Origin of the sequence: Streptomyces sp. NBC_00376 (genome assembly GCF_036077095.1) — a bacterium.
GTDB lineage: Bacteria > Actinomycetota > Actinomycetes > Streptomycetales > Streptomycetaceae > Streptomyces.
In genome coordinates this window covers 628450-674441 of the sequence record NZ_CP107961.1, presented here as the reverse complement: position 1 = coordinate 674441, position 45992 = coordinate 628450, and the positions used below count along the sequence as shown (strand labels likewise).

Below are 45992 nucleotides of genomic sequence, written 5' to 3'. Positions count from 1 at the left end.
CCGCAGACACGACGCGCCGCCGCTACGCGGCGGAAGACGACAACGCACTCCGTGCGTTGTTCCCGGACTTCGTCCGGGGTTGCCGGTCCACTCCGTGGCCCGGGCAGTCAACTTCGTTGACTGTGGCCCGGATCGCTCCGCGATCCGGGCGGCGGGCCATGCTCCGCACGGCCCTTGGCTGGCTACGGGTTGGGGTGGCCTTGCTGGGATGTGCGGTGACGGGTCGTGAAGTCCGGGGCTTGCTACCCGTTCTCTGGTCCCTTGAGTCCTTGTCAGGAGGGTTCATGGGTTGACAGGGACGGCTCTGCGCAGATGACAGACTGGAGGTTTGGAAACACTTCTGCAGTCGGTGTGCGTCACTCTTGACGCCCAGCTAGATTAAGGAGTGTGAGCCGACACCCTGCCGCTGTCCCTGGGGGCGATTGTCTGTGTCTTGGTAGTCACTGAAAATGCATGTTGCTGTACAGGGATCCGGGTCTTTTCTGGCTTGGAAATATATCTGAAGCGGTCGATGAGAGGAAGTTTTGGTGACGCTGAAGGAGTTGTTTCCGCATCAGGTGGAGGCGGCCGACGCGGTTCTGAGGGTCTTGCAGACGCCTGCGAGCGGACACCTGCCGGCCGAGGGGCTGCGGACCCAGGTCATCGCCGCGACCGGCTCCGGGAAGACCCTGATCGCCGTCGCGGCCGCCGAGAAACTCGGCGCGCGACATGTCCTGGTCCTGGTACCGACACTGGACCTGCTGACCCAGACCGCGGCCGCGTGGCGGGAAGGAGGCCGTACAGGGGCAATGGTCGGGGTCTGCTCGCTGCGCGCCGACGACTCCGACGGTGTGCCGTGCACGACCGATCCGGGCGAACTCGTCGCCTGGGTAAGGGGTCTGGAGCGGGTGACGGTGTTCGCCACGTATGCCGCCGTCGGCCTCGGCATCCTCCAGCGCGCCCATAGTGCCGGGCTTGGTGCGTTTGACCTGATGGTCGTCGACGAGGCGCACCGCACCAGTGGGTACGCGGGTAAGCCGTGGGCCGCGGTGCACGACCAGGTGCGAATCCCGGCGACCCGCCGTTTGTACATGACCGCCACGGCCCGGATCTGGGAAGCGCCCGAGCATGCTCAGGGCGGTGAGTCCGGTGAGCCGCGGTTGATCGCGAGCATGGATCCGGAGTCGCGGGTGTTCGGGCCGGTGGCGTACAAACTGACGCTCTCACAAGCTGTGAGCCGGGGCCTGGTGGCCCCGTACCAGGTGGTGTGCGTCGACATCTCCGACCCTGAGTTCCATCAGCTGCGCGAGGAAGCCGGGTACGGGTCGGACGCCGCACGTGGAGCACGGCTCGCGGCGCTGCAGACCGGGATCGTGACCGCTGCCGCCCAGGAAAACCTGCGCAAGGTCCTGACGTTCCACAGCCGCGTCAGCGAAGCCGAAGCCATGGCCACAGGAGTCGTCGACGCAGCCCGGAAGCTGTGGGAAGACAACCCCAGGCGGTACCCGGAGCCGGGGCGGGTATGGGCGGACTGGCTGTACGGCGAACACCCGCCCGCCCACCGCCGCGCCGTCCTGGAGGAGTTCGCCTCCAACACCATCACGAGCCAGGACCAGGCGCAGCTGGTCGAGGGTGGTGTCGGGGGGCGCAGCAGGGGTGGGGAGCGTTCAGGGAAGGGGTTGGTGCCGGCGGCGTTGCGCGTGCTCAGTTCAGTGAAGGTACTGGGTGAGGGCGTCGATACGGCAAATTGTGATTCCGTCGCATTCTGCGATGCGCGGGGATCGATGATCGATATCGTGCAAATGGTCGGACGCGCCCTGCGAATCAGCCCCGGTGAGGGAAAGATTGCTTCTTTGATTGTTCCGGTATTCCTCGCACCGGGCGAAACACCGGACGAAATGCTGACCTCGGACGCCTACGGAACCCTCGCCAAGGTCCTCGGGGCGCTGCGGGCACACGACACCGACACGATCGAACACCTCGCCGACCCCCGTATCCGCAGCGGGAGTTGGTACCCGGAGAGTGCCGAGGAAGGCGAGGCGGAAGCTGAGCGGGAAGAGCCGGAGGGCGTGCGGGCGCCGAGTGTGCCCGCGCGGGAGCTGCTGAAGTTCAGCACACCCAGGGATCCGGCACTGCTGGCGCAGTTCGTGAAGCTGCGGGTCATCGAGCCGGAGAACACGTTCTGGCGCCGAGGTATCCAGGCATGCGTGCGGTACGTGAAGGAGACCGGGACGGATCAGCTGCGGGTGCCGTACGACTACGTCACCCCGGAAGGCTGGGCCCCGGCGGGGTTCCCGCTCGGGACCTGGCTCGCCAACCAGCGGAAAACCCACAAGGCCGGACGCCTGGATCCGGGGCGGGCGGAACAGCTCGACGGGCTGGGCATGGTCTGGTCCCATCAGGACGTTGCGTTCGAGGAAGGCCTCACAGCCGCCCGCGCCTGGGCGGCCGTGCACGGGCACCTGTTGCCTCCCGCGACCGCGGTCTGGGAGGGGTATCCGGTCGGGGCCTGGGTCAAGAACCAGCGATTCGCCGCCCGGACCGCGGATGCCAATGCGCAGCGGCGGCAGGCCGGCCTGGCTGTCGAGATCAGTGCGGGTGCGTTGACCGAAGCGCGGCGCGCTGTGTTGGAGGAGATCGATCCGGGGTGGTGCCCGGTATGGGACACGGGGTGGCAACGCTGCTTCCGGCTCGTCCAGAACCTCCTCCAGGATGGCGGGGCCCTGCCGGTGGCGGCCGGGAAGGTGATCGTGCAGGGCGAGGACCTCGGGAGGTGGGTGACGGCGCAGCGGCTCGGGTGGGAACAACTCCTTCCCGCACAGCAATGGCTCCTGGAGAACGTCCTCGGGGTCGACCCCGTCGAGGAGACAGAACGGCCGGTGAAACGGACACAGGACGACATGTGGGCGGTGAACCTCCGCGCCGCACGGCAGTTCCATGCCCGTGAGGGGCATCTTCGGGTGCCCCGGAAGCACGTCGAGCGAGTGGGGGCGGAAGCGGGCTTGGTGGGCCGTCAGAACGGTGATGACGGGGTCGTGGCCGTCAAGCTCGGTACATGGCTCGACAACGTGCGTAAACGGGCCGGGAAGCTCGCCGGGCAGCGACGGGTCGACCTCGACCAGCTCGGCATGCGCTGGTAGGCCTGCTTGTCGGGTGGGGATGCCAGGCACTCGGGCAGGGGTTGGGTGGGACCGAGGGTGACGCTGCGACGAACGCTCTAGGATGGACCGACCGGGGTTGGGATTAGCGCCACGCGTCCTTGGCAACGCAGGTTGTGGGCTCGCGAAGGATCGTCGGCGCGGGAGTTGGAGCGGTCGCGCAGTGCACCTGAACAGCTTTAGCGTGAGTGGTTTCCGCTCGTTGACCGAGGTCGCAGAAATCCCCGTTAGGAAGCCCACGATCCTCGCCGGGCACAACGATGGTGGCAAGAGCGCGCTGCTGGACGCTCTTGCCTTCCTGCTTGGCAAACATGTGTTGGCGGAGGACGACCGCACCTACCTGACCGTCGATGGAGGAGACGTGTCCGCGACGCCGGTGCGGTGTGAGGAGACCAGCGTTGTCGGATCGTTCACTCTGGACACCTGGGAACAGGAGCAATTCAACCTTCCTGAGCAGGTTCGGCTGCGCCGCTGTTCGACAGAAGATCTGGTTCCCCGTCTGGAGATCTGGCAGCCCATTCCGGATGATGAGCGGTTGCGTGACCTGTCGCAGCACCTTGCACCGGCGTTGAAGGACATGGTTAAGGAGTGCGAGCTCTCTCCCGTCTCCATGCGCAAGCCGGACTTGGAACAGGCTCTGCGCACGTACGGGCGTGAGCACGCCACCTCAGAGGGCTGGGTGCCTGCGCATTCCAATCTCGACAAGCGCATGCCGCGGTACCTTCCGTTCGACGGCAAAGTGGCCAAGCCGGATGATGCCGTCAAGACTGCGCTGGTCGGCCGTTTCCAGAGCCACATGGCGGATCCGGAACTCAAGGGCAAGCTCACCATCATCGAGGACGAGGTCCAGGACCGGTTGCGCATTGACGCCAAGTCTCTGTGCGACCACATCCAGACGCGCTGCCCGGACCTGAAGAAGGTCTCTGTCGATCCTGATGTCTCCTTCCAGCAGGGATTCAGGGCTGCGCCGTTGCGCATCGCCCGCCGTGCTGGTGAGGCCGTAGGGCTGGACCGCACCGGGTTGGGCAGCAACCGTCGTATCTCACTGGCCATCTGGGAATGGACCAGCGAGCTGCTGGCCGAGGAAGAAGATACCGCCCCTACTGCGGTGAGCCCCTGTGATGGTGAGGCGTCCGAGCCGCCACCGGTGCAGACGATCGTGGTGTACGACGAGCCGGATACCCACCTCGACTACGCCCATCAGCGCAAGATCATGGAGTTGATCCGGGCACAGAGCGCTGTTCGTAATGTCAGCGTGCTGGTGGCGACGCACTCGATGAATCTCATTGACGGGGTCGAGATCTCCGACGTGGTGCATCTGAAGCTGGAAGACCACCGCACTGTGGTGGAACGGCTCGGGGCGGGGCTTGTGGGCGACGAGATCGATGCGCACTTGGGGAAGATCGCGGCCGCGGTCGGGTTGCGGAATTCTGTGCTGCTGCACGAACGCTGCTTCCTGGCCGTGGAAGGTGAGACCGAGCAGCGTGCCTTCCCTCTGCTGTTCCGGCTGTGCGAAGGGCTGTCATTGCAGGCAGCTGGCATTGCTCTGTGGGCGTGCTTCAACAACGAAGGTGCTCTGCATCTGGCCCGGTACCTCATCAAGCAGGGGCGCACGCTCATGCTGGTGGTCGATGCCGACAGCCGCAATGTGAGCAAGGGCATTTTCAAGACCCCCAAGCTCACCCAGTTCTTCGGTCCCCATGCCCGCCGCTACGTGAGCTTCCTCGGTGAACCGGAGGATGATGCCCCGCAGGAGGAGAAGTTCAACGAGCTCGAAGAGCTCTTCCGCGATGACGTATGGGCCCGTGTCGCCAACAAGATCTGGGCCAAAGCCGACGGTGCCTGGCAGCCTGCCGACTTCGCCGCTCTTCGCGGCCGGGGCAAGTTCAGCGGAGCGGTCCAGGAAATGCTGCAAGCGGACAGCACAAGCGGCCCTGGCGGCAAGCCCGAGATGATGTGCGAGCTGGCCATGGCCCTGGACGACTCGGACGACGTGCCGGAGCAGCTGCGGAGCGTCTTCAAGCATCTCAGAGAGCTAGCATCCTGAGACGTCCTAGCATGGCTAGTCCACCGCCGGAACCGGAACGGCCTTGCCGGCGGCGGGCCAGCATGCGCTTCTTTCGTTGCTCCAGTGTCGGAGCGACCCACTCGTGCCATCCCACCGGCGGCTTCCACCGCTGCATGTGCTCGCGTTCATCGACCCCGCACCAACGGCAACCGCTGGGCGCAGGTATCCGCAGGTCAGACCCCTCAGTGGACATTGCCACTCCTTCCCCTGACCACATTCTGCCCGTCACCACTGACATCACTCCGTGGCCCGATCGCCCTGCTGGAACTAGGAATCGTGACGGACGCGCGGATGCTGAATCTCAACTCTCCGGCAAATCTCCAATGGTCGCTATCGCAGGATCGTCCGATTGGTCGTCTGGCCGGGAGTCCTGCAGCGAAGCCGTTGTTCGCCTGCTGTTGCCATGAGTATCGGGCGCGCCGCTGATGCCGTCCCGGGTGATGGCCTGCCTCACCGGCTCCGGCAGCCTCACCGCACTGGCCGGGCAGCAGCCGACGTCATTGACCACCCCACAAGCTCAAAACGGCGCCGCTGAGAACAGCACACGGAAGCCGAAGGATGCCGGTGGAGAAGCTTTAGCAGATGCGCCTCGTCACTGTCATCGCAATGCCGGATCCCGTCAACGGGCTGCAGATCCCGTGAGAGACCTGGAGCATGTCCGACGACAGAACTGGTGCACGGCACGCGCAGACAGTACGTGCCGTCGAGGTCGGCCGGGTGGCCGCGGTGCAGCGGCTGTTCGGCTTGGAGGTCCGGGGCGAGCTGACGTCCGGCCATGTCCGGCTGGTGGCACAGGCGTTGGGGAAGTCGGAGCGGACGGTGTGGCGGTGGCTGGCCGCGGCCCGGGCGGAGGGCCGCCTGGACCGGATGCCGGCCGGGCGGTTCACGGTGACGGCTGAGGTACGGCAGCTGCTGGCCTTGTGGGGCGGAAACGCTTCCCGGGTCCATGCCGAACTCGTCGAACGTGCCCGCAAGGATCCCGAGCGGCCCGAGGTTCCCTCGCTGGCGACACTGCACCGGGCCATTCGCCGGGACCTGACGGCCGGCGAGCGGGCCGGGCTCAGGCAGGGCGAGAAGGCGCGGCGGGCGCATGACGTGTTCGCCAAGCGTCCGCCCACTCACCGCAACGTGGTCTGGGAGGGCGATCACAAGCGGGTGCCGGTCCAGGTGGACGTTGAGGGCGAGCTGGTCTGTCCGTGGGTGACCTGGTTCATCGACTGCGCGACCAAGGTGATCGTCGGTGTGGCCGTCACCCCGCACGCACCCTCCAGGGACGCGGTCCTGGCCGCGTTGCGGTCCGCGATCGACCGGCGGGCGCCGTACGGGCCTGCGGGCGGGCTGCCGGCCGCGATCCGGGTGGACCGGGGCAAGGAGTTCCTGTGCCGCACGGTCACGGGCGCGATGGGGGCGTTCGCCGTCGCGGTCATCGACCTGCCCGCTTACACCCCGCATCTCAAGGGCACGGTCGAGGCGCTCAACGACGCCGCCGAAGAGATGCACTTCGTGCTCCTGCCCCGCTACACCCACCGGCCCAAACTCACCGGCGGGCGCCCGGCGGACCCCGACGCTCCCGCGCTCACCTTCGCCTCTTTCGTCAGCGGCCTGCTGGATTGGGTGCAGTGGTGGAACAGCGAGCACCGCCCCGATGCCCTGGGCGGCAGGACACCGCTCCAGGCATGGGCGGCCGATCCCACCCCCGTGGCCGATGTGCCGGCCGAGCAGCTCGCCGGTTTCGCCCTCGAGGACGACGGGCGGGAGCGCACCATCACCACTCACGGCGTCCGCTGGCACCGTCGGGACTACATCGCCGACTGGATGGTGGGCCGTACCGGCACCCGCGTCGTGGTCCGGCATCTGCCCCACCACGACGACCTCATCGAGGTCTTCGGCGTCTCCGGGGCCCATCTGGGCAGCGCGTACCTGGCCGACGCAGCCACTGGCGAGCAGGTCCGTGCGCTCAAAGCTGCGCGCACCGCGGCCGCCCGCCGCCTGCGCGCTGATCTCAAGGCCGCCGAGAAGCTCCGGCGGGACCGTTTCAAGGCCCAGACCGTTGCCGCGCCCGCCACGCGCAGCCGGACCCCCACCCACAGCGAAGCGGCTGGCGAGCTCGACGAGACCGGCCGAAGCGGGCGCAGGACGCTGGCCCGCCCCGACCTCATCCCTCACGCTCCCGCGCCCGAGCACTGGGCCAGGCCCATCGAACCCTCATCCACCGAGCAGGAAAAGGACCGTCACGGTGACACGAACTGACCTGGCCTACGGGCGTCTGCCTGCGATGCGTGACGATCATTTCCTCGGCCTCGAAGACGCCCAGCTGGTCGGCACGGAATCACTGCTGACCACCAAGGACAACATCGAAGCGGTCATCAAGGCCAAGGCCATGATGTGCGCGTACGGGCCGGCCGGCTACGGCAAGACCATGGCCGTGAACTCCGCCCTGCGCGAGCTGGCACCGCGGGCGACCTACCGGCTCGAGCTACGGGCCGGACCCACCCCGCGCGACATCCGGCACGGCCTGTTCAAGGCGCTGCGGCTGCCCGGTGAACCACCGAGGCGGCCCAGCGAGTTCGATGCCCTCCTCAAAGAGGCTCTCGCCGAACAGTTCCGGGTCCTGGTCTGCGACGAGGCACAGTGGATGAGCCGGACCGGATTCGAGTTCTGGCGCCACCTGTGGGACGACAAGCACACCGACATCGCGGTCATCTTCGCCGGCGGCGACAACTGCTATCGCGTACTGCGGCGCGAGCCGATGCTGGCCTCGCGGATCTACATCTGGCAGGAGTTCACCCGTCTGCCCAAGAACCAGATCCGCAAGGTCATCCCCGCCTTCCACCCCATATGGGCCACCTGCGAGCCCTCGCTGATCGACATGGTCGACCAGGAAGCCGCCCACGGCAGCTTCCGTAACTGGGCCAACATCACCGCCCACCTGGTCTCCGGCATGGACAAGACCGGCACCGAGCACGTCACCGAAGAGCTCATCCACTGGGTCTACAGCAAGATCGGCGGCATGTGAGCGGCAGCAACATCCCGGCCACGCGCAGCGCAGCCTCACGAGGCCGAAGGCACACAGCAGCCCGAGCGGTCCGTATCGTCATCGACGCCGACGACCACCCCGCATGGACGGCTGCCGCCCTGGACGCACACTCCCCCGAGAACGGACGCGTCACCCTCCACCCCTCCCCCGGCTCGTCCGCCCCGCCCGCTCTGGCCCAGGACATCCTGTGCGCGCTCGGCAAACAGCTCCCGCCCCACGATATGAACGCGCCCCGGCACCGCGCCTCGTGGGCAGACAAGGTGGGCCCCGCCTGGACCGCAGCCGCTTCCTGGATCAACGCCCATCGGACCGGACACGTCATCGTCCTGCGCGCCCACACCCTCACCCCGACACGATGGGAACAGCTCGACACACTGCGAGCCCGTACCGGGATCCACCTCATCCTCATCTGGCACCGCGAACCGGACACCCGTCTCACCGAACGCGCAGCCAGGCTGAGCACCGGCTACCAGAGGACCGACGACTTCGACGCGGCCCGAGACAGGCTCCGAGAGAAAGGCCCTGTACGCCCGGGCACGAGGCCGCACGCAGACGGCCCCGACACCCACACCCGAGACAGCGGACACGAACTCATCCAGCAGGTACAGCAGATCGGGCACCCGCTCCACGCAGGACTCCTCGCCGCCCAACTCCTCAGCAACACAGACCAGCCCGAACAACTAGCCGCCGCCCGGCTCGCAGACCTCGCACCCGACGCCACCGCCCTCGCCCTCCCCCGCCGGCCGTACCGGCCGACAAGCACACGCCGCTGGCACCCCGTCCCCACATGGGCGCAGCCCCTGCTGATCGCCGCACGGGCCTGGCACTACCTCAACGCTCACCACCACCCCAGCAGGCACCTGTTCCGGCACACCAACTTCCACCACCACAACCAACTCACCGACATCGCCGCAGCATCAGGAATCACCCCCGCCATCAACATCCTGACCGGCGACCCCGCATGGCCGACCCCTGCTGCCACACCACCCCACTGACCAGCACGAACACCCCACCCCTGATAGCGATCAGCAGCAAACCGACCACCACGCCCCGCAAAAACGACAGTCACCCATCGGCATCCACTGTCAGAACCCAGCACCCCTCACCACCAGCTCAGACACCCCACTAACCCACTGACAAAACAATGACGAACACCCACCGACAAAACGACACCTATCACCACTCAATGACCAGCCAACCCTCACTGCTTGTCCAGCACCAGCACCCGGCCACCACTGCTCAACACCCGATAGAAACACCCGGGTCGGCCCGGCCCACAACGCCCAAGACCGGACATCAAACTGAGAACCATCCCGGACACGGAAGCGAGAACTCCCACGAAGTTGGACCACCGGAAATGTCGCCCGTGCGCCGGCCAGATCCGTGTTCAGGCCAAAGCTTTCGCGCCGGAGACCAGTTGACAGCAGGGGGTACGCGGGCGTGTGGGGCAGTGCGGGGCGCACCAGCTCCACTCGTATCGCTGGTTTAGCCATAAAAAATAACAAATCAGGATGTTGGGTTCCTACCGTGTGATGTGTCGCTCCCCTGCTGAGCAAGGAGTAGCTAGTGGCCAACAGCTTCCAACTCGACCAGATCCCGCATGGCTTCGCGTTCACCGAGGCTGGTGGGCTCATCCACTACAAGCACACGATCATCCTGACCGTGCCTCCGCCCAACGCGGGCCCCTGGGGCGACACATGGCTCAGCTTCGGCTGCGCCTACGCAGACGTCAGGCTCGGCGTGAGCATCTACACCAGCGGCTCCTGGAGCGGCGTGCAGCCCCGCAACGTCCCCGACAACGGCGACCGCCTCGCCGAGAAGCTGCCACCCGGCACCCGGAAGGTCCTCATCGGCCGCATGAAAACGGCTACCGCCGACTCGGCGGACGACGTGCCGGTCAGCTGGCTCCTGGAATACCTCGGAACCTGACCTGCTCCGATGGCGCCCCGGCCTACCCCACTCCGGGGTCAGGCCGGGGCGCCGTTGCACACGGTCACCCGCATCTTCCACCGGCCTGCCGAGGAGCACGGGGCGGACGTCCGCGCAGGCACTGCAGCGCGGGGCGTAGATGGTGCCGCGCCCGGCGCTGCCGGAGCCACCGCACTCGGCACGCCTGACGTCGGCAGCCCAGACCGGCCCAACAGGCCAGGGGTGCGAGCACCGGCGCGCGCGGCCCCGCCGACGCGCGAGAAGGGACTGGCCGGCCGCCGATCCCCGAAGCGCTCCGCCCGCCCCGCCCCCACCCTCTCCATTTCGGTAGTCGGGCGGCAGGGGGTGCGCAGAGGGGATGTCAGCACCCCGACCACACCTATACATCTGGCGGGCGCAGGGTTGAAACCGTGCCAGATAGGCGAGGGTCGAGCCGCTCCTGGTGCTCAGATGCAGGCCGGACGCGTCGGCGAGACGGTGCAGAGGTCCGAAGGGGATCCAGTGCCGGTCGAAGAACTCGCCCACGACCAGCCGTCCTGCGGGGGTGAGCACCCGTACTGCCTCATCGAGCACCCGTTGTGGTTCCGGGATCTCGCCCAGTGCGGTCACCAGATACATGGCGTCGAAGGTGTCGTCGTCGAAGGGCAGCTCGCGGGCATCCGCATGGGTGGGCACGATGTTGGGTACTGCGCGCTGCCCCGCGCGGTGCATCACGTGGCGGAGCATCTCGGGTTGGATGTCGAGGATGTCGAGCTGCCCGTCGGGCCCGAGTTACGGTGCGATGTGCAGCGACTGCAGTCCGGTGCCGGGCCCCACTTCGAGGATCCGCTCGCCCGGGCTCGGGGTGAGCACCGCGTCGAGCCGGGCGGATGTGAGGAACGGCAACGGTAGGTCCAGCAGGCTGCGTTGGGCGTAGGGGTACGGCGCCTTGTCGCCGAACCACCAGGCGCCTGCGGCGGCAGCGGCACTGAGGGCGCAGGCCCAGCGCAGGCGCGGTGCGGTCAGGACAGCAGAGCCCATGGTGTTCTCCAGTTCTGTGGTATCCGTGGTTGCAGCCCGGGTCGGTGTGGCGGGTTTCATGGGGTGCGGGGCAGCGCTCGAACCGCCAGGCGGACGCATACCGTTGCGAACGGAAGTTCTGCGAACAACGCCATGACCAACGCCGCGCGCAGTTCGCTCCCGCTGGCCGCGGTCATCGTGTCGAACCAGGCGTCGACGGTGAGCAGGGCGGCCGTCGCGGCGGCGGCGGGTGCCAGTCGCCGATCCCCGCGGGTGGCCAGCAGACCTGTGGTGATCAGGCCGACCGCCTCCAGCGCGTCCAGACCCACCCAGGCGGCGGACCAGTGCGAGGCACGGAAGGTGGTCGGCAGGCTGGTGGCCAACACGACGAGCCACGGCAGCAGCGCCACCCCGCAGCCGGCCAGGACAAGACCCCGCCGTCGGCCTGGAAGGCGGTCCGGACGACGGCGCTGCGGGCTGGGGAGCGATCCCGTGCGCGGGCCGTGCGGCCTGAGTATGCCGCGCTCGGCGTCCGGCTCCGGGAACAGTTCGATGATTTCCTGCATGCCCTTCAGCCTGAGCCGCACAGCGATCACAGTCAGTAATGCCGGGTGCCGTTCTCAGGGTGGTGCCAGCTTCACCATCGATCCGGATGCACGGTGCATGGCATAGCCCTCACCTGGCGTTTTACCGTCGAGCCATGACGATTCCCCGGGCGCTGCGGCGCAGAGTTGTTCGGGTCCGGCGGGACACCGGTTTCTTGGCGGCCGGGATTCCGCTGCACCTTGCGCTGGTGCCGTTGTGGAGCTGGATGGCGAGTGTCGCGAAGTACAGGGCGTGGCCGTGGCTCCCGCTCCCGTTTGTGCTGATCTTGCTCGGTGTGCTTGCGCTCACCGCTGTGCAGCGACGCCGTTACCGGGTGCTGCTGGGAGTGGAGATCCTCCGGCTGCCGGCCGCGCGCGAGCAAGGGTGGCTGAGGCGCGCTCTGCGGTGGCTATCCGTGGCCCAGACCTGGCGGCAGGCCGGATACCACCTGCTTGTCGGTCCGCTCCTGGCTGTGGTGGAGCTGGGGGTGCTCGCTGCGTGGGTCGCGGGCCTTGCTGGCGTCACCGTCAACGGGTGGGCCTGGATGTTGCCGGTGCAGGTTCGCCTGGACTATGTCGACTACGCGACCCAAGCGGTGTACTACACCGCGGCCGGCGTGCTGCTGCTGTGCGCCGCACCCTGGCTGACCGGGCCGGTGACCCGCGCCGAGACCCGGATCGCGCTCGCGCTGCTCGGGACCAGCCGCTCCCAGCAGCTTCAGCAGCGTGTCGAGCACCTATCCGAGAGCCGCACCGACCTGATCGACGCCGTCGATACCGAACGCCGCCGCATCGAACGCGACCTGCACGACGGCACCCAGCAGCGCCTAGTCTCCCTCGCGGTCAACCTGGGCCTGGCCAAGGCCACCCTCACCAACCTGCCGGACGAGGCCCGCACCGTGATCGACGAGGCGCACCGCGAGGCGAAGGAGGCCATCGCCGAACTCAACGACCTGGTGCGCGGCCTGCACCCGGCCGTCCTCGAAGACCGCGGGCTGGACGCGGCGCTGTCCGGGCTGGCCGCCCGGGTACCGATCCCGGTACGGCTGCGAGTCGACCTCGAGGAGCGAGCGGCGCCCACCGTGGAGTCGGTCGCCTACTTCGTGGTCTCCGAGGCGCTCACCAACGTCACCAAGCACGCCCGCGCCACCCGCGTGGACGTCACTGTCAAACAGATCGGGAGAATGCTGCGTGTGAACATCACCGACGACGGGATCGGCGGCGCCGACACCTCCACCGGCAGCGGACTGAGCGGGCTGGCCAAACGGGTCGGTTCCGTTGACGGCACCTTCCACATCAGCAGCCCGGTCGGGGGCCTGACCACCATCGCCGTGGAGCTGCCATGCGAGCCGTGATCGCCGAGGACTCACTGCTGCTGCGCGTCGGGCTCGTCAAGGTCCTGGAAATGGCCGGCTTCGAGATCGCCGCCGAAGTCGGCGACGCCGAAGCCCTGCTTGCGGCCGTCGAGGAACACCGGCCCGGGCTGGCCCTGGTCGATGTCCGCATGCCACCCGGCTTCACCGACGAAGGCGTGCGCGCCGCGCTGGTGATCCGTAAGCAATGGCCGCAGACCGCGGTGGTACTGCTCTCGCAGTACGTCGAGGAGCGGTATGCGGCCGACCTGCTGACGGCCAACACCAGCGGCGTCGGCTACCTGCTCAAGCAACGCGTCGCCGACGTGGAGGAGTTCGTGGCTTCCGTTCGGCGGGTTGCAGCCGGGGGCACGGCACTGGATCCACAGGTGGTCGCCCAGCTGCTCGTGCGCCGCCGCAGTGACCCGCTCGATCGGCTGACGCCACGCGAACGGGAGGTACTCGCCCTGATGGCCGAGGGACGCTCCAACACCGGGATCGCCGAGGCCCTGGTCGTCAGTGACAGCGCAGTGGCCAAGCACATCAACAACATCCTCGCCAAACTCGACCTGCCCGCAGCCGACGCCGACCACCGGCGCGTTCTCGCCGTCCTGAGATTCCTCGGCGCTTCCCCGACCTAACCGACCTGCCGCCCGCACCCCTACCGCCGTTCGGCCCAACAGACCGGCAAGCCAACAAACGACGTCTCGCGGACACCGAGCCACGTGGAAAGCGGTCCCGCGGGTGGCTCTCATTCTCATTGCCCCGGTGGCTCCGAAACACCCTGTCGAAAACACGCTGCTGCTGCCCGGCTCGACAGGTGCCGCGTCGCGTCGATTGCTGCGGCCATGGACTCGAATCCGGCGGCGTGCGCCTTGGCCTCCAGGGCGTTGCGGCGGGCCTGTCGGGCTACGGGAAGGGACTGGCGGGCGCTGGCGGCTCGTGCTGCCTGTACGGCGGGGAGGTCATCGGTGCCGGCACGGGCCTCGGCGGAGCGGCGGGCCAGTTCCTGCTGGGAGGGGGTGGCGGCGCGCATCCGTGCGACGAACTCCGGGTCCTTGGACATCGCGGCGGTAGTGGTCCGGGCCAGGGTGGCGCGGACATCGGTGGCCATGAGCGCGGTGGTAGCCGGGAGGCGGTGCTCGGCGCGGTAATCGGTGGCTGTCGTCTGATGAGCGTGGGCAAGGTGAGGGCCGAGGGAGCGGAAGCGGTGTCCGCAGGACAGGCACGTGACAAGTCCGTCGGGGTCGGCACCGGACGGGCGTCGGGATCCGGTGCCGCCCTGGCCGGTGACAGCGCGCAGGGCGTCCAGATTTCACAGCAGTGCCCGCCCCTTGACGCGGCAGGCCACCGGATCGGGCCAACGTCCCCGTTGCTGCTGCATGACGGCTTTGAGGCTGCCTCGGGCGTAGCCGAGGAGCGGTTCTGCCTCCCGCCGGGTGACCAGGCGGGAGGCAGAACCGGGGGTGTCGGTGCTCACCGGCGGCCGTCGCGCCTAGGGACCCTAGGAAAGCAATGAGCAGCAACGAGGAGATCCGGGCGTTCGTGCGGGCCGCGACCGCCGCCGCGGGCAGCCCCCCGCGAGCGGGTCGCCGCCCTCGCCCGCACCTACCTCGACTTCGCCGCCCGTAACCCGGCGGTCTACGACGCCCTCTTCCAGCTCGACAGCGGCCTCGCATACGCACAGGAAGAAACCCCGGAACCCCTCAAGAACGCCTTCGCTCCGCTGCTGGAGTGCCTCGGCGAGTTCGCCGGGGACGGCGTCGAACCGGGGCTGTTCACCGAGGTGTTCTGGGCGTCCCTGCACGGAGTGGCGACCCTGACCCGCTCGGGACGGCTGCCACCGGAAGACACCGAACTGAGGGTGAAACTGCTGGTGGACCGACTCGCCATCGCCTGACACACCCTGGCCGAGACCACGCAGCCGCGACGGCTGCACCGTCCGACGGAACGCTGTTCCATCCGGAACACAGAAGCCCCGGCGACAAAGCCGGTTGAGATGGTGCCCTCGGTGAGGAAGGGTCTGCGACCATGGAGTACTTCTGCTACCACCGAGACCGGCCAAGCTCCCTCGCATTGCGCGAGGAACTGCTGGAGGAGCACTGGTCCTACATGGACCGCTACACGAAGCAGCTGATCGCCCGCGGCCCAACCTTCACCGACGACGGCGAAACCCTCACCGGGAGCATGCATATCGTCGACCTGCCCGACCCAGCCGCCGCCCGCACATTCGCCTTCGACGAGCCCAACTACCAGGCCGGCGCATACCGGGACGTACTGCTGCGCCGATGGCGCAACCTGCTGGGGCGCACCATGTGGGACTTTCCCGGCGGCCGAAGCGGCGGCAACCGGTACCTGGTGCTCGGCCTCGGCGAAGGCCCGGCCGCAGACCTCACCCCACCGCCCGACCAGAACGAACTGATCGCCTACGGACCGCTGCTGTCCGACGACGGCGACACATGGCTCGGCACCGCCGCACTGCTCCGGGCCCCGAACCCGGACACGGCACGCGCCCTCCTGACCCCGGACCGGTACGCGGCCATCGAGGTCCACGCCTGGGAGTTCGGCGGGCGCCGATGAACCACGAAGGCACCGGGCCGATGCCATCTCCGGAGCACAGCGACCTGGGACAGGAGCGGTGACGGTGGCGATGCGGACGGTTCCATTGGTGGGCGGGCCGGTGGAGTTACGGGGTGCGCTGGACCTGGAGACCACAGCGGCAGGGGTGATGCCGCGCCGGTTGCCCGCGTGGACCAAGGAGCAGTACCAGGACCCGTCGGTCTACGGGGTGACCGTGATGCCTTCAGGGGTGCGGCTGGTGTTCCGCACCGACGCGCGCGCATTGGAGTTCGAGCTACTCACCTCCACCGGCCAACTCGCCGCCGACCCCCGCCCCCGCCCTACCGGGATGCTGGAGCTGCTGGTGGACGGTGCCCTGGCCGGGCGCCAGCAGGCGCCGGTGGGCAACGTACTGCGGATGGCAGGCCCCGGGACCGTACAGCGACTCGTCCCGGGCAAGCCCGGGACCGTACGGTTCGCTGGACTGCCAGCCGGTATGAAGAACGTCGAGCTGTGGCTCCCGCAGCAGACCCCCACAGAATTGGTGGCGCTGAGCGCCGATGGCGACGTGCTGGCACCGCTGCCGGACGGACGGCGCCGCTGGGTGCACCATGGCAGTTCCATCAGCCACTGCATCGAGGCCGACGGCCCGACCGGGACCTGGCCGGTGGTGGCAGCCGCGCTCGGAGGGGTGGAGGTGATCAACCTCAGTCAGGCGGGCAACGCACTGCTGGATCCCTACGTCGCCCGGACGATCCGCGACACGCCCGCCGACCTGATCAGCCTGAAGGTGGGCATCAACATCGTGAGCCTTTCCGCCTTCCGGCTGCGGACGTTCGGACCGGCGGTACACGGATTCCTGGACACGATCCGGGACGGTCACCCAGACACCCCGCTGCTGTTGATCTCCCCGGTGAGCTGTCCGGCCCTTGAGCAGGTGCCCGGCCCGACCGAGACCGGACCGGACGGGAGGATCGCTGCCCTGGGCGACCCGGCCGATGTGGCCGGCGGCGCACTGTCGCTGACGGTGGTCCGTGCCGAGCTGGCCCGGATCGCTGCGGCACGACAGGCGTCTGATCCCCACCTCCACCATCTCGACGGACGAGCGCTGATCGGACCGGACGAGGTAGACGACCTGCCCGACGGCCTTCACCCTACCGCCGCCGCGTACCGCCGAATGGGTGAGCGCTTCGCTGCCCACGCCTTCGCGACCGACGGTCCCTTCTGCTGAGCTGTTCCTGACCCCCGGTGTCGAAATGCGCTTCGAACTGGGCCGCCGGCCTGGGCATTCGCCGGACGGCAGGCACCGCGAGGAGGCCGGCGGCCAGGGGGCGTTCGCCAACTGGCGCCGCTGCGCGAGCTTCTGCCGCCACTCCGGTGCGCAGGGGGCGCCTGGCTGCGGGCTGCACTTCGATCGCGATGGAACAGGATCGGGTGCGAGTGGGGTAGCCCGCACTGGGCTGGACGGAGAGGCGCCTATGCGCCGCCCCGAGGGTCGTCGCCGTCGTCGTCTTGTTGGAACTGGCGCCACTCTTCGAGCGTCGGCGTCAGCAGGGTGCCGATCAGGTCTCCGATCCACATCCCCCAACCGAATCGACGACTGCCCCTTCGACAAGGCACCGCACGTGGCCGGCGCACGGTGGGTACTGCCCCGCCTCGTCGGCGAGGTCTGCTACGCGACCAGAACCCGAGCGGGAATGCCGCGACACCCTCCATGGCACCAGGGACACCAGCGAGCGCGCGAGGAGCGTATCGGGATGCCAGCAGCCCAACTTCCAGGTGAGGTAGGCGACATCCCGGTGCACGTCCGGCCAGTCCTGCGACGTCGGCTGCCACCAGCTCCGGAAGCGCCGACCGGCTCGCCAGGTACCGAAGGTACGCCGCGACCGGCTCATGCCCCGCCGCCACAGCCACCGCCGCACGAACTTGCCGCGCCGACACCGCCGTCGTTGGCCCAGCCGGAGGTAGCGGCGGAGCCCGTACCGGCAACCCGCTCCGGTTCAAGGACGCGAACGCCCGCCTCGGCGACGCAGCGCTCGCACAGCGCCCCGAACTCGGGCCACTGCTCCGGTCCCCTCCGCCCGTCCGCCACACCGAGCCAGACCGCCACCGGCACATGCACGGCCAGGGCGATCACGAACCAGAGCCCGTCCGAGCCCGGCTGGCGGGCGTAGAAACCGATGCCGAGGACGAGGACGGCGAGCAGACCGCACACCGCGGCCCACCCTTCCCTTGCGCCGGGCACGTCGCGCGTCCGACGAACGGGGAGGTTGCGCCGTGCTGTCCGCCGCAACTGGGAGCGGAAGGCCGGGAAGCGGGACGATGCTCTCGCCTCCTCCAGAGAGCCGCTCCCTCCGGCGTCGTCAACGGCCGTCTGCAGTGACGCCAGCAGGGGGTGCGTTTCCGGTCCTGCTTCCGGGATCGCCCGGCGCCGGCCGCGGAAGGAGCGGGGCCCGGCGGAGAGCAGCAGCATCCCGGCCTGTGTCGCGGCCCGCTCTCCCTCAAGGTGATACATGGCGAGAACGGGCTTCGCGTCACCGGTCTCGAAGAAGCGTCCGATAGCCTGCCGGTCGCGCCGGAGCACGTACCGGAGACGGAGCAGCGAGAACGCCATGAACGTCGTGAAGGCGCCCACCCAGACCGCCGCGAAGGCCCAGAAGGTCGGTAAGTCTGTCAAAAAGCCTGGCATCCGTTGCCCCCGCTGTCCCTCACCGATCCATCCGGTCCTCAGGGTTGCCGAGCGAGCGGTGTCCCTGGCTTCCAGAGTGGCAGGAACGACTCCCGCCGCACAGATGCCCGCCAGATCCGCTTACGGTCAGCCGCGCACGTGCGACCAGGTCCTGGCCTCCGTGCACAACAAGGCGTTCGCCCGCCGTACCGCTTCGTGAACAACAACGACATCGTCGCCCATCTGCTTTCCGAGCCGGCCTGCCACCACGTCGACGCCCGGGGACCGGGCAGCAGCTCGCCGGCGGTGGGAGCACGCGCCGGCAGCTGAGCGGTGTAGTCATCCACGACCCCCTCGACGAGGCGCAGTTCCCCGCACAGGCGGTCGTCCTGGGGGTGGGCGTCCACGAACCGGACGACGTGGTCCGCCTCCTGTACGACCTCGGCTGCAAGAGGGCGGCGGCGCTCGTCGTACGGTCACACTTCACTGCGACCGTGGAAATCCGGCGGGCCGCCGACGAGTCCGGCGTCGCACTGCTCGGACTCGCCCGCAAAGCCTCCTGGGCGCAGGTCGCCGCCATGCTCCGCACTCTGCTCGTCGAGGGAGACATCGGAGACATCTCACCGCAGACGCTGGGCGGCATGCTGTCGGGCGACCTATTCGCGCTGGCCAACGCCGTGGCCGCGCTGCTGGACGCGCCGGTCACCATCGAGGACCGCAGCTCACGGGTGCTCGCCTTCTCCGGCCGCCAGGACGAGGCCGACCAGTCCCGCGTGGAGACGATCCTGGGCCGCCGGGTACCGGAGGGCTTCACCCTCGGCCTGGCGCGCAACGGCGTCTTCGAGCGACTCCATCGCGGCCATGCGCCCGTTTACGTCGATCCGCTCCACGACGAGACGATGACCGTTCCCCGCGTGGCGCTGGCGGTGCGGGCCGGAGACGAGATCCTCGGCTCGATCTGGGCGGCGGTGACCGGGCCCTTGTCCCAAGAGCGCACGCAGGCGCTGATCGACGCCAGCAAGGTCGTCGCGCTCCACATGTTGCGTCTGCGTGCGGGCGCCGATGTCGAACGCCGCCTGCGCGCCGACCTGGTGAGCACCACGCTCGAAGGCGGCGCGGGGGCACCGGAGGCGATTGCGCGGCTCGGGCTGGTGGGGCAGCCCGCAATCGTGCTGGCCCTGGGTCTGTTCGGCGGTTCGGACGCCGATCCGTCGACGGAGAACGGTCCGCGCCGGGTCGCGGATCGCCAGCGGGTCGCGGACGCGCTTGCCATGCACCTGAGTGCGGTCCAGACGCGTTCGGCCGTGGCGCTGGTGGGCGACGTGACCTACGGCATCGTGCCGATGCCGGGGAGCCGGGCGGACTGCCTGGAGCGGTCGATCCGCGTTGCGTCGACCTTCTTGGAGCGCACCGGGCAGCGCGTGGATGCGGCGATCGGAATCGGCCCTCTCGCACTCGACGGCTCCGGACTCAGCAGCTCGCGCGACGGCGCGGACCGGGCGCTGCGGGTGCTGCTCGCCAACGGGGGCGCCCGGCGGGTGGCCACGGCGGAGGACGTCCACGTCGACGCGCTCATGCTGGACCTCGCCGATCTGGCCGCCGCGCGCGGTGACGTGGCGACCGGGCCGGTCGCCCGTCTGCTCAACTATGACGCCCGGCACCAGTCGCAGCTCGTCCACACGCTGTCGTGCTGGCTGGACGCGTTCGGTGACGTGGGTGCCGCGTCCGCCATGGCGTACGTGCACCCCAACACCTTCCAGTAGCGACTGCGCCGGGTCGCAGAGGTCGGTGAGATCAACCTCGACGACCCTGGCGCGCGGTTCGCGGCAATGCTGCAACTCCGGCTCCACCCGCCCGGCACCATGAGGAGAAGCACCGCAACGAGTCAACATTCGTCCGCACCGCTCGAACACCACCTGAAGATTCGTGGAACTCCACGAATCGGCTGCGCCACCTGATGTCCAGGATGAGCCGTCAACCCCGACGCAGCCGTACGGAGGTAACCATGACCGCAGTGGTCACCGAGGACACCTGGACATCTGAGCGGATCAACCGGACAGCGACGATCACGATGGTGGTCATGCTGTGCGCCTGGTCGATCGACTACATCGACCGGTTCTCCATCAGCATGGCTCTGCCGTCGATCGGAGAGGAGTTCCACCTCGGCAAGACCGCGCAGGGCTCGTTGGTCACCGTCTTCGCGCTGGTCTACATGATCTGCCAGATACCGGCTGGCTACCTGGCCGATCGGTATGGCTCTCGCAAACCGATGCTGATCACGCTCGTGCTGTGGTCGTTGTTCACCGCTTTGACCGGGATGGCCGGCACCTTCGGTCTGCTCCTGCTGTTCCGTGGCCTGTTCGGTGCTTGTCAGGGCGCGTTCCCGGCGGCGTCGTTCAAAGCCATCGCGGAACGGACGACACCGGAGAGACGGGGGACCGCCACGAGCGTGATGTTGTCCGCCAGCGGGATCGCCGGCCTTGCACCCCTGCTCGTCGCCCCCCTGCTGACAGCCATAGGCTGGCGGCACACCTTCCTCTGGATGGCGGGTTGTGGCGCGGCCATCGGCATCGGGCTGTGGGCGCTCCTGCCCAAGGCGTTGCCGGACCGGCTCAGCCGGCTGCCGCAGGCGGCGGTGACGATGCCCGAAGTCTCGCGTGCCCAAGTGCTGAAGTCCCCGGGCGTGTGGAAGTTCGCGGTGCTGTTCTGCGCGATGAACATGCTCAGCTACGGCCTGGTCACCTGGGTGCCCAGCTATCTGCTCGAGGCCAGACACCTGTCGCTGAACGAGACCGGCGTGCTGTCGGCGATCCCGAGTCTGGTGGGCTTCGCGACGACCATCTTCGGCGGCTGGCTGTTCGACCGGTACTTCCATGACAAGGCCAGGTGGTACCTGGTGTCCATCGCGACGGTGACCTCGGTCCTGCTCGTCCTGATGGTGTCGGCGGGCAGCGCGGCGACATTCACGGTCTACGAGACGTTGGCCGTCGGAGTGTTCGGGATGGCGACGATGTGCGTCTTCGGCCTTCCGCTGCGGGTGCTTCCCACGGCGGTGGCCGGACTCGGTTCCGGGATGACGAACTTCGGAGGCCAGGTCGCCGGCGTCATCGCGCCGCTGGCGATGGGCTGGCTGGCGGACGCGTTCTCCTACACCGCGGCGTTCGGCTTCCTCATCGGCACCACGCTGCTCACCGCGGTGATCGCGTTCTGGGTCCCACAGCGCGCCGAACAGTTCAACTTCCCGTCGACCGGCACCAAGTAGTCGGCCGGCGCACCAGCAGACAGATCCGGTGCGGACAGAAAGTCCGCACCGGACAGACAGAAGGGATCACCCCATGGTCACCGAATCGGAACTGGTCGCGACAATCACCGCCCGGGCGGCGGAAGTCGGCGTCCAGGTCTGGCTGCACGCGGCCGATCTGAACGGCCCGCGACAGGTGGGCATCGACGCCGAGGAGCCGGTGGTCACCGCGTCCGTGTTCAAGGTTCCCGTAGCAGTGGAACTTGCCCGGCAGGCGGCCGACGGTGAATTCGACCTCGCCGAGCGGATCGCGGTGGCACCGGGACATCCGACCGCCAGCCCGTACGGCCTTGCGACGTTCCGCCACGACGTCACAATGTCCTGGTACGACCTGGCCGTCCTGATGATCGGCATCAGCGACAACGTCGCCACAGACCTGATCCTCGGGAAGGTGGGAAAGGCCGCGGTCGCCAGGACGCTGCGGCGGCTCGGCCTCCCGCACACGGCCGTCCCGCACGACTGCGGGGAGCTGTTGCGCACGATCGGCGAGGACCTCGGGATCGACTACCAGGACGACGAACGGATCCTGGCCGCGTTGCCGGCCGAACAACTCGCCAGGCTGCGTGCGTTGACACCCGAAGAGACCTGCCGGACCACCGCCGCGGAAAGCACTCGGTTGCTGGGCCTGATCTGGCGTGATGAGGCAGCGCCCGCGGCGGCGTGCGCCGACGTCCGGCGCTGGCTGGAACTGCAGGTGTGGCCGCACCGGCTGCGCTCCGGCTTCGCGGACGACGACGTCAGGATCAGCGGCAAGACCGGAACGCTGCCCTCGCTGCGCAACGAGATCGGCGTGGTGGAGTACCCGGACGGCGGCCGGTACGCAGTCGGTGTCTTCACCAGGGCTGTCGATGCCCGATCGAGAGTTCCCGAGCGTGACGCCTTCATCGGGTTCGCCGCCGCCCAGGCGGTGGACTGGCTTCGGCGGTAACCCGTACCGGAGGCCGGGGCCACCGCCGCCGGCGGACCGGTCGAGGCGTTCAGATTCGTGTACCCGGATGGATCTGCCTCCCCGGATTCGTCGCGTGAGACGAACGGACCGTCCGGCAAAGCTCCTAGGGTCGCCAGCAGCGAGGCTAGGAGGCGAAGCATGCGGACACTATTGCGGGGCGGTCGCGTCATCGACCCGGCTACGGGCTTTGACGGCACGGCTGACGTGCTGGTCTCCGACGACGAGGTCATCGCCGTCGGACCAGGGCTGCCGACTGCCGACGACCAGGTCGACATTGATGTCGCGGGGTACATCGTCGGACCCGGGTTCATCGATCTGCACAGCCACGTGCACTCCATCGCGGGCCAGCGGCTGCAGGCGATGGACGGCGTCACGACGGCGCTCGACCTGGAAGCCGGGATGATGCCCGTCGAACGGGCCTACGCCGAGGCGGCCGCGGCGGGACGCCCGCTGCACTACGGCTTCTCGGCCTCCTGGGGTTCAGCGCGGGCCAAGGTGCTCGCCGGCATCGAACCGGACGCGAACATCAACACCGGACTCGCCGTGCTCGGCAATCCGGCCTGGCAGCGGACCTCGTCGAAGGCCGAACTGGCCGCCTGGCTGTCCCTTGTGGAGGGTGAGCTGGCGGCGGGCGCGCTGGGCGTCGGCGTGCTGCTCGGGTACGCCCCGGCCAGCGATCCGGCCGAGTTCCTGGCGTTGGCGAAGCTGGCCAAGCAGGCCGAAGCGCCCACGTACACGCATGTCCGCGAGCTGGTCGAGATGGACCCGGCCACGCCGGTCGACGGGTCGCAGGAGATCGCGATCGTCGCGGCCGAGACCGGTGCCGCGATGCACCACTGTCACGTCAACAGCACGTCCGGACGGCACGTCGACCGGGTGCTCGCCACGCTGGAATCGAGCCGTTCCGCCGGGTCGCGGGTGACGGTCGAGGCCTATCCCTACGGTGCGGGCAGCACCGGCATCGGCGCGGCCTTCCTTTCGCCCGAACGGCTCAAGATGAAGGGCCTCGACCCGACGCGCGTGCTGATGCTGGAGACCGGCGAGCGGATCGCCGACGAGGCCCGGCTGCTGCAGGTCCGCGCCGAGGACCCAGGTGCGCCGTGCATCCTCGAGTTCCTCGACGAGGAGAAACCGAAGGACCGGGCCCTGCTGCACCAGACGCTCGCCTTCCCGGATTCGATCGTCGCGAGCGACGCCATGCCGGTGTACTGGCGAAACGCCGGCAACGAATCCACCCAATGGCCGCTGCCCCCTGGGGGTACGACGCACCCGCGCACGGCGGGCACGTTCTCCAAGTCGCTGCGGCTGATGGTGCGCGAGGCCGGGGTCTGGACCTGGCTGGAGGCGTTCCGGCGCTGCTCCTACTTGCCCGCGCGGGTGCTCGACGAGGTCGCGCCCGGCGCGCGGACCAAGGGCAGGCTGAACGTCGGCGCGGACGCGGACATCGTCGTACTCGACCCCGCCACCATCACCGACACGGCCACGTACTTCGATTCGACCCGGCCCTCGGTCGGCGTCCGGCACCTGTTCGTCGCGGGAACCCCGGTGGTCCGCGACGGGCAGCTGCTCACCGACGCGTACCCTGGCCGGCCGCTGCGGGGGGAGCCACGATGACGGAATTCAGCTTGGAAGCTTTGCTCACCGACATCGAGATGTTGGTGTGCTGCGAATCCCCGTCGTCCGACCTCGACGCGGTGGCGCACAGCGCTGAGGTGCTGGCGGACCTCGGCAAGGCGTTGCTCGGCGTGGAGCCGGAGCGGATCGTCCTCGACGGCCGGACGCATCTGCGCTGGCGGTTCGGCGACGGCCCGGCACGCGTGCTGCTGCTCGGCCACCACGACACCGTCTGGCCGATGGGTTCCCTGGAAACGCACCCGTTTTCCGTGGCAGACGGGGTCTTGCGGGGGCCGGGCTGCTTCGACATGAAGGCGGGCGTCGTGATGGCGCTGCATGCGGCCGCGGCATTGCCGCACCGGGCCGGATTGTCCATCTTGGTCACTGGCGACGAGGAGCTGGGCTCCCCGTCGTCGCGAGCGCTGATCGAGGAAGAGGCGCGCGGCTGCGAGGCGACGTTCGTGCTGGAGGCTTCGGCGGACGGCGGCGCGATCAAGACCCGGCGCAAAGGCGTTTCCCACTACCGGATCGAGGTGACCGGCCGCGCCGCGCACGCCGGGCTCGAACCGGAGAAGGGGATCAATGCCGGGATCGAGATCGCGCACCAGGTGCTCGCGGTCGCCGCGCTCGCCGATCCGGAGTGCGGGACCAGCGTGGTGCCGACCGTGCTTTCGGCTGGCACGACGGTCAATACCGTGCCAGCGGCGGCCGTGGTCGACGTCGACGTGCGGGTGTGGGACGAGGAGGAACAGCTCCGCGTCGACCGGGCGGTGCGGGCGTTGCAGCCCGTGCTGGCGGACGCACAGGTGCGGATCAGCGGCGGGATCAACCGTCCGCCGCTGGACGCCGCCTCTTCGGCCGCGTTGTTCGGGCTGGCGCGGGAATTGTCCGCGGAAATGGGTCTGCGAAAACCGACCGAGGCGGCCGTCGGCGGTGCTTCGGACGGCAACTACACCGCGGGTCTGGGAGTGCCGACTCTCGACGGTCTCGGCGCGGTCGGCGGCGGGGCGCACTCGGATCACGAACATGTCCTGATCGAAGAATTGCCGTGGCGGACCACATTGCTGTTCGCGCTGGTGGAAAACGTGTTGGCGAAGGGGAGTCCGTCGATTCCGGTGAATCCGGCGGACAATTCTGGTCGAGCCCGACGGTGACTCTCCAGGGCGAGCGGGGAAAGGATCATCCCGTGACAAATCTTGCGATGAACACGGAACGGCCGGTCCCATCGGAGACCTGCGACGAGGCGGTCGCGGCCGCGCGGGCGGCGGCCGCCGCGTCGGGGGTCGAGGTACGGGAGATCACCGAGATCGCCGAACTGGCCACGGTCGGAGTGCTCTTCGAGACGATCTGGCGGTCGGCCCGGCCGGTGACCACGGAGCTGCTGCGCGCGTTGTCGGCAGCCGGGAATTACGTGGCCGGCGCGTTTGCCGGCGGCGAGCTGCTCGGCGCGTGCGTCGGATTTTTCGGCAATCCCGGAAAGGGCAGTCTGCACAGTCACATCGCCGGAGTCGCCAAGGCCGGTGCGGGCCGTGGAATCGGGTATGCGCTGAAATTGCACCAGCGCGGCTGGGCATTGTCGCAGGACGTCTCGGGGATCAAGTGGACGTTCGATCCACTGGTGCGCCGCAACGCCTATTTCAACCTCGGCAAACTCGGTGCGCTCCCGGTGCTGTACCTGCGCGACTTCTACGGCCCGATGGCGGACGGCATCAACGGTTCGGGCGACACCGACCGGCTGATGGTGTCCTGGGACCTGGCCGGCACGGCAGTGCGGGCCGCCGCGTTCGGCGAGCCCGTCCGGACCGACGCGAAATCCCTGCTCGAGCGGGGCGCTGCCGTGGCGCTCTCGGTGGACGCCAACGGCGGCCCGGCGACGGGCTCAGCAGATGCCCCGGTGGTGGTCGTCGCCGTCCCGGCCGACATCGAAGGCCTGCGCGGCACCGACCCCGGCAAAGCAGCCGATTGGCGGGCCGCGCTGCGCGAAACGCTCGGCGGACTGATGTCCGCGGGGGGCCGGGTGACCGGCTTCGACCGGGCCGGCTTTTACGTGATTTCCAAGGAGGAGCAGTGAAACTCAGCGGTGTGGAACTGCGCCGGGTGCAGATGCCGCTCGTCGCCCCGTTCCGGACTTCGTTCGGCACCCAGTCCGTGCGCGAACTCCTGCTGCTGCGGGCGGTGACGCCGGCGGGCGAGGGCTGGGGCGAGTGCGTGACGATGGCCGGCCCGCTGTACTCGTCGGAGTACAACGACGGCGCCGAGCACGTGCTGCGCCACTACCTCGTCCCGGCGCTGCTGGCCGCAAAGGACGTGACCGCGGCGAAGGTGACGCCGCTGCTGGCCCAGTTCAAGGGCCACCGGATGGCGAAGGGCGCGCTGGAGATGGCGGTGCTCGACGCCGAACTCCGCGCGAGCGAGCGATCCTTCGCGGCCGAGCTGGGGTCGGTCCGGGATACCGTGCCGTGCGGTGTTTCGGTCGGGATCATGGACACGATCCCGCAGTTGCTCGACGTCGTGGGCGGGTACCTGGACGACGGCTACGTGCGGATCAAGCTGAAGATCGAACCGGGCTGGGACGTCGAGCCGGTGCGCGCGGTCCGCGAACGCTTCGGCGAGGACGTGTTGCTGCAGGTGGATGCCAACACCGCCTACACCCTGGGCGATGCGCCGCAGCTGGCCCGCCTCGATCCGTTCGGCCTGTTGCTGATCGAGCAGCCACTGGAAGAGGAGGACGTCCTCGGCCACGCCGAACTGGCGCGCCGGATCAAGACGCCGATCTGCCTGGACGAATCGATCGTGTCGGCGCGCGCGGCGGCGGACGCGATCAAGCTGGGCGCAGTCCAGATCGTAAACATCAAGCCGGGTCGGGTCGGCGGTTACCTCGAAGCGCGGCGGGTGCACGACGTGTGCGCGGCGCACGCGGTTCCGGTGTGGTGCGGCGGGATGATCGAGACCGGCCTCGGCCGGGCGGCGAACGTCGCGCTGGCCTCGCTGCCGGGCTTCACGCTTCCCGGGGACACCTCCGCGTCCGACCGGTTCTACCAGACCGACATCACCGAGCCGTTCGTGCTGTCCGACGGGCACCTGCCGGTGCCGACCGGTCCGGGCCTCGGCGTGGCGCCGATTCCGGAGCTGCTCGACGAGGTGACCACCGCGAAGGTGTGGATCGGTTCGTAGCCTGGCACGAATTCCGGGGATAGATTCGGCCGAATCGAACCACCCGGTTCGACCCAGGCCGGATCTACCTTCGGGGAGTGCTGACACCCGTGCCGAGCAAGCCGAACACGAGTCTGGGTCGCGTCCTCGAAGCCCTCGGGGACGTGCTCCTCGAGCCAGTCGCCGTCGGGCCGGACACCCGGCGGCAACTCGGCGGCGTGGTGATCCACGATCCGCACGACGACGCCGAGTTCCCCGCCAAGGCGGTCGTCCTCGGGGTCGGCGTGCGCGAACCCGACGAGATCGCGAAGCTTCTGCGCACCATCGGCGAACGAGGGGCCGCCGCGCTGGTCGTGCGGTCGCCGGTCTCCGCGTCGACGGAACTGGTGCGGGCGGCCAACTCCACCGGGGTCGCGCTGCTCGGGCTGGCCAGCGGTGCGTCGTGGACGCAGCTCGCCGCGATGCTCCGCACATTGCTCGCCGAGGGCGACGTCGGCGATGTTTCCCCGCAGACGCTCGGCGGAATGCCGTCCGGCGATCTGTTCGCGCTCGCCAACGCGATCGCCGCGCTGCTGAACGCGCCGGTCACCATCGAGGACCGCAACTCGCGCGTGCTCGCGTTCTCCGGCCGCCAGGACGAGGCCGATCCTTCCCGCGTCGAAACGATTCTCGGCCGTCAGGTGCCCGAACGGTTCACCCGCGAACTGGAGAAGGAAGGCGTTTTCGAACGCCTTTACCGGGACCACGGGCCGGTTTACGTCTACCCGGACGGCTACGACGAGAACATCGCCATGCCTCGGGTCGCGGTCGCGGTCCGAGCCGGCGACGAGGTCCTCGGCTCGATCTGGGCCGCAGTCGACAACGAGCTCAGCGAAGAACGTACCGCGGCGATGGTCGACAGCTCGAAGATCGTTGCACTGCATATGCTTCGGCTGCGCGCGGGTGCCGATGTCGAGCGCCGGTTGCGGGCCGATCTGGTGAGCACCGCGCTCGAAGGCGGCTCCGGCGCGCCGGAAGCCATCGCGCGTCTCGGGTTGCTGGGGCAGCCCACCATCGTGCTCGCCATGGGACTCCTTGAGGTCCCCGACGACGACCTCCGGCTCGTCGCGGAACGCCAGCGAGTCGCCGACGCGTTCGCCATGCACCTCAGCGCCGTCCAGCCCCGGTCGGCGGTAGCGCTTGTCGGCGATGTCGCGTACGGCATCGTCCCGATGCCCGGGAACCACGGCGATTGCCGCGAACGCTCGGTGCGCGTCGCGTCGACCTTCCTGGAACGCACCGGCCGCCGGGGCGCCGCCGTAATCGGCGTCGGACCGCTCGCGCTCGACGGCTCGGGCCTGCGTGCCTCCCGCGACGGTGCCGACCGCGCGTTGCGCGTGTTGCTCACCAACGGCGGCACAAAGCGAGTGATCACCGCCGAGGACGCGCACATCGAAGCGTTGATGCTCGAATTGGCGGACCTTTGCGCGGCACGCGGCTATGGCGCGACCGGGCCGATCGCGCGGCTGCTGGCCTACGACACGAAACACCAATCGCAGCTCGTGCACACGCTGCGGTGCTGGCTCGATTCTTTCGGTGACATCGGCGCCGCGTCGGCCGCCGCGTACGTGCATCCGAGCACATTCCGGTACCGGTTGCGCCGGCTCGCCGAGGTCGGCGGAATCGATCTCGACGACCCGGGAGACCGGTTCGCGGCGATGGTGCAGCTGCATTTGCTGCCGCGGGAGGGGAAAGCCGTTCCGGCTGAAGAGGCCTGAACGCCGTTCGGGTTGAAGAGGTTGACCGCCGTCCCGGTTGCTCCCCGGACGCGTTCCCGGGTCCCCGAGCGCGACGCATTCATCGGTTTCGCCGCGGCGATGGCAGTGGAGTCGCTGCGCACGGCCTGATTCGTCCGGGCGGAGGAACTTTCCCCGCGCTCTCCTCGGTCCGGACGAACAAGTGACGCAGGCCACGGACCTAGCATTCCGGAAACGCCATCCTCACCCGGGCAGAAGGTGCACATGTCGAAAATTTCTGAAATCGAGACTTGGCTCCAGGAGAACTTCGCCGCCCTGCTGGCCGAGCATCAGGTTCCCGGCGCCGCGATCGCGGTGCTCGCCGACGGCGAGGTGATCGACCACGCGGCGGGCGTCCTGAACAAGGCCACCGGGGTACAGTCCACTGTGGACTCGCTGTTCCAGATCGGGTCGATCACCAAGGTGTGGACGACCACCCTGATCATGCAGCTGGTCGACGAGGGCCGCCTCGACCTCGACCGGCCGGTGCGCGACTACCTGCCGGAGTTCGCGCTCGGCGACGACAAGGTCGCGGCCGCGATCACCGTCCGGCAGCTGACCTGCCACACCGCCGGCTTCGAGGGCGACATCTTCACCGACACCGGGCCTGGCGACGACGCGGTGGAGAAGCTCATCGCGACACTGTCCGATGCGCCGCAGCTCTTCCCGCCGGGCGAGCGGTTCTCCTACAACAACGCCGGCTACTGCGTACTCGGCCGCATCATCGAGGTGCTGCGCGGCAAGTGCTGGGACGACTGCGTGCGCGACCACCTCTTCGTGCCGCTCGGCCTGACCCACGCCGCAACTGGTCCCTACGACGCGATCCGCTACCGCGCCGCGATCGGCCACGTCGCCCCGAAGTCGGGCGAGGAACCGGTGCCCGCGCCGATCTGGGCGCTCACCCGCTCGAACGCCCCGGCCGGTTCGACGCTCACGATGCGCCCGCGGGACCTGCTGACCTTCGTCCGAATGCACCTGAACGACGGCAAGGCCGACGACGGCACCCGGCTGCTGTCGCCGGAGTCGCTGGCCGCGATGCGCGAGCCGCAGGTGGAGGTGCCCGCGCTCGGCATCATGGCCGGCCACTGGGGTCTCGGTTGGATGCTCTTCGGCTGGGAGGGCGACGAGGTGATCGGCCACGACGGCGGCACCATCGGCCAGTCGGCTTTCCTGCGCGTGGTGCCGGAGCGCAACGTCGCGGTCGCGTTGCTGACCAACGGCGGGCAGCCGCTGCACGTCTACCGACAGGTCCTCGGCAAGCTGCTTGACGAACTCGCCGGCGTCAAGCTCCCGGCACTGCCGGAGCCGAACCCCGCGGCCGCCCCGGCCGATCTGTCCCGGTACGTGGGCGAATACTCGTCGATGGTCGCCGATACCGTCGTTACCGCGGAAGACGGCAAGCTGTGGATAGAGCGCACCCCGAAGGGGATCTTCGCCGAGCTCGGCGGCGCGCCCCCGGCAAAGGAGGAACTGCTGCCCTACCTCGGCGACTCGTTCGTCGCCAACGTCCCGCAGGTCCCGGGTGTCTATATGGCACACGCGTTCGTCGGCGACGACGGCACGGGCCGCGCCCAGTTCCTCCACACCGGACGCGCCGACCGGCGGAGGTCCCAGTGAGCGAGATCCGCGAACAGATCGAAGCCGTCTTCGCCGAAGCCGGCGCGGAAGGGTTCCTGCACGCTCGCGAAGTTGGCGTGCCGGACGGACCCGACGTGTCGGCGGGTGGCGACGACCCGGTGGTGCTGGCGTCGGTGTTCAAGATTCCGGTGGCCGTCGCCTACGCCCGCGAAGTCGCGGCGGGACGGCTCGACGAGACCGAGCAGACGTTGGTGACCGCGCGGTACCGGATCGGCGGTATCGGCACTGCGGGCTGCGCCGACGACGTCGAGATGAGTTGGCGCGACCTCGCGCACTTCATGCTCACGATGAGCGACAACGCCGCGACCGACCTGGTGTTCCACCGCGTGGGCCAGGAAGCGGTGGACCGGGTGCTGGCCGACCTCGGACTGGTCCGCACCCGGCTGATCGGTTGCTGCGAGGACCTGTTCGCATCCGTCGTGGCGGACCTCGGCGGGAACTCGGGCTCCGACCTCGAAGCGCTGCTGGGCGAGGCCACGCCGGAGCAGATGCTGAAGCTCTCGGTGCGCGACCCGGAACGTACGACGTCGTCGACGCCGCGCGAGATGACGGCGCTGCTCGACGCGATCTGGACCGATCGGGCAGGTGAACCCGAAGCCTGCGAACGGGTCCGCAAGATCATGGCCCAGCAGGTCTGGCCGCACCGGCTGTCGTCCGGATTCCCGTCCGGAGTGCGGATCGCGGCGAAGACCGGGACGCTGCCCGGCGTCCGCAACGAAGCGGGAGTGGTGACCTTGGGGGACGGTCGCCAGTTCGCGGTCGCGGTGTTCACCCGCGCCCACTCCCTCGAAGACCGCCTTCCCGCGGTCGACGCGTCCATCGGCGCCGCCGCCCGGCTGGCTGTCGACCACCTCCACGCGCAGAGCGCGACCCGCTAGGCGTGATCGTGTCAAGCCGTCTGCGTGACTGGCGGGGCGGAGGTGAATGTCACGCAGCATCGCCCACAGCACGTCGACCCGGCGGTGGGCGAGCGCGAGCAACGCCTGGGCGTGGATCGGACACTCGGTGTGTTTCTTGAGGCAGTAGTCCCTCGACGGGCCCGGTCGCATCATTGCGGACTGCGTGGACGTGTGGAACAGCCGGCGCAGGCGCCGGTTGTCACGCTTGGGTCGCTGGTAGTTGCCGGTTCGGCGGCTGTAGTCGCGGGGCACCGGCGCCGGGCCCGCGTGGGAGGCCAGGCGCCGGCGTCGCGGTAGCCGGACAGGTCACCGACGATGTCTGTCCACCGCCCACCGCACCTCGTCGGCCTTCTGCCCGGCGGTGTCGGTCAGCGTCAGGACCTGGGCCTCGTCGTTGATCACCTTCGTCGAGAACAGCGTCTCGCCGTCGGCGTTCACCGCCACCGCCCAGTGGTGGCCCTTGCCGGCGTCGCTGCCGACCCGTATCCGGGTGTGACGCCGGGTCAACCGTGTTGCTCCGTTCCTCCGTGACCAGCACTTCCGCGGCCCGGGGAACCCTGTGCCGACAGGTCCTCGACCGGCGATGCCCGCAGTTCTCCATCAGCAGTCAAAGCGTCCCGGAGGACCGGGCGGCCATTCCCCTGGAGCCATCAACGGCAAACACCCCATCAGCCACACCCGGTCCTCCCGGACCGCCCAACGTTCTTAAGGAAACCCCATGAAAACTGCTCGGCTCACCGCCGCGATGGCGTACGTGGTGGCCTTGACCGTGAGCGCGTGCGGGGGATCAGCGCAATCCGGGCAGGACCCGACCGCGCATCAGAAACTGACCGACGGCAAAACCTTCACCTATGCCATCTCCTCGGATCCGGGAACGCTCGACCCGGCGATCACCGTGCTTTCGATCGCCCGCGGCGTCGACCAGTTCCTCTATGACGGCCTGATCAACCTCGACACGAAGGGGCAGCCGCAGGCGGCGATCGCGGAGAAGTGGGAAGCCTCCACGACCACCGCGTCCTTCACCCTGCGCAAGGGCATCACCTGCGCCGACGGCAGCCCGCTGACCGCGAAGGACGTGGCCGGGAGCATCAACTTCGTCGGCGACCCGGCGAACAAGTCGCCGATCGCGGGCGTCACGGTGAAGGCGGGCACGAAGGCGGTCGCCGACGAGGCCGCGGGCACGGTCAAGGTCACCAGCGGGGGGCCGGACGCGTTCCTGCTCCGCAATCTCGTCAACGTGCCGATCGTCTGCGCGAAGGGGCTGGCCGACCGCAAGACGCTGGCCAAGGGCGAGAACGGCACCGGCATGTTCACTGTGTCCGAGATCGTCCCGAACGACCACTACACGCTGACCCGGCGCAAGGACTACACGTGGGGTCCCGGCCAGTTCGACTCGAAGCAGCCGGGCCTGCCGGACAAGGTGGTCATCCGGGTCATCCCGAACATGACGACGACGTCGAACCTGCTGCTGTCCGGCGAGGTCAACGCCGCCTCGGTCATCGGGCAGGATCAGCAGCGGCTGCGGGCGCAGCGGCTGTTCCACAGCGACCTCACCGTTCCGTTCGGGGAGCTGTTCTTCAATCAGGCGCCCGGCCGGTTCGGCGCCGACCGGGCGATGCGCCGCGCGCTGGTCCAGGCGCTCGACCTCGCCCAGGTCGGGAAGGTGCTGACCCGGGGCAGCAGCGCCCCGGTCAAGGGCATGGTCACCGGCAATCCCCCGCCGTGCGACGGCGATTCGGTCACCGGGAAGGTCCCCGGCTTCGACGTCGCCGCGGCCAAGGCCGCGCTCGACGCGGCAGGCTGGAAGCCGGGGCCGGACGGCATCCGGGTGAAGGACGGGAAGCGCCTCGCCCTCACCGCCGTCTACGGCACGCAGTTGGGCCCGACCATGGCCCCTGGCGCCGAGCTGATGCAGCAGGGCTGGAAGAACGCCGGCATCGACGTCACGCTCAAGGGGGTCGACAGTCCGGGCCTCAGCCAGGCACTGTTCGCCACCGGCGAGTGGGACATCTCGATGGCGCCGCTCGGCCTGACCCTGCCGAGCCAGCTGATCCCGTTCGCTTCCGGCGCAGAGCCCCCGCAGGGCACGAACTTCGCGCACATCAAGAACGCCACGTACGACTCGCTGGTCGCCAAGGCGGCTTCGCAGCCCGGGACAGCGGGCTGCAGGGACTGGCTGTCCGCTGAATCGGCGCTGTTCGAGAGGCAGGACGTCGTGCAGTTCGCGAACTCGGCGATTCCGACCTTCGGGAACAAAGTCCGGTTCGAGATCGCGAACAGCTTCCTGAAGCCGTCCTCCATCCGGATGTACTCGTGATGACCGGCGCGATCGCCGTCGCGGGACCGAAGGTCAACCCCTGGCTGGCTTTCGGCGCCCGCCGCCTCGGGCGGTTCGTCGTGTCGCTGTGGGCGCTGGTGACGATGGCGTTCCTGATGATCCATCTCATCCCGGGTGACCCGGTGCGCGCGGCGCTCGGCCTGACCGCGCCGATCGACCTGGTGAACGCCCGCCGCGCCGCGCTCGGGCTGGACCGTCCGCTGTGGCAGCAGTACCTGGACTACGTCGGCGGGCTGTTCCACGGCGACTTCGGCACGTCGATGCTGAGCGGGCAACCGGTCGGCGACACCATCGCCACCCGGCTGCCCGCGACCTTGCAGCTGGCGTTGCCCGCCTTCGTGGTGGTCGTCGCGCTCGCGATCCCGCTCGGCTTGACCTTCGCCGTGCTGACCCGCGGCGGCCGCCGCCGCGGCAGCGAGCTGGCCTTCACCTCGACGGCCGTGCTGCTCGCCGCGATCCCGGAGTTCCTGGTCGCGGTGGTGCTGGTGGCGTTTTTCGCGGTGCAGCTCGGCTGGTTCCCCGTGGCCGGGCACAACGGCGCGGGCTCGCTGGTTCTCCCGATCGTCGCGCTGGCGCTCGGCCCGACGTCGACGCTCTCCCGGATTGTCCGGGTGGAGACGCTTTCCGTACTGGGCAACGATTTCATCCGCACCGCGCGAGCGAAGCGGCTGCCTGCCCGGCTGGTCTACCTGCGGCACGCGCTGCCGAGCGCGCTCACCGCGACGCTGACGCTCGGCGGGCTCATGCTCACCACCATGGTCGCGGGCACCGTGCTGGTGGAGAACGTCTTCGCCTGGCCGGGCCTCGGCTCGACGATCTCGCAGTCCATCCTGCAGAAGGACTACCCGCTGGTGCAGGGGATCGTGCTCGTGTACGGCATCGGCGTGCTGCTGGTGAACCTCGTGGTGGACCTGCTGCTGGCCGTCCTCGATCCGCGTTCGACGATCCGGGAGAACTGAGATGGCAAAACGGCGCGGAGCGCAGTGGCTCGCGGCCCTGCGCACTCCTTTGGGCGGGTTCGCGGCCGCCCTGCTCCTGCTGGTGTTCGCGGTCGCGGTGCTGGGCCCGGTCCTGTGGAAGGACGCGGCTTCGGCGGTCGACACGAACGCGATCGGCCAGGGTCCGTCTGCGCAACATTGGGTCGGCACCGACGAACTGGGTCGCGACATTTTCTACCGGGTGCTGGTGGCGACCCGGCTTTCGGTGCTGCTGGCGCTGGTCGCCATGGTGATCGGCGTAGCGACGGGACTCGTGCTGGGCATGCTGCCGACGGTGCTGCCGCGCCCGCTCGGCAGGCTGCTGGCGTCGGCGGTGAACATCGCGGTCGCGTTCCCCGGGCTGCTGCTGGTGCTGTTCTTCGCGGTGATCTTCGGCGTGGGCACGCGAGGCGCGGTCATGGCGATCGGATTCGCACTGGCTCCGCAGTTCGCGCGGCTGACGCAGACCTTGTCCGCGTCGGTTGCCGGCCGGGACTTCGTGCTGGCGGCGCGGGTCGCGGGAGTGGGCCGGATCCGGTTGCTGTTCCGGCACGTCCTGCCGAACATCGGCGAGCCGCTGGCGATCAACGCCACCATCGGCGCGGGCGGTGCCCTGCTGGCCTTTTCCGGGCTGTCCTTCCTCGGCATCGGCGTGCAGGCCCCCGACTACGACTGGGGACGGCTGCTCAACGAGGGCCTCAACGGCATTTACGTCAACCCGGCGGCGGCGCTCGCACCCGGCGTCGCGGTGGTCGTCGCGGGGCTCGCGTTCAACCTGTTCGGTGAGACGGTCGCCGGGGTGATCGGCGTCCGGACCCGGCTGCCGCGGCCGGCCCCTCGGCCGGTCCGAAAGTCCACAGTGGAGCCGGCAGTGGCGAAGGACGACACCGTTCTGGTGGTCGAGAACCTGGAAGTCGCCTTCCCGCAGCCGTCCGGCTGGACGGTGCCGGTGCGCGGCGTGAGCTTCACCGTGCGGGCGGGCGAGGCGATCGGCGTCGTCGGCGAATCGGGTTCGGGCAAGAGCTTGACCGGACTCGCGGTGTCGAGGCTGATCGAAGCGCCTGGCTCGGTGACCGCCGACCGGCTGGAATTCGCCGGTACGCCGGTGCTCACCACGCCGGAACGCGAACTGCGGCCGCTGCTCGGCACGTCGCTGGCGATGGTGTTCCAGGACCCGATGACGTCGTTCAACCCGGCCCGCCGGATCGGCAAGCAGCTCGCGGAGGTTTCCGAACAGCACCAAGGGCTTTCGCGGACCCAGGCGCTCGCGCGGGCGGTCGACCGGCTGCGCGCCGTGCGCATCCCGGCGGCGCAGCGGCGGGCGCGACAGTACCCGCACGAGTTCTCCGGCGGCATGCGCCAGCGCGCGATGATCGGCATGGGCCTGATGGGCGACCCGAGGCTGATCATCGCGGACGAGCCGACGACGGCGCTGGACGTGACCGTGCAGCGGCAGCTGCTCCGGCTGCTGGCGCAGACGCGCGCCGAACGGGACACCGCGATCATCCTGATCAGCCACGACATCGCGGTCGTTTCCCAGACGTGCGAACGGATCCTTGTGATGTACGCAGGGCGGATCGTGGAGGACCTGCCTGCCGCCGGTCCGCAGATCCGGCCGCAGCACCCGTACACGCGGGCGCTGCTGGCCACGACGCTCGACCTGGACACCGACCCGGACGCGCCGCTCGCGGTGATCCCGGGCCGCCCTCCGGAACCACACCGGATGCCGGCCGGCTGCGCGTTCGCGAACCGCTGCCCGGTGGCGACGGACCAGTGCCGCACGGAGGACCCGGAACTGACCGTGATCGTGCCGGAGCATCGGGTGGCGTGCTGGCATCCGGATGGGGCGATGCCAAAAGCAGTGAGTGCCGTCGTCGTGTCGGGAGGCGCGGAATGAGCGAGCTGGTTTTCGACTCCGTCAGCGTGCGGTACGGCGGACGGCGCGGACTGACCGCGGTGGACGGGGTTTCCCTCACCGTTCCCACGGGCAAGGTCGTCGGCCTGGTCGGCGAGTCCGGTTCGGGCAAATCGACGCTCGCTCGGGCAGCGGTCGGGTTGTCGCCGGTGAGCGCGGGCCGGGTGCTGCTCGGTGGAGTGGATGTGCGGAAGCTGCCGCGCCGCCGCCCGCTGCAGATGGTGTTCCAGGATCCGTATTCGTCGCTCAACCCGAGAATGACCATCGGCGAGTCGATCACCGAAGCGATGCCGCGGGACAGCAAGGCGGCTCGGCGGGCGGAAGTGGCGCGGCTGCTGGAACTGGTGAATCTTGATCCGGACCGCGCCGGACAGCTGCCCGGGGAGATGTCCGGCGGGCAGCGGCAGCGCGTGGCGCTCGCCCGCGCGCTCGCCGGGCGGCCGCAGGCGCTGATCGCCGACGAGATCACCTCCGCGCTCGACGTTTCGGTGCAGGGCGCGGTGCTCAATCTGGTGCGGTCGGTGCAGCGGCAGCTCGGCCTGTCGATGCTGTTCATCTCGCACAACCTCGCCGTCGTGCGCCATCTCAGCGACATCGTCGCGGTGATGTACCTCGGCCGGATCGTCGAAGCCGGCCCGGCGGAGCAGGTGCTCACCGATCCGCAGCATCCCTACACCCGCGACCTGCTCGACGCCGCCCCGTCGGCGCACAAGTCGCTGTTCGACCTCGAGCCGAGCGCGACCGTGGACGCCGATCCGCCGGACCCGCACTACCCGCCCGCCGGATGCCGGTACCATCCGCGCTGCCCGGTCGGCCCGCTCGTGCGCACCGACCGCGACATCTGTCTTCGCGCCGATCCGGCCAAGGACGCCGCACCCCGACGACACGCCGCGGCCTGCCACTTCAGTGAATCCGAGGGCCACGAGCCCGCGATCTCCAGAGGAGCCAGCGTATGACCCGCCGTCTCGGCATCGAAGACCTGTACAGCCTCGCCGTGCCCAGCCAGCCCGCGCTTTCGCCGGACGGCAGCCGGATCGTCTACGTGCTCAGGACCGCGGACCGGGAGGAGGACCGCAACGTCGACGCGCTCTGGACGGTGGCCACGGAGTCGGGCGAGGCCCGGCAGCTCACCCGTGGAAACGCTGACGCAGCACCGAAGTGGGCTCCGGACGGCGCCCGGCTCGCGTTCCTGCGCGCCCAGGACGGTCCGCCACAGGTGTGGTTCCTCCCGGCGGCCGGCGGCGAAGCCGAGCAGATCACCACGCTCCCGCTCGGCGCGGGCGCACCGGTGTGGAGCCCGGACGGCAGCAAGATCGCCTTCTGCGCGGCGACCGATCTCGCCGCGACCGTCGAGGCCCCCGCGGCGAACGCGCCGATCGTGGCCGAGCGGCTGAACTACAAGTCCGACGGTCCCGGCCTGCTGAAGACTCTTCGCAGCCACCTGCACGTCCTCGACGTCGCCACTGGCGAAGTCCGGCAGCTCACCTTCGGCGACTGGCACGCGGGCGAACCCGCGTGGTCGCCCGACGGCACGCACGTGGCGTTCACCGCGGCACAGGACGACGACGCCGACCTCACCTTCCGGTCCGCCTCTTACATCCTCGACGTCACCGAGCGGAACTCCGAGCCGAAGCTGGTCGGTTCCGCCGAGGGCATGGCGGGCACCGTCGGCTGGACGGCCGACGGCACGGCGCTGCTGGTGGTCGGCCGCACCGACACGGCCACCGGGCACCTCGGCCTGATGCGCGTCCCGCTGGACTGCGGCGAACCGGTCAACCTGGCCGCTTCCCTCGACCGCAACGTGATGCCCGGCGGCCCCGGTTATCCGGGCGTGCTGCCGCAGCTCACCGCGGCGGGCGACGTCGTGTTGTTCGCGATCCGCGACCGCGGGTGCAGCCATCTGTACGAAGCGGACTTGGCCGGTGGGGAGCCGCGCGCGGTGCTGACCGGCGCCGACAACGTGGTGTCCGGAATGAGCCTGGTCGGCGACCAGGCGGCCATCGTGCTGGCCACGGCCGATTCGTTTGGCGAGATCGCGGTGCTCGACCGCGCCACGGGTTCGCTCGACGTGCGCACACAGCACGGTGCGGCAGTGTCCGAAGCGGAACTGTTCTCCGGTGAGGCGCGGGAGTTCACCATCAGCGACGGCACAGTCGTTCAAGGCTGGCTCATCCGCGACCCCGAGCGCACTGGCGCGCAGCCGCTGCTGATCGACATCCACGGCGGTCCGCACAACGCCTGGAACGGTGCCGCGGACTCGATTCACCTCTACCACCAGGCGCTTGCCGAGCGCGGCTGGGCGGTGCTGCTGCTCAACCCGCGTGCCAGCGACGGCTACGGCGAAGCGTTCTACGCCGCCACGGTCGGCGCGTGGGGCCACGCGGACGCTGCGGATTTCCTGGAGCCGATCGACCAGCTCGTCGCCGAGGGCCTCGCCGACCCGGACCGGCTCGCCGTCACCGGGTACAGCTACGGCGGCTTCATGACCTGCTACCTGACGAGCCGGGACGACCGCTTCGCCGCCGCCGTCGCCGGTGGTGTGGTCAGCGATCTGACCAGCTTGGTCGGGACCTCCGACGGCGGACATTTCCTGGCGGTCAACGAGTTCTCCGGCGTCTCGACGAGGAACTACGAGAGGTCGTCCCCGCACTCGCAGGTCGATCAGGTCCGCACGCCGACGCTGATTCTGCAGGGCGCCGAGGACATCCGGTGCCCGGTCGGGCAGGCGGAGCAGTGGTTCACTGCGCTGCGCGAACGCGATGTGCCGTCGCGGCTGGTGCTGTACCCCGGCGGCGCGCATCTGTTCATTTTGGACGGTCCGCCGTCGCACCGCGTCGACTACAACCGGCGCGTCGTCGAGTGGGTCGAGCAGTACGCGGGTGCGGTCGACGGGGTTTCGCGGGTGCCGATCGAGGCCGCGCACTGGAGCCGTCGGCTGGCGGAGCTGGCGCGCAAGCACCGTGTTCCCGGCGCGTCGCTGGGGATTCTGCGCGTCGAGACCGGCGAGGAGGTGCTCGCGACCCACGGCGTGCTGAGCACGACCACCGGAGTCGAAGTCACCGAGGACTCGCTGTTCCAGATCGGCTCGATTTCCAAGGTATGGACGTCCACGGTGGTGATGCAGCTGGTCGACGAGGATCTGCTCGACCTCGACGCGCCGATCACCGACGTGCTGCCCGAACTGCGGCTGGCCAGTCCCGAGGTGGCCAAGCGGGTCACCATGCGGCACCTGCTGACCCACACCAGCGGCATCGACGGCGACATCTTCACCGACACCGGCCGAGGCGACGACTGTGTCGAGAAGTATGTGGACCTGCTGGAAGACGCCGCGCAGAATCACCCGCTCGGTGTCACGTTCTCGTACTGCAACTCGGGTTTCGTCCTCATGGGGCGGGTGATCGAGAAACTCACCGGGAAGACCTGGGACGCCGCCATGCGGGACAAGCTGTTCGCTCCGCTCGGGCTCACGCACACCGTCACGCTGCCGGAAGAGACGTTGCTGTTCCGCGCCGCGGTCGGCCACATCGCCCTGGACGACGCCGATCCGGAGCCGGTGTCGACCTGGCAGTTGCCGCGCTCGGCCGGTCCGGCCGGCCTGATCACTGCCCGGAGCGCGGACGTGCTCGCGTTCGCCCGACTGCACCTCACCGGCGGTCTGACCGCGGACGGCTCGCGGATCCTGTCACAAGAATCGGCCGCGGCGATGGCGGAGAAGCAGGCTGAGGTGCCGAACCCGCACGCCCTCGGCGATTCGTGGGGCCTCGGTTGGATCCGCGACGACTGGAACGGCCGCCGCGTGATCGGCCACGACGGCAACACGATCGGCCAGTCCGCGTTCCTGCGGCTGCTGCCGGACCAGGGCCTCGCGGTCACGCTGCTGACGAATGGCGGGCACGCACGCGACCTGTATGTGGAGCTGTACCAGGAAATCTTCGCCGAACTCGCCGACGTGGCCATGCCGCGCCCGCTCGAACCGCCGGCGACCCCGGTCACGGTGGACGCGAGCCGGCACCTCGGCGTTTACGAACGGGCCGGCGTCCATGCTGAGGTGTCGGAGGGCCCGAACGGGTTGCGCCTGGTGCACACCACCACCGGCGCGCTGGCGGAACTCATGCCGAAGAAGACACAGGAGTTCGACCTGGTGCCGATCTCGGACACGCTGTTCCTGTACCGCGAACCGGGCGGGAAGTTCTGGACTCCGGTGATGTTCTACACACTGCCGACGGGAGAGCCGTACGTGCACTACGGGGTGCGAGCCACTCCGAAGGTGTCCTGAACCCGAATGGAGGGGCGGCTGCGGATGCGGTCGCTCCTCCATTCGGGTTCAGGACACCTTCTCGATCAACGCGAAAACGGACCTTGACCCCGGATTTTGGACACCGGAGAGACTTGGATCTTGATGGTCCAGGAGAACGGAGTCCCTGTGGGGATGAAGCACTATCCCGCCGATTTCAAGGCGGACGCGGTCACGTTGTACCGGTCGAGGCCGGGAGCGACAATCAAGTCGGTCGCCGCTGATCTCGGGGTGAACACCGAGACGCTGAGGAACTGGATCCGAGCCGCGGACGGGCGCCGGCCCGGCGCTCACTCCGCACCGCCGACCGCTGCCCGAACCGAAGGCAACGACGTTCAGGCGGAGCTGACCGCAGCACGCAAGAGGATCCGCGAACTCGAGGAAGAACGCGACATCCTCCGTAAGGCGGCCCGGTATTTCGCGACGGAGACGCGCTGGTGAACCGCTACCAGTTCGTTGAGGATCACCAGCGCCGTCACGGCGTGAAGCGGCTCTGCGACATCCTCGGCCTGGCCCGCTCGAGCTTCTACTACTGGCGCCGCACCGCAGCCGCAAGAGCGGCCCGGCAGGCCGTCGAGGCCGGGCTCGCGGCCCGAATACGCAAGGTCCACCAGGACTCCAACGGGACCTACGGAGTTCCGAGGATCACCGCCGAGCTCCGTGACGGGGACGGCCCGGCTATCAACCACAAACGCGTCGCGAGGATCATGCGGACCATCGGGCTCGAGGGAGTCCGGTTGCGCCGCCGGCACCGCACCACCGTCGCGGACCAGGCCGCGGCGAAGGCGCCAGATCTGATCGGGCGTGACTTCACCGCGGCTGTGGTGAACACGAAGTACGTCGGGGACATCACATACCTGCCGGTCAGCGGCGCGAAGCCGCTCTACCTCGCAACCGTCATCGACCTCGCCTCACGCCGGCTGGCCGGGTGGGCGATCGCCGACCACATGCGGACCGAGCTCGTCACCGACGCCCTGGCGGCCGCCGAGCGGACCCGCGGGAGCCTGGCAGGAGCGATCATGCACACCGACCACGGCTCGCAATATACGAGTAGGGCCTTCGCCGAGATCTGCAGGTCAGCAGGGGTCCAGCAGAGTATGGGCGCGATCGGGTCCAGCGCGGACAACGCCGCCGCGGAAAGCTTCAACGCAGCCTTCAAGAGAGAAACACTCAAAGGCCGAAAGGCCTGGCCGAGCGAGCGCGAGGCCAGGCTCGACGCCTTCCGCCGGCTGACCCGATACAACACCCGACGCAGGCACTCCCGCCTCGGCCAAAGATCCCCGATCGCCTACGAGAACGGCCTCCAACCCGCAGCAACTACCCTGGCCCAAGCCGCATAGACGTGTTCACAATCCGGGGTCAAGGCCCTCGTCGAGCTGCCCCCGACATCACGTCGCAGCATGGGCAGGCTGTGCGGTGGCGGCGCACTGGGCATATCCCGGGATCCGCTGCGGCGCAGCCACCCAACGGGACGTCGCCTCAGCGCACGGCCCGTGGAAAGGGGCGGCGTGGCAGTCGGGCCACCACCGTCCCCCGCGACAACGAAACGACCCGCTGGGCAAAGCCCCGGAGTGTCGCAAAAATCATTCTAAAGAGCGAATGGGCTGATCCGGCGAAAAGAGCAGAGAAAACGGTCAGGAACGCGGTCTTCTGCCGATACCAGGAAAGAATGAATTCCACCTACACCTGTGACAACTGAGGATCAAGATGCGCAGAAGTATCGCGGCTGCTTCACTCGTAACCGGCCTGGTGGCGGCTCTGGCCTACCCCCTACCGGCATCGGCCGATCAGAGCGGAACCACTCCGGTGACGCTCTCGGTCACCACCGGCACCATCGACATCACCGTGCCGACGGGGCCTGTGAGCCTGGGCACCGTCGCTGCCAGCAGCACCCCCCAGACGGTCAGCGCGCAACTTGGAAACGTCACCGTGACAGACAACCGGGGTGGCACGACCGGCTGGGTCGTCACCGCGAACGGCGTCGACTTCACAGGACCCCAGAACATCTCGGTCTCCGCCCCCGGCTCCAGCAGCTACAACACCCCATCCGCCACCGTCACCGGCACCGCCACCGTCAACGCCAGCAACCTGAATCCCCTGTACCCGCCAGGCCCCGTTCAGACCGCTACCGGCGTGTCCGGCATCAACACCGCCGTCTGGAACCCGACCATCTCCGTCACGATCCCGGCGGACGCCCTGGCCGGCACCTACAGCTCGACGATCACCCATTCCGTGGCCTGATCCAGCACACCGAAATCACTGGGGGGTTCTCCACCTTGCGCAGTTTCGTTCCTGTTTTGGCTCTGGTGGCCGCGGCACTCATCGCGGCCACCGGCGCTGCCTCACCTGCGACCAACGCAGCGGCGCCGCCACGTTCGTCGGACTCCGGCCCAGGAAGCGTCGGCGTACGCCTCGTCGACATCCCGGCCGACCTGGCCGACGATCCACGAGCACGGCACTACATCATCGACAACCTGAGGCCGGGCACGACCGTGCACCGCCGCATCGAGGTGCTGAACACCACCGATTCCACCTTGCACGTCGAGGTGTATCCGGCCGCCGCCAGGATCACCCACGGCTCGTTCGTGGGGGCAGCCGGCAGGAAGCGGAACGAGCTTTCGTCCTGGACAAGGCTGAGGCACAGGACGCTCGATGTTCCCGCCCACAACACCGTCCGCGACACTGTGACGATCGCGGTGCCCAGGGACGCGGCGCCGGGTGAGAGCTATGCCGTGGTCTGGGCGCAAGTCAGGGGCGGTCGAGGCGGTGGTGTCGCCCTGGTGAGCCGCACCGGCATCCGGATGTATCTCTCAGTCGGGGGCCACAACCCCCCGGCCCCGAACTTCACCGCGCGCACGATGACGGCTGAACGCGGCCCGGACGGGCGCGCGATCGTGCGTGCCCAGATCATCAACACCGGGGGCCGCGCTCTGGACCTGTCCGGCACCCTGAAGCTTTCCTCGGTGTCGGGAAGCCTGAGCGCGGGCCCCTACCAGGTACAGCTGGGCACGAGCTTGGCACCCCATCAGTCCGAGCCGGTGAAGATTCCGGTAACCGACCAAGTAGCCGACGGCCCTTGGCGCGCCACCCTGGAACTGAGAAGCGGACTGCTCGTCAAGAAGTTCCACGCGGAGATCAAATTCCCGCACACCTCGGGCATCTCCCCGGCAGCCGCCGTGGACGCCGAAGCATCCGGCGGTGGCGCGCTCAAAACGCTGGTCGCGGGGATCCTCCTATTGAGCACCGCTCTTCTGATCGCCAGCGCCCGCATCCGCCGCCGACACGGTAGAAGAACCGCTGACGCGTAACGCCCCTGCCCCGACGCCATCGCGAAGTCACACCGCAGCGCCGAGCGGCCGACGTTGAGGCGATCATGCGAAGGACCAGCTCAACGACATTGCTCGCCGCCGCCCTTCTGGGCTCCGCGACCCAGCCGGCGAACGCCGCACCCATGACCACAAACACGGCTGTGACCAGGGATTTCAACAGCTGTGGGTACTTCCCGAAAACCACAGTCATGCTGCGGACGGGCCCCAGCACGCAGCGCTCGGCCATCGGGTAACTCACCCCTGACGATGCTGTGACCGCCATCAAAGCATCAGGGGCAGCTGCCTTTCGGCCGGCCCGCGCGGCACGTGCGACTCAGCAGGCGGGAACGGCTGCCCGCGAGTCGCCACCTGACCGGTACCGTGTCCACCGGCCGGGTTCGGTTCACCACCGGTGATCAGTTCTTCACCCCGGCCCCCTGTACCCCGGATCAGCGCTCTGGCCCGGGGTACAGCCGTGTCTCCAGCAGCAACGCCTAGCGGCAGGTGGCGGCGTTGGCCGGGGGCATCCATTCGGCCGGGTCACGGTCGGCTTTGGACTGGTTGGCGCTGTCGTTGACCGCGAGGAGAGAGCGTTCGTCGTCGAGGTCGCTGGCATAGGCCTGGCGTTCGGCCGGGGTCCAGGCCGCGGCGCCGGAGTCCCAGGCTTCGCCGAGGGGGACCATGTGGTCGATGTCGACGTCGTCCTTGGTGGTCTGAGTGGTCTCGTCGTACCAGGACCGCCATTCGCCCGTGCCGGCGGTGATGGTGCAGCGGCCGGTGATCTGCGGCGCTGTGGTGGCGTCCCTGAGCAGCACCTCGTTGCGGGTGTGTTGCAGCCGTCCCGGTCGGCGTCGATCCAGTGCTTGAACTGCTCGCGGGAGTACCCGGCGCGGGGCCCTTCGGCCTCGACGGGAAGGGAGGCGATCAGCTCCGACAGCGGGGCGGTCATCACGTCGCCCGGCGAGGCCGCGGCAGGGCCGGATGGCAGGAGCAGGAGGGCGGGTGCGGCGGCGAACGAAGTAACGGCGGCAAGTGCTGTGCGCAGGAGTTTCATGCCGGATCTACGCGCCAGGGGCGGGCCGGGTGACGGTCTGCCCTTCCGGTTCATCCGAGCGTGCGCCCCGCCCCGGACCGGGACCGTTCCGGGGCATGTGCGGTGGCCCGGCGGCTGCGCTGGATGCCCCGGGTGGCGTCCATGGAACGGGAAGGCTCTGGAGTACGGCGAACCTCCACCTGCTGATCAACAACCAGACCGCGACGAAGACCAACCGTGTCAGCAAGCCCCTCGTCGTGCGAGGAGTTGGTGGGCGGGGAGGGCCCTGCCCACCGTGCGGCTGCCGCGGTGCGCATCCGGTGCTTTTCCGCCGGGGCGCAGCGCGCCCCGGCGGCAGGCGGCGATCAGACGGTGGTGGCGAGCCAGCCGATCTTCTCCGTGGTGTGCTTGCCGTCGCTCATGACGCTCGTGTTCACGCGTACCTCGTTCAGCCGGATCAGGAAG

General features: G+C 68.9%; 35 protein-coding genes and 4 pseudogenes (1 of these 39 running past the window's edge). 29 read left to right on the top strand and 10 right to left on the bottom strand.

The genetic code is table 11. The features are described from left to right. The first annotated feature begins 527 nt into the window (after nt 1–527). The 6 genes from OG842_RS42930 to OG842_RS42905 all read left to right on the top strand — a co-directional run bounded on the left by OG842_RS42930 (nt 528) and on the right by OG842_RS42905 (nt 10171). Entirely contained in the window at nt 528–3119 is a 2592-nt protein-coding gene (locus OG842_RS42930; protein ID WP_266737418.1) for a DEAD/DEAH box helicase, read from the top strand. 181 nt (nt 3120–3300) lie between these two features. Beyond that, nucleotides 3301–5184 carry an AAA family ATPase gene (locus OG842_RS42925; RefSeq protein WP_266737419.1) on the top strand — a complete coding sequence of 628 codons (1884 nt, stop codon included), beginning with the start codon at nt 3301–3303 and terminating at the stop codon, nt 5182–5184. Nucleotides 5185–5931: 747 nt separating this feature from the next. Then, on the top strand, nt 5932–7455 hold the full coding sequence (locus tag OG842_RS42920) for a Mu transposase C-terminal domain-containing protein (RefSeq protein ID WP_266738082.1): 1524 nt from the start codon (nt 5932–5934) through the stop codon (nt 7453–7455). Further along, entirely contained in the window at nt 7442–8221 is a 780-nt protein-coding gene (locus tag OG842_RS42915) for an ATP-binding protein (RefSeq protein ID WP_241197013.1), read from the top strand. The genes OG842_RS42920 and OG842_RS42915 overlap by 14 nt, the downstream gene beginning before the upstream one ends. Next, nucleotides 8218–9237, top strand: a complete 1020-nt coding sequence (locus OG842_RS42910) for a hypothetical protein (protein WP_266737421.1) — start codon at nt 8218–8220, stop codon at nt 9235–9237. The genes OG842_RS42915 and OG842_RS42910 overlap by 4 nt, the downstream gene beginning before the upstream one ends. Nucleotides 9238–9808: 571 nt before the next feature. After that, a complete protein-coding gene (locus OG842_RS42905; protein WP_266737423.1) occupies nt 9809–10171 on the top strand; it encodes a hypothetical protein in 363 nt (120 codons plus the stop codon). 525 nt (nt 10172–10696) lie between these two features. Here OG842_RS42905 and OG842_RS42900 read toward each other — a convergent pair. The 3 genes and pseudogenes from OG842_RS42900 to OG842_RS42890 all read right to left on the bottom strand — a co-directional run. Beyond that, a pseudogene (locus OG842_RS42900) lies at nt 10697–10927 on the bottom strand (class I SAM-dependent methyltransferase); the annotation flags it as partial. Nucleotides 10928–10942: 15 nt separating this feature from the next. Next, nucleotides 10943–11191: a hypothetical protein gene (locus OG842_RS42895; RefSeq protein WP_266737424.1), complete on the bottom strand. Its 249-nt coding sequence runs from the start codon at nt 11189–11191 to the stop codon at nt 10943–10945. 56 nt (nt 11192–11247) lie between these two features. After that, complete coding sequence (locus OG842_RS42890) at nt 11248–11736, bottom strand: hypothetical protein (RefSeq protein WP_266737425.1); 489 nt, start codon at nt 11734–11736, stop codon at nt 11248–11250. A 134-nt stretch (nt 11737–11870) separates the two neighbouring features. On the opposite strand from OG842_RS42890, the gene OG842_RS42885 reads away from it, so the two are divergent. Both OG842_RS42885 and OG842_RS42880 read left to right on the top strand, forming a co-directional pair. Then, nucleotides 11871–13109, top strand: a complete 1239-nt coding sequence (locus OG842_RS42885; RefSeq protein ID WP_266737427.1) for a sensor histidine kinase — start codon at nt 11871–11873, stop codon at nt 13107–13109. Further along, entirely contained in the window at nt 13097–13747 is a 651-nt protein-coding gene (locus OG842_RS42880; protein ID WP_101401131.1) for a response regulator, read from the top strand. The genes OG842_RS42885 and OG842_RS42880 overlap by 13 nt, the downstream gene beginning before the upstream one ends. A gap of 116 nt (nt 13748–13863) precedes the next feature. On the opposite strand, the gene OG842_RS42875 is transcribed toward OG842_RS42880, so the two are convergent. Both OG842_RS42875 and OG842_RS42870 read right to left on the bottom strand, forming a co-directional pair. Beyond that, on the bottom strand, nt 13864–14331 hold the full coding sequence (locus OG842_RS42875; protein ID WP_266738084.1) for a MucR family transcriptional regulator: 468 nt from the start codon (nt 14329–14331) through the stop codon (nt 13864–13866). 90 nt (nt 14332–14421) lie between these two features. Beyond that, nucleotides 14422–14586: a hypothetical protein gene (locus tag OG842_RS42870; protein WP_266737431.1), complete on the bottom strand. Its 165-nt coding sequence runs from the start codon at nt 14584–14586 to the stop codon at nt 14422–14424. Between the two features lie 59 nt (nt 14587–14645). Here OG842_RS42870 and OG842_RS42865 point away from each other — a divergent pair. The 3 genes and pseudogenes from OG842_RS42865 to OG842_RS42855 form a co-directional block, all read left to right on the top strand. Beyond that, nucleotides 14646–15006: pseudogene (locus OG842_RS42865) on the top strand (TetR-like C-terminal domain-containing protein); the annotation flags it as partial. A gap of 131 nt (nt 15007–15137) precedes the next feature. Beyond that, on the top strand, nt 15138–15686 hold the full coding sequence (locus OG842_RS42860) for a YciI family protein (RefSeq protein ID WP_266737432.1): 549 nt from the start codon (nt 15138–15140) through the stop codon (nt 15684–15686). A gap of 70 nt (nt 15687–15756) precedes the next feature. Beyond that, the gene (locus OG842_RS42855; protein ID WP_266738086.1) at nt 15757–16896 is read left to right on the top strand and encodes an SGNH/GDSL hydrolase family protein; all 1140 of its coding nucleotides are present in this window, start codon (nt 15757–15759) and stop codon (nt 16894–16896) included. 660 nt (nt 16897–17556) lie between these two features. Here OG842_RS42855 and OG842_RS42845 read toward each other — a convergent pair. Next, nucleotides 17557–18342 (bottom strand): hypothetical protein, encoded by a 786-nt coding sequence (locus OG842_RS42845; protein WP_266737434.1) that lies wholly within the window; start codon nt 18340–18342, stop codon nt 17557–17559. A 251-nt stretch (nt 18343–18593) separates the two neighbouring features. On the opposite strand from OG842_RS42845, the pseudogene OG842_RS42840 reads away from it, so the two are divergent. The 10 genes and pseudogenes from OG842_RS42840 to OG842_RS42795 form a co-directional block, all read left to right on the top strand. Then, a pseudogene (locus tag OG842_RS42840) lies at nt 18594–20186 on the top strand (PucR family transcriptional regulator); the annotation flags it as partial. Nucleotides 20187–20338: 152 nt separating this feature from the next. Continuing rightward, a complete protein-coding gene (locus OG842_RS42835) occupies nt 20339–21595 on the top strand; it encodes an MFS transporter (protein WP_266737438.1) in 1257 nt (418 codons plus the stop codon). A gap of 73 nt (nt 21596–21668) precedes the next feature. Then, complete coding sequence (locus OG842_RS42830; RefSeq protein WP_266737440.1) at nt 21669–22562, top strand: serine hydrolase; 894 nt, start codon at nt 21669–21671, stop codon at nt 22560–22562. Between the two features lie 159 nt (nt 22563–22721). Next, nucleotides 22722–24197: an amidohydrolase family protein gene (locus OG842_RS42825; protein ID WP_328512729.1), complete on the top strand. Its 1476-nt coding sequence runs from the start codon at nt 22722–22724 to the stop codon at nt 24195–24197. Beyond that, nucleotides 24194–25351 (top strand): M20 family metallopeptidase, encoded by a 1158-nt coding sequence (locus OG842_RS42820; RefSeq protein WP_266737442.1) that lies wholly within the window; start codon nt 24194–24196, stop codon nt 25349–25351. The genes OG842_RS42825 and OG842_RS42820 overlap by 4 nt, the downstream gene beginning before the upstream one ends. Before the next feature lie 47 nt (nt 25352–25398). Next, complete coding sequence (locus OG842_RS42815; RefSeq protein WP_328512737.1) at nt 25399–26268, top strand: GNAT family N-acetyltransferase; 870 nt, start codon at nt 25399–25401, stop codon at nt 26266–26268. After that, nucleotides 26265–27371: an o-succinylbenzoate synthase gene (gene menC / locus OG842_RS42810; protein ID WP_266737445.1), complete on the top strand. Its 1107-nt coding sequence runs from the start codon at nt 26265–26267 to the stop codon at nt 27369–27371. Before OG842_RS42815 ends, menC begins: the two co-directional genes overlap by 4 nt. A 77-nt stretch (nt 27372–27448) precedes the next feature. Next, complete coding sequence (locus OG842_RS42805) at nt 27449–29107, top strand: PucR family transcriptional regulator (protein WP_266737447.1); 1659 nt, start codon at nt 27449–27451, stop codon at nt 29105–29107. 243 nt (nt 29108–29350) lie between these two features. Next, nucleotides 29351–30742: a serine hydrolase domain-containing protein gene (locus tag OG842_RS42800; RefSeq protein WP_266737449.1), complete on the top strand. Its 1392-nt coding sequence runs from the start codon at nt 29351–29353 to the stop codon at nt 30740–30742. Beyond that, nucleotides 30739–31641, top strand: coding sequence for a serine hydrolase (locus OG842_RS42795; protein WP_266737450.1), 903 nt, complete (start codon nt 30739–30741; stop codon nt 31639–31641). The genes OG842_RS42800 and OG842_RS42795 overlap by 4 nt, the downstream gene beginning before the upstream one ends. An 11-nt stretch (nt 31642–31652) precedes the next feature. On the opposite strand, the pseudogene OG842_RS42790 reads toward OG842_RS42795, so the two are convergent. Together OG842_RS42790 and OG842_RS42785 are read right to left on the bottom strand one after the other, a co-directional pair. Beyond that, nucleotides 31653–31944 (bottom strand): annotated as a pseudogene (locus tag OG842_RS42790) (IS110 family transposase); the annotation flags it as partial. Nucleotides 31945–31968: 24 nt separating this feature from the next. Beyond that, nucleotides 31969–32169 (bottom strand): IS110 family transposase, encoded by a 201-nt coding sequence (locus tag OG842_RS42785; protein ID WP_266737451.1) that lies wholly within the window; start codon nt 32167–32169, stop codon nt 31969–31971. A gap of 211 nt (nt 32170–32380) precedes the next feature. Between OG842_RS42785 and OG842_RS42780 the strand changes: the two genes are divergently transcribed. The 8 genes from OG842_RS42780 (at nt 32381) to OG842_RS42745 (ending at nt 44494) form a co-directional block, all read left to right on the top strand. Then, on the top strand, nt 32381–33979 hold the full coding sequence (locus OG842_RS42780; RefSeq protein ID WP_266737452.1) for an ABC transporter substrate-binding protein: 1599 nt from the start codon (nt 32381–32383) through the stop codon (nt 33977–33979). Next, nucleotides 33979–34959, top strand: coding sequence for an ABC transporter permease (locus OG842_RS42775; protein WP_266737453.1), 981 nt, complete (start codon nt 33979–33981; stop codon nt 34957–34959). Before OG842_RS42780 ends, OG842_RS42775 begins: the two co-directional genes overlap by 1 nt. A 1-nt stretch (nt 34960) precedes the next feature. Further along, the gene (locus tag OG842_RS42770; protein WP_266737455.1) at nt 34961–36874 is read left to right on the top strand and encodes a dipeptide/oligopeptide/nickel ABC transporter permease/ATP-binding protein; all 1914 of its coding nucleotides are present in this window, start codon (nt 34961–34963) and stop codon (nt 36872–36874) included. After that, nucleotides 36871–37848 carry an ABC transporter ATP-binding protein gene (locus tag OG842_RS42765; RefSeq protein ID WP_328512736.1) on the top strand — a complete coding sequence of 326 codons (978 nt, stop codon included), beginning with the start codon at nt 36871–36873 and terminating at the stop codon, nt 37846–37848. The genes OG842_RS42770 and OG842_RS42765 overlap by 4 nt, the downstream gene beginning before the upstream one ends. Next, on the top strand, nt 37845–41168 hold the full coding sequence (locus tag OG842_RS42760; RefSeq protein WP_266737458.1) for a serine hydrolase: 3324 nt from the start codon (nt 37845–37847) through the stop codon (nt 41166–41168). The genes OG842_RS42765 and OG842_RS42760 overlap by 4 nt, the downstream gene beginning before the upstream one ends. A 147-nt stretch (nt 41169–41315) precedes the next feature. Continuing rightward, nucleotides 41316–42526, top strand: a protein-coding gene (locus OG842_RS42755) for an IS3 family transposase (RefSeq protein ID WP_266726803.1) whose coding sequence is annotated in 2 segments (ribosomal slippage) — nt 41316–41607 and nt 41607–42526 — 1212 coding nt in all. Because the reading frame shifts where the segments join, the coding sequence is not laid out codon by codon here. Nucleotides 42527–42935: 409 nt separating this feature from the next. Next, on the top strand, nt 42936–43427 hold the full coding sequence (locus tag OG842_RS42750; RefSeq protein WP_266737460.1) for a hypothetical protein: 492 nt from the start codon (nt 42936–42938) through the stop codon (nt 43425–43427). Between the two features lie 35 nt (nt 43428–43462). Continuing rightward, nucleotides 43463–44494, top strand: coding sequence for a hypothetical protein (locus tag OG842_RS42745; RefSeq protein WP_266737461.1), 1032 nt, complete (start codon nt 43463–43465; stop codon nt 44492–44494). 494 nt (nt 44495–44988) lie between these two features. On the opposite strand, the gene OG842_RS42740 is transcribed toward OG842_RS42745, so the two are convergent. Both OG842_RS42740 and OG842_RS42735 read right to left on the bottom strand, forming a co-directional pair. Next, nucleotides 44989–45309: a GmrSD restriction endonuclease domain-containing protein gene (locus tag OG842_RS42740; RefSeq protein WP_266737462.1), complete on the bottom strand. Its 321-nt coding sequence runs from the start codon at nt 45307–45309 to the stop codon at nt 44989–44991. 583 nt (nt 45310–45892) lie between these two features. Further along, nucleotides 45893–45992, bottom strand: the end of a protein-coding gene (locus tag OG842_RS42735; RefSeq protein ID WP_266737463.1) for a hypothetical protein. It continues 203 nt past the right edge of the window; only the last 100 of its 303 coding nucleotides appear in the window; its start codon lies beyond the right edge, outside the window; it ends in the stop codon at nt 45893–45895.

Excerpts from the sequence above, each read along its gene's own strand:
- OG842_RS42895 (WP_266737424.1), bottom strand. The coding sequence starts at position 11,191 with ATGGGCTCTGCTGTCCTGACCGCACCGCGCCTGCGCTGGGCCTGCGCC.
- OG842_RS42890 (WP_266737425.1), bottom strand. The coding sequence starts at position 11,736 with ATGCAGGAAATCATCGAACTGTTCCCGGAGCCGGACGCCGAGCGCGGC.
- OG842_RS42885 (WP_266737427.1), top strand. The coding sequence starts at position 11,871 with ATGACGATTCCCCGGGCGCTGCGGCGCAGAGTTGTTCGGGTCCGGCGG.
- OG842_RS42880 (WP_101401131.1), top strand. The coding sequence starts at position 13,097 with ATGCGAGCCGTGATCGCCGAGGACTCACTGCTGCTGCGCGTCGGGCTC.
- OG842_RS42860 (WP_266737432.1), top strand. The coding sequence starts at position 15,138 with ATGGAGTACTTCTGCTACCACCGAGACCGGCCAAGCTCCCTCGCATTG.
- OG842_RS42855 (WP_266738086.1), top strand. The coding sequence starts at position 15,757 with ATGCGGACGGTTCCATTGGTGGGCGGGCCGGTGGAGTTACGGGGTGCG.
- OG842_RS42835 (WP_266737438.1), top strand. The coding sequence starts at position 20,339 with ATGACCGCAGTGGTCACCGAGGACACCTGGACATCTGAGCGGATCAAC.
- OG842_RS42830 (WP_266737440.1), top strand. The coding sequence starts at position 21,669 with ATGGTCACCGAATCGGAACTGGTCGCGACAATCACCGCCCGGGCGGCG.
- OG842_RS42825 (WP_328512729.1), top strand. The coding sequence starts at position 22,722 with ATGCGGACACTATTGCGGGGCGGTCGCGTCATCGACCCGGCTACGGGC.
- OG842_RS42820 (WP_266737442.1), top strand. The coding sequence starts at position 24,194 with ATGACGGAATTCAGCTTGGAAGCTTTGCTCACCGACATCGAGATGTTG.
- OG842_RS42815 (WP_328512737.1), top strand. The coding sequence starts at position 25,399 with ATGAACACGGAACGGCCGGTCCCATCGGAGACCTGCGACGAGGCGGTC.
- OG842_RS42800 (WP_266737449.1), top strand. The coding sequence starts at position 29,351 with ATGTCGAAAATTTCTGAAATCGAGACTTGGCTCCAGGAGAACTTCGCC.
- OG842_RS42780 (WP_266737452.1), top strand. The coding sequence starts at position 32,381 with ATGAAAACTGCTCGGCTCACCGCCGCGATGGCGTACGTGGTGGCCTTG.
- OG842_RS42775 (WP_266737453.1), top strand. The coding sequence starts at position 33,979 with ATGACCGGCGCGATCGCCGTCGCGGGACCGAAGGTCAACCCCTGGCTG.
- OG842_RS42770 (WP_266737455.1), top strand. The coding sequence starts at position 34,961 with ATGGCAAAACGGCGCGGAGCGCAGTGGCTCGCGGCCCTGCGCACTCCT.
- OG842_RS42765 (WP_328512736.1), top strand. The coding sequence starts at position 36,871 with ATGAGCGAGCTGGTTTTCGACTCCGTCAGCGTGCGGTACGGCGGACGG.
- OG842_RS42760 (WP_266737458.1), top strand. The coding sequence starts at position 37,845 with ATGACCCGCCGTCTCGGCATCGAAGACCTGTACAGCCTCGCCGTGCCC.